This window comes from Xanthobacter sp. AM11 (assembly GCF_047444035.1).
Classification (GTDB): Bacteria; Pseudomonadota; Alphaproteobacteria; order Rhizobiales; family Xanthobacteraceae; genus Xanthobacter.
On sequence record NZ_JBLAOA010000001.1, the window covers coordinates 1,552,730 to 1,607,082 of the forward strand.

Here is a 54,353-nt window from a genome sequence, read left to right on the forward strand (position 1 = left end):
CGAGCGCGCCGTGCGCGGCATCGCCCTCGGTCGCAAAAACTGGACCTTCGCCGGATCCGACGCCGGCGGGTGCCGTGCTGCTGCCATGTACACCCTGATCGAGACCGCGAAGCTCAACGACGTCGACCCGAGGGCCTGGCTCGCCGATGTCCTCGCCCGCCTGCCCGGCCATCCCGCCCGGGCCATCGACGAACTGCTACCCTGGAACTGGAGAGCCGCAGATCACCTGAAGAATGCCGCCTGAGCCACGCCCGCGCGACACCTCATCCCGCGGCCTCCGCCGGATGCGTACTGAAGCCCTCCCACCGCAGCAGCACGTGCAGACGCCGATAGCCGAAGCGCCGCCGCTCATGGGTGATGGCCTTCATGCGCTCGCGTAGGGCGGTGTCATCGATCCGCTTCGCCTAGTATCTCATGGGCTTGCGGCAGAAGCCGGTGGCTTTACACGCCCGTCGTTCGCTCATCCCGTGGTGTCCCATGAGATGGGCGATGGCTTTGCGCTCGGCAGCGGGTGTCCCACTTCTTTCCCAGGAGGTCCATCAGCGCCCCATTGTCGAGTATGGCATCGGCCAGCATGCGCTTCGGCTTAGCCAGGAGGGTCACAGTCAAGCGGCTTAATCTCGTCGACTTTTTCGGAGGAAGATCAGAGCTGCCACCTCCAGGTAGGCGGTGATGAACTGATGGGGTGGATAGCCTATCACTATAAGTCCCATCTCCCCGAGCTGGCCGCTTTGGCAGCCTGGATCTGACGTGCTTCCCTCCTTGGGGCCGGACCTACACTAGGTGATTTCCGTGGCAGACCGTCTCACCCCCGCCGAGCGAAGCGCCCAGATGCGGCTCATCCGCAAGCGCGACACAAGTCCCGAGCTGGTGGTTCGCCGCATGGTCCATGCTCTCGGCTTCAGGTTTCGGCTGCATCGGCGGAACCTGCCGGGCACGCCGGACATCATCCTTCCACGCCATCGGAAGGCGATCCTTGTCCACGGCTGCTTCTGGCACCAGCACGAAGGCTGCAAGCTGGCCCGACAGCCGAAAAGCCGCTTGGACTATTGGCTACCTAAGCTCGCTCGCAACGTCGCGCGGGATCGAGAGGCGCGCGCAGCGCTCGATCGAGCCGGCTGGAGCTGCCTTGTGGTCTGGGAATGCGAGACGAAGGACCCTGAGAAGCTGCGGTTGATCCTGCGCGGCTTCCTATTCGGCAGCGAGCCGGGATGACGCCGGGCGCCCGGACGCTCGATATCCCTTGCCGGTGCCTGGGTGAGCGTCATGCTCGCCGCGCAAGCCGAGGTAGGCGGAAGGCACCTTGGCAACGCGCTCTGGTGGAGGCGCGGGCGGGGCGGCACGAAGAGCCAGCGCGAGCAGGTCCGGATCAACCCGCGCGCCAAGCAACTGCGATGCGATGGCGCGCGCGAGAACCTCCCCCAGGAGCGAGGGCACGGCGTTGCCAAGCTGCCGCTGCGCGTCAGCCACCGTTCCAGTCACAACGAAATCGTCGGGGAAGGTCTGAAGCCGCGCCATCTCGCGCATGCTTAGCCGTCGGCTGCTCCAATGGAATGGACCGGTCGCAGGTCCGGGCTGCGCCTGGAGGGTCCAGGCGGGCTGCGCCTTGGCGAGCTTTAGCAGGAATGACCAGTAGCGGCGGCGCCAGCCGAAGAGCGGCAAGCCGCCTCCCCGATCTGTGTGCCACAGATAATTCTGGCCCTCGGGGATGGAGGGCAGCAGGCACGCCCATTTGCCTGTCAGTGCTAAGGATGGCTCATCGACGACAACATCGTGCAATGCGTCCCAGGCGGTCCGATAGGGTGGACGGTTGTCCACCGGATCGCCGAGATTCGGATCGACGTGGCTAGCAGCCGGAAATTCAAAGGGCCTGCCGTCCCGCGCGCCAATCACGAACAGTCGGCGGCGCAGCTGCGGCACGCCATAATCCGCCGCGTTCAGCACTGCGATGGAGGCTGAATAGCGGGTGCCATGCGCCGCATTTATCCGCGCCAGCTCAGACGTGATGAGCCTCAACCCCTCATCCTTGCCGCGGAAGCCGAGCCCCTCGACATTCTCGATCAGGAAGGCGCGCGGCCTCGCCTCCTCGAGCACGCGCATGTAGGCGCCAAGGGTGCCGGCACGCGGATCGTCCAGGCGCTTCGCCTCGCCGCTCGCCCAGAAGCCCGACTTGGAGAATGGTTGGCAGGGGGGGCCGCCGATCAGAACATCGGCAGCACCGGCGCGAAGGCCGCCGACAGAAAGCAGATCCGCCGTCGCCACGCCAAGGATGTCGCGGTCGATCACGGGCCAAGGGCGGTTCGCGCGCAGCGTGGTCACGCAGCGCGCATCCAGCTCCAGCGCGACAGCGGTCTCGAACCCCGCGGCCTCAAAGCCGAGGTCGAGGCCGCCCGCTCCTGTGAAAAGGCTGATCGCGCGAAGCTTGCTCATGCGCGCGATTCTACCTGAGCCGCAGCGGCCTCGAAAGCGAGCGCGGGCTCGCTCACCCATCTTTTGTCGACCAGCACATTGCTCGCGAGCTTGCCCGGGCATTTCTGATGCGGGTCAAGGCTCGTCGGGATGGCATAGCGAAACTCCCACCGCTCGGTCACCGCATGCAGGCAGCCTGCGACGACATCGAAGTCGCTTGGGGCATAGTAGCGCGAGCAGGGGTCGCCCTTGGCAGCGCGCGTCCGCTGGAAGTCGATGCGCGGCAGGCTGAACGTCTTGTTGAGCACGCGGAGCACGTTCTTGCATTCCACCGTCAGCTGGGGGCCGTCCTTGTAGCGAATGAGGAGGTCGGGCGCACCTTCGACGTCAAGGCGCTCGCAATGCGTGATCCCGTCAAGCTTGGCGAGCGTCGCCCGCAGATGCTCCTCGGCCACCCAGCCCCGGACCGCCATCTTTAGCCGACGGGCGCCGGCAATCAGCTCGAGCACATCCTCGGCTCCGAGGCTGAGCTCGCGCAGAAGCGGGTGGACCACCTCAACCCCTGTAGCCTCGGCCGGGAAATCCTCGATGGGACGGGCGCCGCGGATCAGCTCGCGCTTGTCTGCGAGCAGTTGGCGATCGCCGGGCGCTAGCCCATACGCGGCCCGCTCGAACCGCACGAGGTCAAGGAAGGTGTCCCGGGTGCCCCCGACGAGCACCTCCACCGGCTCCGCCATTGGACCGGCCCGACGTGTCCGCTCCCAGGCATGCCATCCCTGCCGCAGGACCTCCTCCGCATGCTCATCCTTGAACTCAACGCGGATGAAGAACTTGGTGGGATTGTGCGCCTCAGGGTCGACGGCGACAAAAAAGCCCTCCTTCGGATCGATGCCGATCAGCAGCGTCGTGAACAGGCCCAGCGGGTCCTGCCAAAGGACATGCGCGTTGTCGTCGGCGTAATCCGCCTTGCTGCCGTACTTGATCTGAAAGGAGCGCTCGTCAGCCGGCCTGTTCCGCGTGGGCGTCCGGGTCGCGAGGAACGCGTATGCGACAATGCCCATCCGCTCGCCGTCACGAGTCTCGAGGGTGATCACGAAGGGAGCGCGATCCGGGGGCGATGCGAAGAGCACCCGGCAGCCGGCCGCTCGAAGGCCGTCCAGCATGAAGCGCAGCAGCGGCTCTCGCGCGGAGGCCTTGGTGGCGTAGTGCCGTAGCCCTAGAATCATTGTTCCCTCTTCGTCTCAAGGGTGGATTCCGCTGGACAGGATGGCAAGGTTCGAGGCACGGCGGGCCGACCGTCCCAGCAAATACCTATGCATCGAACGGCCATCGAGCCTGCAACAAGTGACGCGCGCCGCTTTCCGCCTCCAGGAGCCCCCGCCGATCTCGACGAGGAACGGGCGGGGCGATTCAGCCTTCTTCGGGAACGGGCGATTGTGATGCCGAGAGAGGGCGGGACGACAGCCGCTGCCGGGCGGGCGTCCAGGTCCGCCATCGCGGCGGAAGTTGCGGCACAGGAAACCCGCGGGAAATGCGGTCCAATCGCGCGCGGCAGCGGAAGTCCACGAAAATCGATCAAGTATTTGATTTTGAATTCGCATTTTTCAAAATTCGATCTCCCTCCCCCAAAATCGTAAGTGGTGGGCTTCTCGCGCACGAGCTGTGTTGCAAGATGGGCGGCCAGAGCCGCGCGAACCGGAATTGAGCATCGATCACGCAGCGTGCGATCCGGCACGTGAGCTTCTTGTCGCCTTTGCGTTCAACCAAGTGTGAAGCGGGATGGATATGGCGGATATACCGGTGTCAATCGGCACGGAAACCTGACCCCTTATCGGCGCCGAATATTGACCCCGGCCCTGGGGCATTGACCCCACTGCCGCGGAGCGTTGGTTTGGCGCAGCGGCAGTGGGGTCAATGGTGGCGGAGGTCAGGCGCGGTTTTTGAAGCGCCAGCTCTCGTTTCCGGTCTCGACGATGTCGCAGTGGTGGGTGAGGCGATCGAGGAGCGCGGTGGTCATCTTGGGGTCGTTGAAGACGCTCGGCCACTCGCCGAAGGCGAGGTTCGTGGTGACGATGACCGAGGTCTGCTCGTAGAGCCGGCTGACGAGGTGGAACAGGAGCTGGCCGCCGGACTGGGCGAAGGGCAGGTAGCCGAGCTCGTCGAGGACGATGAAGTCCTTGCGGGAGAGATAATCGGCCATGCGACCCTGGCGGCCGGATCGGGCCTCGGCCTCCAGCTTGTTGACGAGGTCGACGACGTTAAAGAAGCGGCCTCTGGCGCCGCCTCGGATGGCGGACCGCGCGATGGCGATGGCCAGATGGGTCTTGCCGGTTCCGGTGCCCCCGATCAGCACCACGTTGCGCTGGTGGGCGAGGAAGTTGCCGCCGGCGAGGTCGCGCACCAGGGTCTCGTTGATGGGGGTGTCGTCGAACACGAAGTCGTCGATGTCCTTGGCCAGGGGCAGCTTGGCGATGGTGATCTGGTACTTGATGGAGCGGGCCTGCTTCTCGGATATCTCCGCCGACAAAAGGTCGCCGACGATGCGCTGCGGCTCATGCTGGCGTTTGACGGCGGTGGCGATGATCTCGTCGTAGGCGGCCTTCATGCCATAGAGCTTGAGCTCGCCCATGGCCTCGAGGATCTGGGAACGCTCCATCATGGGGATCTCCTCAGCAGGTCGTATCGTGAGCAGTCGGCGCTCGGGGCGTGGCGGAGGCGCAAGGCGTCGGGCGTGATGATGGTGACGGGGGCTGCAGGCTCACGGCGCCGGGCGAGGATGTTGAGGATCACGTCGGCCGAGTGGACACCCTGGTGCAGGGCTTCGGCGCACGCTGCATCGACCGCGGGCAACCCATCGCTCAGCACGCTGGTGAGGATGTCCACCATCTGCCGGTCGCCGTCGGCGGCACCGGCGAGCTTGCGCCGGACGCGATCGAGGCTCGTGGGCAGAACCCAGTCCTTGAACGGAGCGCCGTTCCTGAGGGCGCCGGGCTTGCGCGCCAGGACCGGCACATAGTGCCAGGGATCGAAGATGGTTTGGTCCCGGCCGAAGCAGCGCGGGTGGGAGCCGACCGGCCGGCCGTCCTGGCGCAGCTCGATCCGCTCCGCATAGGCCCGGACCTCGACCGGGCGTCCCACGGGGCTGGCGGAGACTGAATACCGGTTGTTATCGAAGCGGACCAGACAGGTCTTGGACACGGAGGCGGGCACGGAATGGAAGCCGTCGAACCGGCCGGCATAAGGCACCAGGGCTGGACGCTCCGCTTCGAAGGTCTGCCAGATGGTCTCCTCCCGCCGCTCGGGATGCGGGTGCCCCTTGGCGTAGGCGATGCACTGGTCCAGCAGCCAAGCGTTCAGCTCGTCATAGCTCTTCACCCGAAGCCGGGGGGTGAAGAAGCGCTCCCGCACCAGGCCGACCTGGTTCTCCACCTGCCCCTTCTCCCAGCCTGAGGCCGGCGTGCAGGCCACGGGATCGACGAGAAAGTGGCTGCACATCTGGAGGAAGCGGCGATTATAGGCCCGCTCCTTGCCCACGAAGATCGCGTCGACCGCGGTCTTCATGTTGTCGTAGATGCCGCGCGTGCAGCAGCCCTTGAAGAAGGCGAAGGCCCGATCGTGGGCGTCGAACACCATCTCCTGCGTCTCGCGCGGATAGGCCCGCACGAACAGCATCCGCGAATGGCACAGCCGCACATGGGCGACGCGCACCGACACCGTGGTGCCGTTGATCAGGACGATCTCGTGGCTCCAGTCGAACTGGTAGGCCTCGCCGGGCGCGAAGCTCAGGGGCACGTAGGCCGCAGCCGTCATCGTCGCCTGCGCCCGCCGCCAGCCCTTGGCATAGCGGCGCAGCGCATCGTAGCTGCCCTCATACCCCTGGCTGCGCAGCTCCTCGAAGATGCGGATCAGCGTCAGCCGCTCCCGCGCCGGCTTCCCTTCATTGCTGGCGAGCAGCCCATCCAGGGCCTCCCGCCAGGGCCCGATCCGCGGCAGCGGCTGCACCTCCCGCTCGTAGCTGAAGGCCGTCGCTCCGGTCCGCAGCACCTTGCGCACCGTGTTCCGTGAGACGTGCAGCTCCCGCACAATCTCCTTGATGGACTTGCCGCGCACGAAATGCTCGCGCCGGATCCGCGCAATCGTATCCACGCCCTTCATCCCCAGCCCGCCCGTCGCAACAAAACGACGGACCATGAGCCAAGAGGGGGGTCAAAATTACACGCCGATCCCCCTCAAAACGGGGTCAATCTTCCATGCCGAAACACAAAAAGGGGCTCCAAAATCCGTGAGCTGGGAAGGCAGCGGTGTTCCCTCCGCTATCTGGCGAAGGGATCGATCTCGCGGACGATCTGCGAGGCGTCACCCTCGAACTCGTCGGCGGGGACCACCGAGAGGCTGCCGTCGCCGGCGCGGAAGATCACGATGATTGTCGTCGCGCCCTAGTCGATGGCAAAGCCCCAAGCACTACCGCAGAAAATCAGGTCTGGCTCGTGCAGGAAAGGGAGAATCATCCGCTGACAGACACCTAGCGGCGCAGGCCCATGGGTCGCAATCACCGGGGAGGGGGCGGGCTTGCGAAGTTGATGGCGTGGCGGACCAACTATCTCACGGGTGGGCCGCCCCCTGATGATGGCCCAGATAGGCGCTCACCAGCTTCTCGTCGGCCATGAAGCGGGGCCAATCGCCTTCGCCGATCTCGTGGGCGACCCGCCCGGTCGCCATCACATAGGCCCGGCTGGTTGCACTCGACGCGATGGCGATGTTCTGCTCTACCAGAATGATGCTCATGCCGTCGGCGCGTAGCCGGCCGAGAACATCCAGGATGTCCTTGACCACCTTCGGGGCAAGGCCGGTGGAGGGCTCGTCCATCAACATGATGTCCGGCTGGAGGAGAAGCGCGCGGCCGATGGCGACCTGCTGTTGCTGGCCTCCGCTGAGGAGGTCGCATCGTGCGCCCAGCTTTTCGCCCACCGCAGGGAAGAGATCGACGATCCGCTCCAGGGTGAACACGCGCCGGCGTCCCCGGCCTGCCCGCTCGGCCAGGGCCAGATTTTCCCGCACCGTCAGCTCGCCGAAGAGGTTCCGGTTCTCAAGCACCACGGCGAGACCGAACCCGCTGCGCAGATGCGGCGGGATACGGGTGATGTCCTTGCCGCCCAGGCGGATCTCGCCGCCCCGCGCGGGCAGGAGACCCGCCAGCGTGCGCACCAGTGTTGTCTTCCCGGCACCGTTGGCCCCCACCAGACCGACCACTTCTCCCTTGCCGATGCCGAGATCGATCCCCTTGAGGATTGTCAGCGCGCCGTAGCCGGCGCAGAGGCCCTTCACGCTCAACATCTCACACCCCCAGATAGGCTTCGCGCACGGCCGTATCCTCCTGGACCTCCGCCATGGTGCCCGAGGCGATGATCCGCCCGAAATTCAGCACGTGGATGGCTTGCGCCACGCCCATCAGTTCCATGTCGTGCGAGACGAGCAGGATGGCGATCCCCTCATCCGCAAGGAGCCTCAGCTTCGCGATGAGCACCTCGATCTCGGTGGTGGTGAGGCCCGAGGAGGGCTCGTCCAGCATCAGGAGGCGCGGCCGGCCCTGATAGGCCCGCGCCAGTTCCAGCAGGCGGCGCTGGCCGGCGGTCAGCAGCGGCGAGGGCCGGTCGAAGACGGCGCCAAGATCGAAACGCTGCGCGGTCTCGTAAGCCCGCGCGCGCATGTCCGACATCTCGCGCCGCACCGAGGGGAGGCCGGCAAGGCCGGCGAAGAAGCCCGAACGGCCGGACTTGAAGGCCCCCACCATCACGTTCTCCGCGACGGTCAGGCGCTCGAATATCTTCGGCGTCTGGAAGGTGCGCACCAGTCCGTCGAGGCTCCGCCGGCGCACGCTCTCGGCGCGGATGTCCCGACCGTCGAACAGCACCGCGCCCGAGGTGGGCGTGAGGAAGCCGGAGATGATGTTGAACAAGGTCGTCTTGCCGGAGCCGTTAGGGCCCATCAGCCCGGTGATGCCCACCGCAGGAGCCGCGAAGCTCACGTCGTGAAGCACCTGGAAGCCGCCGAAGCGGTGGGCGATGGCCTTCAGTTCCAGCAGCGGAGCATCAGGCGCGCTGGTGGCGCTGCGGGGGGCAAGGGTCATGGCGTGGCCTCCCCGCTGGCGGTGGCACCGGACCTGCGCCTCACCAGATCGACCAGGCCGCGGCCGAGGCCCCATAGGCCATCCGGGAAGAACACCACGGACGCGACAAGCGCGAGCCCGAAGAGGACGCGATGGATGTCGCCGAGCGCGCTGAGCAGTTCCGGCACGAGGCCGATGAAAAGCGCGCCGACGATGACGCCGGCCGGGACCGACGCGCCCCCAATGACGGGGACCAGCAGGAACATGATGGACTTGTCCACGCCGAAGCTGTCCACGTTCACGAACCCCACATAATGGGCGAACAGGCTGCCCGACAGCGCGCCGAGCCCGCTCGACAGCATGAAGATCCAGAGCTTCAGCCGGGCGTTGTCGATGGCCATCACCATGGCTGCGTCCGGAGCGTCGCGCATGGCCTGCAGGGCAAGGCCGATGCGGCTGCCCATGAGATTGTGCATGGCGAAGATGATGGCGAAGGCGATGGGCCAGACGAGGTAGTAGAACTTCTCCGGCGTATCGAAGACGAAGCCGCCGATCGCCAGCTTCGGCACCCCCGGCACGCCGAGCGTGCCGCCGGTGATGAAGTCCGCCTCGAAATAGATGTTGGTGCAGATGATGCCGAGTGCGAGGGTCGCCAGCGCCAGGAAGTAACCCGACAGCCGCAGGATCGGCCGGCCGATGAGGGCGGCGATGGCCACCGAAAGCACGATGCCGATGGCGATTCCCGCCGCCGCCGGCCAGCCCAGCCGCGCCGAGCAATAGGCGCTGGCGTAGCCGCCGATGCCATAGAAGGCCGCCTGGCCGAGATTGACGATCCCGCCCTGACCGAGGAGGAGCCCGACTCCGGCGCCCGCAATGGCATAGAGCCCGCAGAACACCAGGAGGTCCACGGCGTGGCGTTCCAGGACCATCGGCAGGATGAGGTACAGGCCGGCTGCGAACGCGAGGACGGACATGGCAGCCGCCGACGGGCGAGAGGTCCGCAGCCGTTGCGCAGTCAGCTCGCCGCCAACGCCGGGCGGGGCCAGAGAGGTCTTGTTCGGCAGCATGGCTCAGCCTCCCTTGCGGCCGGCGCGGCCGAGGATTCCATTCGGAACGAAGATCATGATGACGATGAGCAAGGTGAGGGCGACCGCATCCTTCATCCCGGATGAGACGAAGACGATGGACATCGCCTCGAGGATGCCGATGACGAGGCCGCCCACCAGCGCCCCGAGCGGATTGGAAAGGCCGCCCAGGATGGCCGCCGCAAAGCCCTTCAGCGTGAGCAGCGGCCCCATCTGGTAGCCGACGCCGATGAGCGGGGCGACGAGGAGGCCCGCAAGCGCCGCCAGCAGGCCGCCCAGCGCGAAGGTGGCGGTGCGCATGGCGCGGACATTGATGCCCGTGGTCGCGGCGCCATCGGGATCGATGGAAGCCGCCATCATTGAAAGGCCTATGTGGGTGTGCCGGTAGAACAGGCGCAGCGCCAGGATCAGCGCGGCGGAGATGGCGATCACCCAGAGGGCATGCTCCCGGATGATGGCGCCGAAGACCTCGTACACCTCGTCTCCCAGCGGCGGCAGAAGGTGCTCCTCCCGTCCGAACAGATAGAGCACCCCGGCCGAGAAGGTGAAGCCGAGACCCACCGTGAGCAGCAGGAAGGATTCCTCCTGCGCGCGCCGCCCAAACAGCGCGCGGATCGGTCCGAGTTCCACGAGGATGGCGATGGCCATCCCCGTGAGCGCGCCGACCGCCACGGCCAGCCAGAGCGGAAGGCCCCACACGGCGGCGGCGAACACCGCCGTCGCCGCGCCGACCACCGCGAGCTCGCCCTGCATGGCGTTGATGACGTGGCTACCCTTGAAGATGACGGCGATGCCGAGCCCGACGAGGGCATAGACGAAGCCGTTGGTGACGCCGGCGAGCAGCGCCTGGGTGAAGAGCATCAAGGCCAAGGGTTGTCCCCCTCTTTGGGTTCAGGAGCCGGCTTTGAAAGGCAGGCGGACAAACTTGCCCTTGTCGAGCTTCGAGAAGACGTAGCTCTTCAGCGTGAGGCCGGTCATGTCCTCCTGGGAGAAGTCAAACCGGGCCATGGCGCCGTCGAAGGGCCCGCGGATCGCCTCGCACAGGGCGCCGGGCTGGGCGTCCGGCCCGACCTTGGCGAGCCCGGCCGCCACCGCGTTGAAGGCGTCCCAGGCGCTCGCCTCCATGGTCTTGGGCAGCACCCCGTATTCCTTGCGGAAGGCGTCCACAAACGCGGTCTGGCCGGGCAGAGGATCCTCCGCAACAAGGAATTCGGCGAAGACGATGTTGTCCGCCGCGTCGCCCATGGCCTTCACATACTCGTAAGTCGCGGTGCCGAGGGCTGAGAGGAGCGGCACGGTCATGCGGATCTGGCGGGCATTGCGGAAGGGCGTCGCCGAATTGCCGATGACGGCGACGGCGTCGGGGGCCGCGGCCTTCACCTTGGCGGCCTGTGTGGTCGCATCGGTCGCGCCGACCTCCCATTTCTCCACCGCCACGATCTCCACGGGGTAATCGGGGCTCACCTCGCGAATCTTCGTCATCACGATGTTGCCGTAGGCGGAATCGTGCAGCACGCCGAGCTTCTTCGCGCCCAGCGCCTTGGTCGCGACCTCGAGCAGCGCGCGGGCGTTGAGGTCCTGGGACGGGAGCATGTGGAACACGCAGCGCCGGGTCTTCTCCATGGGAACGCCAAGGCCGGTGAAGGCCATGACGGGAATCTTCGCCGGGTCGGCCACGCCGCCCACGGCGAGGGTGGAGGCTGTCAACGTCGGGCCGATGATGGCCTGCACCTTCTGCGAGAAGATCAGGTTGTTCGCTTTGGTGACCGCCACATCCGGGCTAGACCCGTCGTCCTCCATGACAAGCTGGACTTGGCGGCCGTCGATGCCGCCTTTCTCGTTCACCAGCTTTACGGCCAGCTGCAGCCCGTTGCGCTGCGGGATGCCGGCGCCTGCGCCGGGTCCGGTGGTCGACAGGATGGCGCCGATGCGGATCGGCTCCGCGGCATCAACTGGCTTGCCCGTTCCAGAAAGCGCGAAGACGAGCGCGGGCACGGCCAGGACCGCCCGGCGCGACACTGATTGCTTCATGTTCTTCCTCCCAGATTTCATGATTGTTCGACACTTCAGAAACCGACGCGGTCACCTCCCTTGAGGGCGAGCATCGACCGCGCGTCGCTTGGCGTTGCGATCTCGTGGCCGAGCTCTTCCAGGATCTGGCGGACCTTCCTCACTTGCTCGGCATTGTTCGCAGCGAGCCGTCCGCGACCGATGAAGAGGCTGTCCTCCAGCCCCACCCGCACATTCCCGCCCAACATGGCCGCTTGAGTTGCGACGGGAATCTGGTGGCGGCCGGCGGCCAGCACCGACCAGACATAGTCCGCACCGAACAGCCGGTCTGCGGTGCGCTTCATGAAGAGGACGTTGTCCATCTCGGGACCGATGCCGCCCAGGATGCCGAAAATGGTCTGGACGAAGAACGGCGGCTTTACGAGGCCGCGGTCCACGAAGTGGGCGAGGTTGTAGAGGTGACCGATATCGTAGCACTCGTGCTCGAAGCGCGTGCCATGCTCCTCGCCCAGAAGCTTCAGGATCCGTTCGATGTCGCGGAACGTGTTGCGGAAGATGAAGTCATCGGTGCTCCGCAGGTAGGGCTCTTCCCAATCGAACCGCCAGTCCTTGTAGCGGTCCGCCAGCGGGTAGATGCCGAAGTTCATGGAGCCCATGTTGAGCGAGCACATTTCCGGCCGTGCCGCCAGCGGGGCGGCGAGGCGGTCCTCCACGCTCATGTTCAGGCTGCCGCCGGTGGTGATGTTCAGCACCGCATCGGTCGCCTGCTTGATGACCGGCAGGAACTGCATGAAGACTTTCGGATCCGGCGTCGGGCGGCCGTCTCGCGGATCGCGGGCGTGCAGGTGGAGGATGGCCGCGCCGGCCTCCGCGGCGGCGATGGACTGGGCCGCGATATCCTCGGGCGTGAACGGCAGGGCGGGCGACATGGTGGGGGTGTGGATGCCCCCGGTGATAGCGCAGGTGATGATGACCTTGTTGGGCCGCTTCATGCGTCTTCTCCTTGGCCGATCTTGCGCACCGCGTCCTTCAGATGGTGCACGAGGGTGGCGCGCAGCTGGTCGGCATCCCCCGCCTCCCAGCGGCGAAAACCTTCTCCGGACTTCATGCCGAGCCGGCCCTGCGCGACGAGACCGCGCAGATGGGCCGAGGGCGCGGGGTCGCGATTGAGCGCGGGGAGGATCGTCTCATGGATGGCGAGGGTCAGGTCGGTGCCTACAAGATCCGCATTCTCCAGCGGCCCGAGGACGGCAAGGCGCAGCCCGAAGCTGGACTTGACCACCGTATCCACCGTCTCGGCGTCGCAGACCCCCTCTTCAACGAGGGCGATGGCCTCCCGCCATAGCGCGTGCTGCAGCCGGTTCCCGACGAAGCCCGCCACGTCCCGACGCACATGGACCGGCTTCTTTCCTGCTGCCGCGAGGATGTCCATCGTGCGCGCGACAATGTCCGGCGCGGTGCGCTCCGTCCCGATCACCTCGACCAGCGGGACCAGGTAGGGTGGGTTCCACCAATGGGTGCCGAGCGCCCGCTCCGGCCGGGCGAGGCCGGCCATGATGTTGCCGATGGGGATGACGGAGGTGTTGGTGGCGAGAATGGCACCGACCGGGGCGTCGGCCTCGATTTCGGCGAACAGGGCGCGCTTGGCGTCGAGGTTTTCGGTCGCCGCCTCGATGACGAGGTCCGCGCCGGCAACGGCATCCGCGAGCTTCTGGCAAGGCAGAACCCGCTGTGCGGCGGCGGGGTCCTGGCCGAGCGCGGAAAGGTTGGCACCGATGCGCGAGCCCAGGGACGCCAGCGCATTGGGCATCGGATCGAACACCCGGACCTCGTGCCCCCGTGCCGCGAACACCTGGGCAATGCCATGGCCCATGAGGCCGGCGCCGACAATGGCTGTGATTGGTTTTCCGGTCATGCCCTTCTCCTCCCGCGTCCCCCGCAGGGTGCGACCCGTCCCGGCTGGATGCCGGAACGGGTCAGGTCGGGTGCTGCTCAGAGGGGGGTGCCCGCCTCGATGCGGTACGCCTGCTGGGGATCCTCGATGGCGACGAGGCGGATGATGCAACCGTCGCCCCGATCCCAGTTCCAGGGGAAGAAGGCGAAGGTCACGCGCTTGCCGGTAACGGCGTCGAGGTCGCCACCCACATTCTCGATGCCGAGAATGCCGTTGGTGAAAAGCTTGCGGTGGACCGGCTCCCACTCGGGGTGATCCTCCTTCCAGTCCCGGCCGCCGGACCATACCTTGTATTCCTCGGCGAGGTGGGGATGCAGGGGGCCGTTGCGGTGAGGGCCGATGGCTGTCGCCAGCGGGTGGTCGTTGGCCTGAGTATCGTGGCCAACCACCTTCACCCGCTTCTCGACGAACCAGTCGCCGGCCGAGGCGACGAAGCCGGGCGCGTAGCAGAAATACTCGGCATTGTCGTCGTAGAGCTTGTGCCACCCAGTGTTCACGATGACCACGTCACCCGGACGCACATGCGCCCCCGCGGCCTTTTCGAGGTCCTCATACGTGATGGGCTCCCACCTCTTCTTCGGGATCGAGACGACGATCCCGGTGCCGAAGAAATGCGGCAGGGGAACTTCATCGATGAAGGGGGTGCCTTCCACTACGTGGGCCGGCGCGTCGATATGGGTCGTGTTGTGCATCGTGGTCGTGATGCGCTGGGTCAAGACGCCCGATTTCGCCATGTAATGAATGCGATCGATCTGCACATCCTGGAAATATGGCCAGTTTGGAGACTGGAACCCAAATCGGTGGGAAAGATTATAGAATTTCAATCCCATGTCATTGTGAAGATTAGACTGGAACTCGATGCCACGGATCGTGACAGTCATTTAACGCCTCCCAGCGTCTTACCCTCGGCGAGGGCGGATCTTTTTCGTTGCTTCCGGAATATGGCGCAGGAAGGGAGTGGTCAAACAGAATGATACATGTGTATTGTAATGCGATACACGTCCATGGAGCGGGCGATGACGGAGGATGGAGCGGCCATCCGCGAGGGTGGCGGGATCCAGGTGATAGCGCGAGCGGCGGCCATCCTCCGGTCGCTGAAGAACGTGCGTTCCGGGCTAAGCCTTGCGCAGATCGCAGGCCGGGTGGGACTTCCGCGCTCGACCGTGCAGAGGATCGTCAATGCCCTGCTGGAGGAGGACCTGGTGATTTCCGCAGGTCCGGAAGGCGGCTACCGCCTCGGGCCGGAGATCCACGCGCTCTCGCGCTCGGGAAAGCTCGACATCGTCGAGCAGGTGCGTCCACATATCGTCGCGCTCTCCCAGGCGACGGGTGAGACGGTGGACTTCTCCGTGCTGCGCGGGAGCGAGGTGCTCTTCCTCGACCAGGTGACGGGAACGCACAGGCTGCGGGCGGTCTCGGCGGTCGGGGACATTTTTCCGCTGACCAATACGGCCAACGGCAAATGCTGCCTCGCCCTGCTCGAACCCGAGCGAGCGCGGGCTCTGGTTCGCAAGGAACTTCCCGGCACGAAGCGACTGGACGCCGTGCTCGCGGAAATCGCCGAGGTGCGACGGATGGGCATCGGCTTCAATCACGAGGAGCACACCGTCGGGATCAGTGCCGTGGGCATCGGCTTTCGCGATGCCGCAGGCGGAATCTATTCGATCTCCATCCCCGTTCCCACCTCACGCTTCGAACTCGTGAGAGATGATGCAATCCGTCATCTGCAGTCGCATAAGAGCCAGATCATCGAAGAGTTGGGCGCCGGTAACAAAAATTTCCGTGTGGCGTGACTTATCTTGGATCCGAATATTTGAACAATATTCGGCTGCCAAGCAGCGCTTACGCGCCGCCACCCCCGAAGCGATAGACCGGGATGCCGAGCTTGCGGGCCTTGTCGGCGAGATTGTCCTGGATGCCCGTGCCGGGGAAGATGATGACCCCGATGGGCATGACCGAGAGCATCTGGTCGTTGCGCTTGAAGGGCGCGGCCTTGGCGTGCCGTGTCCAGTCCGGCTTGAAGGCCACCTGGGGCACCTTGCGCGCATCGGCCCAGCAGGCGGCGATCCTCTCGGCACCCTTGGGTGAGCCGCCATGCAGCAGCACCATGTCGGGGTGCTTGGCGTGCACCTGGTCGAGCTTGGCCCAGATGAGCTTGTGATCGACCGCGTCACCACCGGAGAAGGCGATCTTCGGACCTGCGGGCATCAGCACCTCGGTCTCCGAGCGCCTGCGGGCGGCGAGGAAGTCCCGGCTGTCGATGAGGGCGGCGGTGAGGTGCCGATGGTTCACCAGGGATCCGGTGCGCGGGCGCCAGGCTGAGCCGGTGTGGCGCTCGAAGGCGTCGGCGGCTTCGTCGCGCATCAGCTCGAAGGCGTCGCGGCGCTCCACGAGGCTCTGCCCCTCGGCGATGAGGCGTTCCAGTTCCACCGAGCGCACCTCGCTGCCGTCCTGCTCCTGTTGGCTGCGGCGCTGGCCCTGCTCGTTGTCGTCAAGGGTGCCCGAGAGTCGGCCGGCGGCACGGTGGAAGAGATGGACGGTCGACCACAGGAGGTCGGGGAGATCCGAATCGAGGCGGGTGTCCTGGAGCGTCGCGATGAGGGCGTCGAAGATGTCGGCGATGGCACCGGTGATGCGGTCGGTCTCGGGAAGCGGCCGGGGATCAGTTTCGTCAGCTGCGGGACGGTAGCCGTAGAGTTGCAGCTCCTGCAGCAGGTGATCAGTCGGTGAGGAAGCGTGACGGGGTTCGTCGTGCTCGGTGCTCATGGGAGGCTCCGTCGGTTGGACCGCAGCCCTGCGGCCTTCATGGCGACGAAGCCGGCGGGCGGGACGGGCCTGCACCCCGCGGGAAGCGCGGGGCCGGAGCGTGAGCGGAGGATGGCGAAGGCCGGCGATTTTGTTTCGCGATGGAAAGCCGCGCAGCGGCTCCAGAAAATCGTTGGTCGCAGCCATTGCCGGGACGGCGCGACTGCTGGCCGATCGCCCTCTGGAAGGCCTGGCTGCGGGTCCTCTGTCGGCGGTGAGCTTCAGAGCGTGGCGCGAGGGGATCCCTGCTTCGTGCCACTCCAGATTACGAGCTCCGCAGCATGAAGCGGGCGACGTCTTCGGGAGCAAGCTGGCATCTGATTTCAGCTCGCATAGTGTCGACGCCAAAGGCGCGCAGATCCTCGTTGAAGTCGCCGAGCGTGGGCGAGAGCACGATGGCCTCGACTCCGGTGGAGTTCGCTCGTGCGGTGAGGCTGTCTCGCGCTTTGTTGCCGGCCGGATCGGTGTCGCGGACGACGTAGAGCCGTCGCAATCCAGATGGGAAGGCGATGGCGGCAAGGTGCGCAGCCGAGAGCGCCGCTGCCATGGGGAGGTTGGGCAGCGCCGTGCGCACGGAAAGGATGGTTTCGATGCCCTCGCCGGCGGCCATCACGTCGTCAGCGACGCCGAAGCGAACGGCGTGCTCCAGCAGGTGACCCATGGCGCGCCGGGGTGTAGCGATGGCGGCCTTGTCCGATCCATCCGGAGCGAGCCATGTCCGGTGGACGCCCATGGTCCGTCCCCTGAGATCAGTGACACCCGCGATCATGGCCGGCAGGGGTTGAGTGGGCCCCTGTGCATCGGCGCGATAATAGCAGCGGGGATGAAAGCGCAGGCTTCCGGTTTCGTGCAAAGCCGTGATGCCGCGGTTCCGCAGATACGTCTCTACGATTGTGCCCGGAATCGGCTGTGCGGCGGCGAACAGCCGCCGTGCCGAGATGACCGGATCACGCGACGAGCATGGCCGTGTGCGAGGGGGAGCTTCCTCATCTCGTGAGGTGGGTGGAAGGCGCAGAAACGCTTGAGCCTCTGCGACCACATCGCTGAGGTGGGACAGGCCCTGGCTTTCGCGGATCACGTCGAGCAGGTCGCCGTGCTCCCCCGTCGCCGCATCGGTCCACTTGCCGGCTGGGCCTTTCACGCTGTCCGACAGCCGCACGAACATGGAGCGCCCGGGCGTGTTGCGAACGTCGCCCACCTGCCAATATTGCCCCTGCCGCCGGCCTGCGGAGAGATAGTGGCGACAGACCGCCTCCGCCTGTCGGCCGAGCTGGCGACTGAGCTCATGAGCCGCATCCGCCATGGGGACGCTCCAACAGAAAGGCCCGCCGTCCGGGCCATGCGACAGGGGATCGCTGGGCTGCGGACGGCGGGCCAGGTTGCCCGGGAGGATTATTCGGCAGCGATCGGGGGAGAGATCGCTTCGGGCTCCTCACTATCGGCGAGGTCCTCCTCTTCGCCCACGGCCGTTGCGCCGTCGATCTGCGTCGTTTCTTCGCCGAGGGTGTCGCAGGGCTGGGTCCGCAGGGCTTCCGGGAGCCAGCCGCTGTCGGCAAGAAGGGTTTCGGCCTCCCGCGCCATGTCGCCCTTCTTGAGGTGGGCGATCCGCTCGGCCGCGCGTTCCCCCTTGGCCTCGGTCACGGCCAGAAGGATGCGGGCCTTGGTGACCCGGCCGAGGAAGGTGTCCACGGTCGGCTTCCACCCGGCCGCCGCCATGTCGAGCGACACCGCCTGCGCCAGCCGGTCGGCATGGGCAAAGGCGCGCGGACGGCGGTTCCAGGCCTCGTGCACGGCATTGACCGAGAGGCTCACCACATGGGCGAACAGGGCGGCTCGGCTATCGTGATCCCAGCCACCCAGGGTGTCCCAGAGCGCGACGGGCTCCTTGGGCAGCGCCTTGGCCCAGCTCTCGTGACGGACGCGGATGGCCTCGGCCGAGACGCTGTCGTTGAGGCCCGGTGCCTGGGCGTTGAAGGACACGCACTTGAGATCGAGCTCAAGGCAGCTGTCCGAGCCGTAGGCATAGAAGGCCTTCAGCGTTAGGGCGTGGACCGCTGCAAGGAAGGCGACGTCGGGTTGCTCGCCGAGCGCATGGCGCAAGCCGAGCGTCCGATGGGTGGTCAGCTCCGTGAGCAGCCGGTCGGAGATCGGCGTGAGGCCGTCTTCTTCTTCGGGATCGGCAACAGCATCGGGCGCGACGACCTCCTGTCGCGGTGCCGACGGCGCGCCGGTGGCATTCTCGGTCTCGGAAGCGTCATGCTCTTCTTCGACCAGCACTTCATCCTCCGAGCGGACATAGCCCCGCTCCACCCGGAGCTTTCCATCCTGTGCGATGCTGATGAATGCGCCGGCACTACCGACCTCGGCCGGATCGAACACGACGGGAGGCGTCTCGAAGGCCTCCAGCATCGCCTCGAGTTCGCCAAGGCGGGCGTCGATCTCTTCGGGAAGCTCGTCGGCATCGGCATATTCTTCGGAGAGGCGATCGTATTCCGCCTGAGCGGTCGCCCGCGCAGCCTCCTCCTCCTCGGTCAGCGGCGTGGGCTCGCCACGCAGCTGGCGCAGGCCGTAGTTGTGGCCATAAGCGAAGTCCGGCGCCACCTCGATCCACTTCCAGCCTTCGCTCCGGATCGCGTCGGCCTCGGCGGCGAGCTTCTCCGCCACCATCCGGTCGACGAGAGTCACGTCCTGCAGCCAGCCGCCGTCGTCGCCCTGGAACAGGTCGCGCAGCACCATGCCGCCGGCCGTCTCATAGGCCTCGATGCCGATGAACCGGGCCCGCTTGTCAGATGCCCGGACCGCGCCTTCCGTCAGCATGCGCCGGATGGCGTAGGGCTGCTTATCGTAGGCCTGGGCGAGACGCTCCAGCACCTGCTCCTGCCGCTCATGGTCACCAGAGACGGTGAAGGCCATGAGCTGGTCGAGGGTGAGGCCATCCTCGGCGTAGGTGTCGAGGAGCTTCGACGAAAGGGACGCAAGCTTCAGCCGCTGCTTCACCACCGCGACCGAGACAAAGAAGACGGCGGCGATCTCTTCCTCCGACTGGCCCTTCTCCCGCAGGGCGAGGAAGGCGCGGAACTGGTCAAGGGGGTGCAGCGGCGCGCGCTGAACATTCTCGGCGAGGGAATCTTCCTCGGCGATGCCGCCCTCGCGCACGATGCAGGGCACGGGCGCGGTCCTGGCGAGGCGCTTGCGCTTCACCAGCAGCTCCAGCGCCCGGAAGCGCCGGCCGCCGGCCGGGATCTCATACATGCCGGTCTCGACGCCACCGGCATCGACCACGGCGCGGACATTGAGGCTCTGGAGAAGCCCGCGTCGGGCGATGTCCTCGGCGAGCTCCTCGATGGAGACGCCGGCCTTCACCCGACGGACGTTGGACTGGCTGAGCAGCAGTTTATTGAAGGGGATGTCCCGCGAGGACGAAAGGGTGATCTTCTGAACAGCCGTGGCCATGGGATGCGTCTCCGCGACGGGCGGCCGGAGAATTTTTCTCTGACCTCCAACCCGTCACGAAGCACGGCGCCGCCCTCTTCCTCTAAGGGCAGCGCCGCAGAACCGACGATCCGGAAAGCCGGAACAACGTGGAGCCGGAGACGCTACAATGCGCATTTCCGGCATTGCGAATCTCAGGCGGCGTGGTCGAGGAGCTTCTTCGCCCTCGCCTCCAGATCGAGGCGCGCGTCCTGGTGCGGCTTGTCCCGCGCCACCGCTGTGATCCCCTGCACGAAGTCGAAGATGCTCTCCGGTTTGCGGCCTTCCTCGGCGAGCACTGTGTCGATCACCTTCTGCGTCTCGGCCTTGGAAAATCCCTTGCGGCGGAGGAACTCAGCGCGGTCCTCGTCGGTGCGCGCCACGATGCGCTCTCGCGCCGCCCTGATGCCGTTGACGAAGGGCATGGGCGAGGAATTGGTAAATCGTTCCAAAGCGGGTGCCGCCTGATGGGCGAAGCGGGAGGCGGCATACTTCGAGTGGCGGATGGTGATCTCCTCGAATTCCTCGACACCCCACAGGTTGCGGTTCTGGCAGACCGCCCGAAGATAGAAGCTGGCAATGCCGAGCGTCTTGGCGCCCACCTCGGAGTTCCAGCAATAGAAGCCGCGGAAGAACAGGTCAGGGGAGCCATCCGGGAGGCGGCCGACCTCGATGGGATTTAGGTCGTCCACCAGGAACAGGAAGACGTCCCGGTCCGAGGCATAGAGCGTCGTCGTGTCCTTGGTGATGTCGACGTTGGGATTGTAGATGCCGGTCGACCAGTCGAGCACGCCCGGCACCTTCCAGCGGGTGTCCCCGGTGCCGTTGCCGGCGATGCGACGCACGGCGTCGACCAGTTCGTGGTCGTAGATGCGGCCGTAGTCGGGACCGGTGACAGCCCGGAGCTCGACGCGGCCGTCCTCCACCTCCAGTGTCTTCACCTGCTCTGCACGGTGCGTCAGTAACCCGTGCTGCAGATTGATGCCGGCCAGCGGCGCCGAGAGCTGGCGCAGATAGGAAGCCGGCGCCCCTATGAGGCTCGCAAGCTGGCCGAAGCTCCAGTGGGTGGGGGCAACAGGAGCCGCAGCCCCCGGCAACGCGAGTGTCAGCCGGTCCGGCATGTCGCGGCTCGCCTCGACGCGGATGGCCGCACTCTCCACGGTCCGCGTCCGGCTCCGGTCGGACCGACCGCGCACCGCGCCGTACAGCTCAGACAGGGACAGATAGCGCTCGTCCGCTGGACGCGAGAACCACTCAGACGACACGCGGCCGATCACTCCGCCGCGGCTCGCATCCACCCTGTACCCGCCCGCCGCATCGCGGTGTCCTTCAATAACCTGAACCTCGGTCATGGGGCCAAACTCCATGACGGGCGCCGGAAGTCTCTCTCCCGGTCTTCAACCCGTCGCGGACATCCGGTCCAACCTCTCACTCTCGGTGGGCGACAGGACCTCCCGCATGCGGGAGAGATGGTCTGCCGAACAGCCGCACCGCCTTTCCGTGCTTTCGCTTTGCCCGTCGGGCAGGGAGATCGCCTACTCTGGAGCGCGCCACCGCTTTCCCTGCCGCGCTTACCGCCTGCTTACCGAAATGGCAGATCTGTTGCCGGTAAGCAGAAAGCGCCCCGAAGGGCACTTGCTAACTATCAGATTTTATTGAGAAAATTTGGAGCGGGCGAAGGGATTCGAACCCTCGACCCCAACCTTGGCAAGGTTGTGCTCTACCCCTGAGCTACACCCGCATCCATTTGCCGGCGGCGCAGTGCGTCGCGGCAGGTGCGTGTCTATGCCAAAAGCCGGTGGGGATTGCAACTGCCTTTGCAAAAATCCCTGCGCGGCGCGGTGCGGGAGCGGTGGAAAAGGCCCGGCGGGGTGGCGGTGGTGGAGCTGTCAGGCCGCATGGATGCAGGAAAAAGGCGCCGTCGTGCGCCGCCTGGGCAGCTGTGGACATCTGTCCGCTGCGGCGGCGGGCGCAGAAGGCCTGGCCCCGGCAGAAAGCCGTCCCTCAGGCAGACCCTGGCCTGCCGGGGGGAGAAGCGGCCCCGCACGGGGGCCGCAGGCGCCGTGACGGTGCGGATTACTTCTTCAGGGCGGCGAGCACCTTGTCGGTGCCCGAGAGGGGCAGCTTCACCGTCACGTCGCGCCCGTCGCGGGTGGTGAAGGTGACGGCGGCTTCCTTGCTGGCGGCCAGCTCGGTGGCGAAGGCGGCATCATAGGGCATGGAGGCCTCGCAGGAGCGCGCATCGCACGCCACATAGGGCGCGCGGCGGGTCTTGCCGCCCAGGGTGATGGCCAGTCCGTCCTTCAGAAGCAGGCCCGTGGGGGTCTGCAGCGACAGGGTGGGCACGCCCTTGGCATCCTTGCCGAGGATCCACACCAGCAGCACCTGGTTCCGTTCCTTGTCGGTCACCCGCATGGTGGCCCAGCAGGTCTTGGCCGGGGTCTTGGCGCCGGCGGGCGTGGTTTCCTGGCAGGTCAGCACCCAATTGTCGAACGGGGTGGTTTCCGTGCGCACCGGGCCGGCGGGCGCCTGCGCGGCCGGCTGGCCGGCGGCCGGGGCGGGCGCCTGTGCGACGGCCGGGGCGGCGGCAAGGCCGAGGATGAGCCCGGCGGCAAGGCCGGCGACAAGAAGACGGCACTGGAACATTGCAATTCCCCCATGGCTCTCGGGGCCGGACATGCGGCGCCCTGCGGCGGCCTTCGGCGCATCCCGGCCGCAACCGGACGGCCCGGGTTGAAACAACCTGAGCGATCCGGCTCTAGAGGGGCTTTCCCCTGCGCGCAAGGGTTCTGCGCACCTTGGGCGCTGCGCGGGTTCAGCCCGCCCGGCTCAGGCGGTGTGGATGGGGTCGATCCACTTCACCGCTTCCGGCTTCTCCACCGGCGCGATGTCGAGGTTCACCACCACCGGGTCCTGGCCGGAGCGCACCAGCACGCATTCCAGCGTCTCGTCGGCCGAGGCGTTGATCTCCTGGTGGGGCACGAAGGGCGGCACGAAGATGAAGTCGCCGGGCCCGGCCTCCGCCACAAATTCGAGGCTCTCGCCCCAGCGCATGCGCGCCCGGCCCTTCACCACATAGATGATGCTTTCCAGGTCGCCGTGGTGGTGGGCGCCGGTCTTGGCATCGGGGTGGATGTGCACCGTGCCGGCCCAGATCTTCTGCGCGCCGGCGCGGGCGGCGGTGATGGCGGCGGCGCGGTTCATGCCCGGGGTCTGGGCGGTGTTGGGATCGAGGCTGTCGCCGGGGATCACCTTCACGCCGTGGGTGCGCCAGTCCGGCGCCGGGTGGGGGTGGTGCGAGCGGTCATCGTCCATGGCGCGCCTCCTGGTGCGGTGCGGCTCTGCTTGCCGCGCTTCGCCCGCAACGCTAGAACGGCGCCAACTCAAGCGCACCCCTTTTCAGGAGACGGCGGCCCATGGCCCCCTATCAGTACGCCTACCACATGCACGGCATGACCAAGACCTATGCCGGCGGCAAGAAGGTGCTCGACAACGTGCACCTCTCCTTCTACCCGGACGCCAAGATCGGCGTGCTCGGCAACAACGGCGCCGGCAAGTCCACCTTGCTGCGCATCATGGCCGGCATCGACAAGGACTTCACCGGCGAGGCCCGCCCGGCCGATGGCGTGCGCGTGGGCTACCTGCCCCAGGAGCCGGCGCTCGACCCCACCAAGAATGTGCGCCAGAACGTGGAGGACGGGGTGGCCAAGCAGAAGGCCATCCTGGAGCGGTACAACGAACTCGCCATGAACTACTCGGACGAGACCGCGGACGAGATGACCCAGCTCCAGGACGAGATCGAGGCCCAGGGCCTGTGGGATCTCGACAGCAAGGTGGAGCAGGCGATGAATGCCCTCGGCTGCCCGCCCGACGACTGGGAGGTGACCCGCCTCTCCGGCGGCGAGCGCCGCCGCGTGGCCCTGTGCCGCCTGCTCTTGGAGCAGCCGGAACTGCTGCTGCTGGACGAGCCCACCAACCATCTGGACGCCGAGACGGTGAACTGGCTGGAAGGGCACCTGCGCACCTATCCCGGCGCCATCCTCATCGTCACCCACGACCGCTACTTCCTGGACAATGTGACCGGCTGGATCCTGGAGCTGGATCGCGGCCGGGGCATTCCCTATGAGGGCAATTATTCCTCCTGGCTCGGCCAGAAGCAGAAGCGCCTGCAGCAGGAAGGCCGCGAGGACGAGGCCCGCCAGCGCGCGCTCGCCCGCGAGCAGGAATGGATCGGCGCCTCCCCGAAGGCCCGCCAGGCCAAGAACAAGGCCCGCATCCAGCGCTATGAGGACCTGCTGCAGCGGGCCTCGGAGCGCCAGCCCTCCGCCACCCAGATCGTCATTCCCGTGGCCGAGCGGCTGGGGCAGAACGTCATCGCCTTCGACCATCTGAGCAAGTCGTTCGGCGACAAGATGCTCATCGACGACCTCTCCTTCAAGCTGCCGCCCGGCGGCATCGTGGGCGTCATCGGGCCGAACGGCGCGGGCAAGACCACCTTGTTCCGCATGATCACGGGCCAGGAGAAGCCGGACGGCGGCACCATCTCCGTGGGCGATTCGGTCAAGCTCGGCTATGTGGACCAGAGCCGCGACGCGCTGGACGACAAGAAGACCGTGTGGGAGGAAATCTCCGACGGCAACGAGGTGATCTACGTCGGCAAGAAGGAAATCCCCTCGCGCGCCTATTGCGCGGCCTTCAACTTCAAGGGCGGCGACCAGCAGAAGAAGGTGGGCATGCTCTCCGGCGGCGAGCGCAACCGCGTCCACCTCGCCAAGGTGCTGCAGCGCGGCGGCAACGTGCTGCTGCTGGACGAGCCCACCAACGACCTCGACGTGGACACCCTGCGCGCGCTTGAAGAGGCGCTGGAGGACTACGCCGGCTGCGCCGTCATCATCTCCCACGACCGCTTCTTCCTGGACCGCATCGCCACCCACATGCTGGCCTTCGAGGGCGACAGCCACGTGGAATGGTTCGAGGGCAACTTCGCGGACTATGAGGAAGACAAGAAGCGCCGGCTGGGGACGGATTCGGTGATCCCGAAGCGGATTCAGTACAAGAAGTTTTCGCGGTAGGTCACAGGTGGGAGGGGAAGGTGTTCAGCTTTGGCTGCACACCTTCCGAATACCTGGGGTCAGCTGCGCGTCGTCTGCGCCGTATTCCCGATGGGCGGCCTGAATATGCATGTGGCTTGCCGGGGCTCACGGGCTGCGGCGATCATCGCCTTGCGGTCCTGATCGCGCAGCACGGCGTCAGCGAAAGACAGCCCCACTGCGGCGCCGTGAGGCGGCCTTCGGTTCGCGCTGAGCGTCCAGGTCCACGCGTCCAGGTCCACGCGTCCAGGTCCACGCGTCCAGGTCCATCCGGCACTCGGTATCGGCCGGCATTCCAGGCTCTGTGCGGGACGTTGCGGTGGCGGGCTCCGCGCCCGCTCACAGTTCGATATAGATGAACCGGTCGCCCTTGCGGGCCGGGTAGTTGGCGCGCAGGGCGCCGGCGATCTTGCCTACCAGGGTCTTGTCGCCCGCCGCCGAGGGGCCGACGAAGTCGGTGCCGGCCATCCAGGTTTCGAAGAAGCAGTGCAGGCCTTCGTCATAGTCGGCGCCGGTGGGGTTGGCGGACTTGTCGGCGAGGGAGGCGATGCCGTCCGCGCTCACTTCCAGCCGCCAGTCGCGGTCGTCCACCACCGAGCCGATGAGCATCGCGAGGTCCGCATCGGTCCACGCACCCTTGAGATCCAGCGCCATTGTCGCGTTTCCTACCCGCTGTTCCATCCGGGAAGGACGTAGCAAGAAGCGGTCCATGGCGGGGCCGGCCCGCGGGCGCGGCGCCTTGCGCAGCACACCCGCGGGAAGGGCGATGGCGCGATCAGCTGCGGACGGGGCGGTCGCCGCGCTTCACGGCTTCCTCGTGATACCAGCTCGATCCCATCTCGGCCCGGGCGGCACCCATGGCCGCCAGTTCGGCCGCGAATTTCGCCTCGTTGCTGAGCATGGCGCTATTCGCGCCACCCTTCACCGGGAACGTATAGATTTTCGCTGTCTCGCGCTTCAGCTGCTGCGTCATTGCTCAGACTCCGTCCGATGAGCCTCCAAGGCACCATCCATTGCAACGTTCATAGCAGAAAATAGATAAGCACAATACATCTAATGCCTAAAAAATTAGTTGTATGCTCAATTTTTATGCACTTATAAATTTGCACCAGAGCGCAGCTTTATTTACGCGCTGGGTGCATAGCGTCATCGCGTCTTTCGCAACGCAGCGAGCGCCTGCGAATCCATCGCTCCTGCTGCCGATTTGTTCCATCCGGGCCGCCAAAGCCGCGCGCGGCGGGGCGCAAGCCGATGGGGCTGCTCATGAACTAGTCGCGCCGCCCAAGCTGAGGGCCGAAAGGTGCCGCCAAGCTGGGCAGAAGGGCCGGCGGCGCGGCGCGCGGCCCATGGTGGCGCGGGGGCTTGGGGTTTGGCACGCAAAATGCAAAGCCACCTACGGTCCAAGCGGGGCCGGGGGGTTCTTTGCGGCCGGGCGCTCAATCACGAGTACCAAAACCTCACGTCATCGGCTTATGAGAGAGAGCAATGCCAAAGTTCAAACTCGAGTATATCTGGCTTGACGGCTATACGCCGGTTCCCAACCTGCGTGGCAAGACGCAGATCAAGGAATATGACGTGTTCCCGAGCCTTGAGGAGCTGCCGCTGTGGGGCTTCGACGGGTCTTCGACCATGCAGGCCGAGGGCCGCAGCTCGGATTGCGTGCTGAAGCCGGTCGCCATCTATCCCGACCCGGCCCGCGCCAACGGCGCCCTGGTGATGTGCGAAGTGATGATGCCCGATGGCGTCACCCCGCACCCCACCAACAAGCGCGCCACCATCCTGGATGACGCCGGCGCCTGGTTCGGCTTCGAGCAGGAATACTTCTTCTACAAGAACGGCCGCCCCCTCGGCTTCCCCGAGGCCGGCTATCCCGCGCCGCAGGGCCCGTATTACACCGGCGTCGGCTTCAAGAACGTGGGCGATGTCGCCCGCCAGATCGTCGAGGAACACCTCGACCTGTGCCTCGCCGCCGGCATCAACCACGAGGGCATCAACGCGGAAGTCGCGAAGGGCCAGTGGGAATTCCAGGTGTTCGGCAAGGGCTCCAAGAAGGCCGCCGACGAAGTGTGGATGGCCCGCTACCTGCTTCTGCGCCTGACCGAGAAGTATGGCGTGGACATCGAGTTCCACTGCAAGCCGCTGGGCGACACCGACTGGAACGGCTCCGGCATGCACGCCAATTTCTCCACCTCCTACATGCGCGAAGTGGGCGGCAAGGCCTATTTCGAGGCGCTGATGGCGGCGTTCGAGGCCAACCTCGACGACCACATCGCCGTCTATGGCCCCGACAACCACATGCGCCTCACCGGCAAGCATGAAACCGCGCCGTGGAACAAGTTCTCCTATGGCGTGGCGGATCGTGGCGCGTCCATCCGCGTGCCCCACTCCTTCGTCAAGAACGATTACAAGGGCTATCTTGAGGATCGCCGCCCCAATTCCATGGGCGACCCCTACCAGATCGCCTCCCAGATCCTGAAGACCATCGCCTCCGTGCCGACCGACGTCTCGGCCGCCGCCTGACCAGACGACGCCACGGCGCACCGCTGCGCGCCGTGGCGTCTGCCCTTGCAGCCCGCCTGCCTGTTTGCCTGCCCTGGCCCCGTGCCGGTCGTGCCGGTCGTGCCGCCTGCCGTCCGCCCCGCGCCTCCCGTCTCGCCCCCCGCCATGCCTGGACGATCCCGCCGTCCGCCCGCGTGCCGCCCCCCGCGGCCGGTGCGCCGCGCCTGCGGCTGGTATAGGATTCGCCCATCGCCGCCCCGGGGACCGTTGCCGATGCCCGCCGACTGGAATGCCCGCCAATATCTGAAGTTCGAGGACGAGCGGACCCGCCCCGCGCGGGATCTCCTGGCCCAGGTGCCGCTGGCCGATGCCGCCTTCGTGGTGGATCTCGGCTGCGGCCCCGGCAACTCCACCCAGCTTCTGGCGGAACGCTTTCCCGGCGCCCGGCTCATGGGGCTGGACACCTCCCCCGCCATGCTGGAGGCCGCCCGCGCCCGCCTGCCGAACGCGCGCTTCGCCCTGGCGGATGCCGGCACCCTTGCCCTGGACGCGCCGGCCGACCTCATCTTCGCCAATGCCGTGCTGCAATGGGTGCCCGACCACGCGGCGCTGCTGCCGCGCCTCATGGGCCTGCTGGCCCCCGGCGGCGTGCTGGCGGTGCAGATGCCCGACAATCTGGAGGAGCCTTCCCACACCGCCATGCGCGAAACCGCCATGGCCGGCCCCTGGGCCGACCGGCTGGACGAGGCCTCCCGCGCCCGCACCGTGCTGCCGCCCCCGGGGGTCTATTACGACATGCTGGTGCCTTATGCGACGCGGGTGGACATCTGGCACACCATCTACAACCACCCGCTCGATGGGGTCGGCGCCATCGTGGAATGGCTGAAGGGCACCGGCCTGCGCCCCTTCATCGAGCCGCTGGAAGGGGACGAGCGGGTGGCCTTCCTGGAAGACTATGCGGCGCGGCTCGCCCCCTCCTATCCCGAGCGGGCAGGGGGCAAGGTGCTGCTGGCCTTTCCCCGCCTGTTCATGGTGGCGGTGAAGAAGTGAGGCGCGCGCAGCCTCACCAGCCGGGCAGCACCGCCCCCTTGAAGGTGTCGAGGATGAAGGCCTTCACCTGCGGGGAATTGTAGGTTTCCACCAGCGTCTTCACCCAGGGCTTGTCCACGTCTGCAGTGCGAATGGCGATGACGTTCACATAAGGCCCCTTGGGGTCCTCGCGCAAAATGGGGTCCTTCACCGGGTCGAGGCCGGCTTCCTTGGCATAATTGGTGTTGATGCCCGCCGCCGCCACGTCCGGCAGGGAGCGGGGCAACTGGGCGGCGTCGATCTCCACGAACTTGAGCTTCTTCGGGTTGGCCACCACGTCCACCACCGAGGCCTTCACCCCCACCCCGTCGCGCAGCTTGATGATGCCCTTGTCGGCGAGCAGGAGCAGCACGCGTCCGCCATTGGTGGGATCGTTCGGTATAGCGATCGTCGCGCCGGCGGGAATTTCGGCGAAGCTCTTGAACGTCTTCGAATAGATGCCGATGGGAAAATTCACGGTGTAGGCCACGGCCGAGAGCTTGTAGCCCCGGTCCGCCACCTGGTTGTCCAGATAGGGCCGGTGCTGGAACGAATTGGCCTCGATCTCGCCGGAGGCGAGGGCGGCGTTGGGCACCACATAATCGGAAAACTCGATCACCTTGATATCAAGGCCGTTTTTTGCCGCCAGCGCCTTCACCTCCTCCATGATCTGGGCGTGCGGGCCGGGGGTGACGGCGACCTTGATGGTCTCGGCGGCCAAAGCGCCCGGCAGGGCGGCGGCAAGGGCGGCGGCGAGGGCGGCGGCGAGCGCCAGCCTCAAGGCGTGGGTCTTCATGGCAGGTCTCCTTGAAGCGGAAGGGGTGGAGGGTGTTGAAGGTCAGCCGCGGCTGCGCTTGTCGAGACGCCGGGCCAGGAGGTCGCCGAGGCTCTGCACCGCCTGCACCAAAAGGATCAGCACCAGCACCACGGCCGCCATCACTTCCGGCATGAAGCGTTGATATCCAAAGCGGATTCCGAGGTCGCCCAGGCCCCCGCCGCCCACCGCCCCCACCATGGCCGAGTAGCCGATGAGCGATACCGCCGCCAGGGTCAGCGCAAGGGTGATGGCCGGCAGCGCCTCGGGCAGCAGCACCTTGGCGACGATCTGCAGCGGGCTTGCCCCCATGGCCCGGGCAGCCTCAACAAGTCCTTGATCTACCTCACGGATCGCCGCCTCTATGAGGCGCGCGATGAACGGCGCGGCGGCCACCGTCAGCGGCACGATGGCCGCCTGGGTGCCGATGGAGGTCCCCGCCACCAGCCGGGTGAAGGGGATGATGGCCACCACCAGGATGATGAAGGGGGTGGAGCGGGCGGCGTTCACCAGCAGGCCGAGAACGGCGTTAAGCCATGGAGCGGACAGGAGTTCTCCCGTCCGGCTGGTGGCCAGGAAAACCCCCAGCGGCAGGCCGACGAGGGTGCCGATCACCCCCGCCACCGCCACCATGAACAGGGTCTGCCGGGTGGCCTCGACGATGAGGTCCACGATGGCGGGGGAGAGCAGGCCGAAGGAGGGATCAAACATAGCCGAGCACCTCTGCCGAGAGGCCCAGCCGCGCCACGGCACTGGTCACGGCGGCCAGGGTCGGGGCATCGCCCGGGGCGGAAACGACAATGACGCCAAAGGGTTTCCCGGAGATGTCGTCCACCTGGGCCTGCAGGATGTTGAGATCCACCGACAGCAGCCGCGACACCCGCGAGAGCACGGGATCGGTGGCGTGGGCGCCGGTGAAGACGATGCGGATCACCGCCGCGCACCCTGGTTCCGGCTCCGGCCGCAGCCGGTCGGCCACCTGCGGCGGCAGGCTCTGGCCGGTGAGGGCGGAGAGGAAGGAGCGGGTGGTGGCATGCTGCGGGCGGGCGAAGACGGTGTAGGTCGCCCCCTCCTCCACGATGCGCCCGCCCTCGATCACCGCCACCCGGTCCGCCACCGCCTTGATCACCGCCATTTCATGAGTGATCAGCAGCACCGTGAGGTTGAGCTCGGCATTCACCTTGCGCAGCAGGGCGAGGATCTGGTTGGTGGTTTCCGGGTCGAGGGCCGAGGTGGCCTCGTCGGAAAGCAGCACGCGCGGGCGGGTGGCCAGCGCCCGCGCAATGCCCACGCGCTGCTTCTGCCCGCCGGAGAGTTCGGCGGGATAGCGGTCGCGCTTGTCGGCGAGGCCCACCAGCTCCAGAAGCGGCTCCACCCGGGTCTTGATCTCGCGGGCGGGAAGGCCGGCGATCTCCAGCGGCAGGGCCACATTCTGGAATGCGGTGCGGCGGGCCAGCAGGTTGAAATGCTGGAAGATCATGCCGATGGAGCGGCGGGCGTCCCGCAGGTCGGCGGCGCCGAGGGCGCCGATGTCCACCCCGTCCACCATCACCTGCCCGGAGGTCGGCTTCTCCAGCCCGTTGACGAGGCGGATCAGCGTGGACTTGCCGGCGCCGGACCGGCCGATGACGCCGAGGATGGCGCCTTCCGGCACATCGAGGGAGATGTCGGCCAAAGCCGGCACCGGCGCCTGCCCCCGCCGTGCCGGATAGCTTTTCGCCACGGCCTCGAAGCGGATGATGGCGGGGCGGGCGGCGGGTCCCTGGGCGGGCTCGGCCGGGAGGGGGAGGGGGGTGTTCACCGTTGGCTCCATCGGCTGCGATCGTTCGCTATGCCAGAACATGGATGGTCTATGAAACGGATGAGATGCGCGGGGCCGGTGGCCGGCAGCGCCTCGATCAAGCTGGATTCAGCGACACATCGTCATGGTGAAGACCGGAAGTCAGGAGGGGTGGTGCGCAAACGTATCGTTCTTTTTATAGAACAAGTCAAGGGGGCGGGAATGTCCCTTGCCCGAAGGCCCGCGGGTGCGCCGCCGCGGCCTTTTTCAGTCCAGAAGGCGGCGTTCCAGGCGAGCGAGGGTGCGGGTGAAGACGGCGCCGTCGTCCAGGGCCCGGGCGAGGACCAGGGCGCCCTGGATGGCGAGAACCGCGTCCTCCGCTTTCTCCTGCGCTACGGGCGCAGCACATCCCGCCTCTCGCAGCGCGGCCGCCAGGGCATCGCGCCAGCGGGCGAAATAGCCCTGCACCTGCCGGGCGAACCGGTCCCGCACATCGCCCAGCGCAAAGGCGCCGACGAGGCAGACGCGCCGGCCGGACCGGAAATAGGCGTCCACCTGCGCCAGCATGTCCCGCACTGCGGCGCCCGGGTCGGCGCTGCTGCGCAACGGGGTGAAGACGTGCAGTTCGAACCAGCCGTCGATCTCGGCCAGCACGGCCTGCGCCATCTCCTCCTTCCCGCCGGGGAAGAAGTGATAGAGGCTGCCCTTGCCGAGGCCCGTGCGGGCCGTGATGTGGGCCAGGCTCGCCCCCTCGAACCCGTGCTCGCGGAACACTTCGCCGAGAGCGGGCAGAATGTCTGCCCGCTCCGTCACCGTTCTTGCCATCACATCCCCAGTTCTTCGAGGCCCGGATGATCGGCCGGGCGGGGGCCCAGGGGCCAGAAGAATTTGCGGTCCGCCTCGGCGATCGCCACGTCATTGATGGAGGCTTCCCGCCGGCGCATCAGGCCGTTCTCGTCGAACTCCCACTGCTCGTTGCCGTAGGAGCGGAACCAGGCGCCATCCGCATCGTGCCATTCATACTGGAAGCGGACGGCGATGCGGTTGGCATTGAGGCCCCAGAGCTCCTTGATGAGACGATAATCGCGCTCCTTCTGCCACTTGGCGGCGAGAAAGGCGACGATGGCCGGGCGTCCTACAAGAAAATCCGAGCGGTTCCGCCAGCGGCTTTCCGGCGTGTAGGCCAGCGAGACCCGCTCGGGGTCGCGGGTGTTCCAGCCATCTTCGGCCAAGCGGACCTTCTGCATGGCGGTCTCCACCGTGAAGGGCGGAAGCGGGGGGCGTTGCGACATGGGTCTCTCCTGTACCAATCAGTAAACATTGTACTGATTGGTACATAAAGGGGCGCAAGTCAAGCCGCCACCGCCGCGGGAGGGCGCCGGCCGCTATGGGCGCGCAGCCTATTCGGCAGCGCGGGGCAGGGAGGACGCGGGGCCGGAGGGCGTGCTGTGGCCATGTCCGGTGTGCTCGTCCCGGCTGCCGATGAAGCGGCCGAAGATGCGCACCAGCAGGTGGCTCAGGTCGTCCATCACCGTGAAAACGGCCGGCACGAACACCAGCGACAGAACGGTGGAGGTGACCAGCCCGCCGATGACGGCAATGGCCATGGGCGCGCGGAAGGAGCCGCCGTCGCCCAGCGCCATCGCCGAGGGCACCATGCCCGCCACCATGGCGATGGTGGTCATCACGATGGGCTGCGCCCGCTTGCGCCCGGCCTCGATGAGGGCGGTGGTGCGGTCCGTCCCCTGCTTGATGGCCTCGATGGCGAAGTCCACCAGCAGGATGGCGTTCTTGGTGACGATGCCCATGAGCATGAGGAAGCCGATGATCACCGGCATGGAAACCGAGTTGCCGGTGATGAGCAGAGCGATGAAGGCGCCGCCCACGCTCAGCGGCAGCGACACGAGGATGGTGATGGGCTGCAGCAGGTCGTGGAACAGCAGCACCAGCACCGCCAGCACCAGCATGAGGCCGGCGCCCATGGCCATGGCGAAGCCGGTGTTCACCTCCTCCATGATCTCCGCGTCGCCCGCCTCCTTCAGCGTCACGCCCGCGGGCAGGTTCTGCGCCACCGGCAGGGCCTTCACATGGGCCAGGGCATCGCCCAGCGGCGTGGTGCCCACAAGGTCGGCCTCCACCGCGATACGCCGGGCCCGGTCGTAGCGGTCGAGGGCGGTGGGGCCCTTGCCGAAGCGCACGTCCGCCACCGCCGAGAGCGGCACCGCCGTGCCGCCGGCGGTGGGCACCTTCAGCGCATCGAAGGTGGACAGATCGGTCCGCGCCTTCTCGTCCAGCTGAACGCGGATGTCGATCTGCCGGTCCTTGGCGGAGAATTTGGCGAGGTTGGCGGAAATGTCGCCGATGGTGGCGATGCGCACCGTCTCGGCGATGGTGTCCACCGAGACGCCCAGCTCCGCCGCCTCGTCCAGCTTCGGGACGATGCGGATTTCCGGCCGGTCGAGGGCGGCCGAGGACACCACGTTGGACAATTCGCCGGGAAGCTCGGCGCGGATCTGCTTTTCCAGCGCCACCGCCGCCTTCTCCACCGCCGCCCCATCGTTGCCCGAGAGCACCACCTGGAAGCCGCGCTGTGCGTTGCGCCCGTCGCCGCTCCAGGTGAAACGGATGTCCGGCATCTGCGACAGCGTTTTCGAGATGTCGGTTTCGATGGTCTTCTGGTCCATCTCCCGTTCCGAGCGCGGCGCCAGGTTCAGGACGATCTGCGCTTTGCGGATCTCGCCCGCGGCCAGCGCCAGCCCGCCCGATCCGCCGGAGCCTGCCGTGGCGTAGACGCTGCGCACGTCCGGGCGCTGCAGCACCATGCGGGTGATCTCGTCCGCCACCTTCTGTGTTTCCGCAAGGGTCGATCCCGGCGGCAGCTCCACGGAGAGCAGGGAGCGGGAGATGTCGTTCACCGGCAGGAAGCCGGAGGGAAGCAGGGTGGACAGGAAGATGGTGCCGGCAAAAATGCCGATGCCCATGGCGATGGTGGCGAGGCGGTGACGCACCGACCAGCCGAGCAACTGCACATAGGTGCGCATCACCCGCCCGTCGCCGCTTTCCCGGTGGCCGGTGTCGCGCAGGAAATAGGCGGCAACCAGCGGCGTGATCAGCCGTGCGACCGCCAGCGAGAACAGCACGGCAATGGCCACCGTGAGCCCGAACTGCTTGAAATACTGGCCGGCAATGCCGCCCATGAAGGACACCGGCGCAAACACCGCGGCAATGGTGAGGGTGGTGGCCACCACCGCCAGGCCGATCTCGTCCGCCGCCTCGATGGCCGCGCGATAGGGCGACTTACCCATGCGCATGTGGCGCACGATGTTTTCGATCTCGACGATGGCATCATCCACCAGGATGCCGGTGACGAGGGTGATGGCGAGAAGGCTCACCGCATTGAGCGAGAATCCCAGCATGTCCATCACCCAGAAGGTGGGCAGGATGGAGAGCGGGATGGCAAGGGCGGTGATAAGGGTCGCCCGCAGGTCGCGCAGGAACAGGAACACCACGATGACGGCGAGGATGGCGCCCTCGATCAGGGTGTGCATGGCCGACTGATAGTCCGACTTGGTGTATCGGACCGTGGTGTCGATCTCGGTGATGGACACGTCGGGATGGGCGGCGGCCAGGGTCTTCAGTGCCTCGCCTACCCGGTCGTAGACGGTGACGTCCGAAAAGCCCTTGGCGCGGTACACGCCGAAGGCCACCACGCTCTTGCCGTCGAGGCGGGCGAACACGCGCTGCTCGGCCGCGCCGTCGATCACCCGGCCGAGGTCGCCCAGGCGCACGGAGCGACCGTTGGAAAGGGCGATGCGGGTTTCCGCCAGGGCTTCCACGGTCGGCGCGCCGGCCAGGGTGCGAATGGACTGCTCCTGCGTGCCCACCTCGCCGCGCCCGCCGGACACATCCATGTTGGTGGCCCTGAGCTGCCGGCTCACCTCCGCGGCGGTGATGCCCAGCGCCATCAGCCGGTCGGGATCGAGGGCGATGCGGATCTCGCGGTCCACGCCGCCTTCCCGCTTCACCTGCGCCACGCCGCGCACGCCCTGGAGGGCGCGGGCGAGGGTGTCGTCCACGAACCAGGACAGCTCCTCGGTGCTCATGCCCGGCGCCGACACCGCATAGGTGACGATGGGCAGGCCTTCGATGTCCACGCGCTGGATCTGCGGCTCGTCGATGGAGCGGGGCAGGTCGGTGCGGATCTTGGTCACCGCGTCGCGGGTGTCGTTCACCGCGCGGTCCACCAGGGTCTCCAGGTGGAATTCCACGGTGGTGATGCTGGCGCCCTCGGAGATGGAGGAGGTGATGTGCTTCACGCCGGAAATGCCGGCGATGGCGTTCTCCACCTTCTTCGTCACCTGCGTTTCCAGCTCGCTCGGCGCCGCCCCGGTCTGCGTCACGGTGACCATGACGATGGGCACGTCGATGTTCGGCATCTGCGTCACCGGCAGCGAGCGGAAATGCACGACGCCGAGCGCCACCAGGATGAAGAAGAAGACGAGGGAGGGGACGGGCGAGCGGATGGCCCAGGCGGAAACATTGAGAGCCATCAGCGCGCCTCGCCAACGGAGAGGGGGGTGGACACGGGGGTGACCCGGTCGCCGTCGCGCAGGAAGCTGCCGGCGCGCGCCACCACGGCATCGTCCGCGGCGAGCCCTTCCGCCACCAGCACCCGGCCGTTCTTCTTCAGCGACGGCACGACGCGGCGCTCGGCCACCACGCCGTCCCGCACCACCAGCACGAGGGCGCCGTCCTGGTCGAACATCACCGCGGATTGCGGCACGCTCAGCCCCTTCACCGTGCCGAGGCTGACGACGGCGCGGCCGTAGGTACCGGGCTTCAGGCGGGCATCGTCGGCAAGGGCGATCTTCACCTTGCCGAGGCGGGTGGCGGCATCCACCTCCGCCGAGACAAGGCGGACCCGGCCGTCCACCGGCGCATCGAAGCCGGCGGGCTGCACCTGCGCGACAAGGCCCTCCCGCATGCGGGGCATGGCATTTTCCGGTACCTCGGCCTCAAGGTCCACGGCCCCGCCCTCGGCGATGCGGAACAGCGGCGCGGCGCGGGTGGACAAGGCGATGGCGCCAAGCCGTGCGTCGCGGGACAGGATGAGGCCGGCAGCGGGGGCGCGCACGTCGGTGCGCTTCAGCCTCACGTCGATCTCGTCGCGCTGGGCCTTCACGAACACGGATTCCGCCTCTGCGGCCACCAGCGTCTCGCGGGCGGCGGCCACCTGGGCGCTGGCCACCTTCACGGCGCGCTCGCGCTCGTCCAGCTGCTCCTGGGAGGAGGTTCCGGTCTTGCGCAGCTGGCGGGTGCGCTCCACGGCGGCCGTGGCCTCGATTTCCTGGGCGATGGCCTGGTCGAGGGCCGCGCGCTGCTGGGCGATGGCGGCCCGCGCCTTGGCCGCCGACGCGGTATTCTGGGCAAGCTGCGTCTCCAGCACCTCGCGGGAGAGGCGGGCCAGAATCTGCCCCTTCTCCACCCGGTCGCCGGCCTCCACCAGGATCTCGATGAGGCGGTAGCCCTCGATTTCCGGCCCCACCTCGATCTCCTCCCGCGGCTTCAGCGATCCGGTGACGAGCAGGGTGTCGGCGAGGGTCTCCGGCTTCGGCTGCACCACGCTGACGGCCAGCGCCGGCGGCGCCTGAGCCGGCTCCGCGGCGGATGCCACGCCGGCAGGGACAGTGACCGCAACCGCCGCAGCGAGGAGGGCGGCAAGAGCGGAACGGGGCGCGAGGCGGGCGGGGGCGGGCATCTGGGCGGAAACCTCAAGGCGGATTGGCGCGCGAAAGTGGTTGACGACCACGGCATTCCCGTGACGCAACATGCGCAGGACGCAGACGGGCAGGAAGCGTTGCATGGATGTCACGCCTGTGGTTCGGGGCGCGGCGCCAGCATGCGGACCACCAGGGCCTGGAGGGCCGGCAGGTGCTCTGCCACCTTCCATTCGGGATGCAGCTGGTGGTGCAGCAGGAGGCCGTCGCCGATCATCTGGAGCATCATCGCCACGGTGTCGAGGTCGAGAGCCGGGTCGATCTCCCTTTTGGACACGGCGTTCTCCAGCGCCGCGCGCAGGTCGATGCGGCATTCGTCCTCGGACGGTTCGATGGCGGCGCGCAAGCCGGCATTGCGGATGGCCTCGGCCATGATCTCGGGGCCGAGCTGCGCTGTCTGCGGTGCGTTCTCTCCCAGCATCAGCTTCAGGCAGTCCATCAGGGCGGTCAGCACCGAAGGGGCATTGGCGATGGTGTCGAAGAGCTCGAGCCGCAGCGCCCGCTCGCCCTCGACGATGGCGGCGATGAGGGATTCCTTGGAGGGGAAATAACGGTAGAGGGCGCCGGGGCTCATGCCCGCTTCGGCGCAGATCTTCTGCATGGAGGCGCCGTGGAAGCCATCCCGGGCAAAACAGGCCATGGCGGCGGACAGGATGCGCTCGCGCGCGGCGGAAGCGGGCCTCGTGCCGGGGTCCGGCGTGGCGTGCGCTGTCTTCATGGGGTCGGGCTGCCGATGTGCGAGCGAATGTTCGTTCGCGTCTAGCATGGGTCCTGCCGTCGGACAAGAACGAACGTTCATTCGCGTCGCCGCGCCGCACGGCGCGCAGCGTCCCCGGGGGCGGCGGGGGGCCGGGGCCTTGAGCCCGGCGGGCGGACGTCCTACCTCTCGCCCACGCCCCAAACCGGACGGTGCCATGTTCGCCGCTGCCATCGACGCCCTTCGCCAGACCTTTTCGCCGCTGCTGCGCGGCGTGCTCCTGAAATCCATGGCCCTCGGGCTGCTGCTGCTGCTGGCGCTGGCGGTCGCCCTGGAGGCGGCGCTCGCCCATTATGTGGACGTGCCCTCCTATCCCTGGGTCGAGACCACGCTGGCCGTGGTGACCGGGCTGGGGCTCGTCTTCGGCATCTTCTACCTGATGCCGGCGGTGTCCTCCCTGGTGGCCGGCCTGTTCCTCGACGACGTGGCGGAGCGGGTCGAGGCGGCAAGCTACCCGGACGATCCGCGGGGCCAGCCCCAGCCGGTGGTGCGCGCGGTGTTCTATTCGCTGCGCTTCTTCGGCGTGGTGCTGCTGGTGAACCTGACGGCTCTGCTTCTGCTGCTGGTGCCGGGGGTCAACCTCATCATCTTCTACGTGGCCAATGCCTATCTGATCAGCCGGGAATATTTCGAGCTGGCGGCCATGCGCTATCGCACCCCGCAGGAGGCGCGGCAGCTGCGGCAGACCCATGCGGTCAGCATCTTCCTTGCCGGGCTGCTCATCTCGCCGGTGCTGCTGGTGCCGATCCTCAATCTCATCATGCCGGTGTTCGGCACCGCCTTCATGGTGCATTTCCATCGTCGGCTCGCCCCCCTGCCGGACCGCCCGGCCGGCGACGGGGCAGCGATGATCGAGGGCCGGGCGGTCTGAGCGTCCCGGGCCCGGCGAATGCGCCGATCCGGCTTTAAAGGCCCGCGCGGGCCAGCGCCCCGGACTGGCGCTCGGCCACGAGGTGCGCGTCGAAATCGGCGATGGCATCCTCGAACAGGCGGTTGAAGTTCAGCTCCGCCTTGAGGTGCAGGAACACGGCGCCGAGGCCGATGGCGGCCCGGTCCATGAAGACGAACTCGCGCGGCACCGTCACCGGCCCCAGTTCCTTCAGGGCGGTGTGGACCTGGAAGGCCTCCTTGCGCCCATACTGGCCGGGCGCCACCCCGTCGGCGATGGTGCGCACCCGGTCATCCATCAGCGGGCCGTAGATGAAGCCCGCCCAGATGTTCAGAACGTCGATCAGCTCGCGCTTCAGCCCCTTGAAGCCCCAGGTCTCGTAAGCATGGACCACCCGGGCGTCGTCGCCGGACATCAGGCCGCGATAAAGATCCACCACCCCGGCCACGAAACGCGGCGGGAAGATGCGGATGCAGCCGTAGTCCAGGAGGTTGATGCCGGCGGGGCGGCCGTCGTCGGCGGTGAAGACCGTGTAGTTGCCGAGGTGGGGATCGCCATGGATCACCCCGAAATGGCTGAAGGGCAGCCACCAGGCGGCGAACATGGCCTGCGCGATGGCGTTGCGCTCGTCGAGCCCGTGCTCGGTGAAGCGCAAAAGCCGCTCGCCCTCCAGCCATTGCATCGTCAGCAGCCGGCCGGTGGAGAGGTCGGCGCGCACGCTCGGCACCCGCACCCGGGGTTCCTGCCCCAGCATGTGCGCATAGAGGGCGGCATGGCAGGCCTCCCGGCGATAATCCAGCTCCTCGCGCACCCGCTCGCCGATCTCGCGGGCGATCTCCCGGGTGTCGATGGCGCCATCCATGCGGCGATGGAGGGAGAAGAGGATGTCGAGCTGGGCAAGGTCGGCCTCCACGGCCGCCTGCATGTCGGGATATTGCAGCTTGCAGGCCACCGTCTCCCCGTCGAGGGTCACGGCCTTGTGCACCTGCCCGAGGGAGGCCGCGGCCGAGGGCTTGTGCTCGAAGCTGGCGAAGCGCGCCTCCCAGTCGCGGCCGAGCTCGGCCATCATGCGGCGGCGCACGAAGGCCCAGCCCATGGGCGGCGCATCGCACTGGAGCTTCTGGAGTTCCGCCGCATATTCGGGGGGCAGCACGTCGGGAATGGTGGCCATCAGCTGGGCCACCTTCATCAGCGGCCCCTTGAGCCCGCCCAGGGCCGAGGCGAGGGCGGCCGCGTTGCCGGCGCCCCGGTCGATGCCCATCAGCCGGCTGCCGGCGATGCGCGCGGCCACCCCGCCCACATTGGCGCCCACACGGGCATAGCGCGCGGCACGGGCGGAAAAGCGGTTTCTCTCGTCGTCGGCCATGGTGATCCCGGGCGCAGGTCCGTCCTGGATGCTACGTGCGGGCGCCCCGGTCGGATCGGAAGGTCAAGGCAAGCAGGATGACGAGCAAAAGCGGCGTCAGCACGTCTGTATAGAGGATGGGGCCGGCATTGCCTGCGGCATGGTTGCCGGTTTGCGCAATCTGGAACACATGGGTGAGGGCCGCGCCGCCCAGGAAGCCCGCGGTCATCACCGCCACCGCCGCCCGGAAGCCCCAGCTGGCATAAAAGGCGGCGAGTGTGCCGGCGAGGCCGAGGCCGAGATTGGCGGCGCCCACCTCGGTCTGGAACGGGCTGGGCGCCCAGCCGATGGCCGCGGCCGACTGGGCCGGGAAGGCGATGTGCCCGAGGGCCGCCCACAGGCCCATGAGGCCCACGGGGAAGAGGTTCACATAGCGCAGCAGCAGATGGGCGGCGTGCCGCGGCGGGCCCGGCGCGCGGTGGATGAGAAGACCGGCCGCGGTGCCGACGAGGACGGCGGCATAAGCAAGGATCGGGACCCAGAAGACCATCCACCGCCCCCCATCGTGGCTGGCTGACCTGCGAGCGGGGCACGATGACAGATGCGTCGCGGCGGCGGAAGGCCGCTCCCGCAGCGGGTGGGCGGTCCGGTTCGCCTCTTGCCCTGTGCGTCCGCGCGCCTTAAGCGGGGGGCATGGTTCCTCGCCGTTTCCTGTCGGCGGTTCTTGTCCGCCTCGCTTTGGCTTACCTGCTCGTCGCCCAGGCGGTGCTGGGGGGAGCGGTGGCGGGCCTCAATGCCGCGCCGCATGTCGCCGCGCAGGCCGGCACCCTGTGTGCCGGCGGCACCGGGAGCGCGCCGGCGGGCGCCGGCCATGACGGGCTGTGCTGCATCCTCGGCTGCGGGGCGGGAACGGCGCAGCCGCTGCTGGCGGCCGGCCGCGCCGTGTTCGTGCCGCCGCAGGCTCCCGCCCTTGTCGCGCGGTTCGAATGCCCTGCCGCCGCGGCGTCCGGCGGGCTGTGTGCTTCCCCCTTCGACGCCACCGGGCCTCCCCGCCGCGCTTGACCCGCCTGTTCCATCGGATCAACGCATCTGGAGAAGTCCCATGTCACGTTTCCTGTTCACAGGCGCGGCGCTCGCCGCTGCCGTCTGCATCTCGCCGGCCCAGGCCCATGTCACCCTCGAAAAGGCCGATGCCCAGGCCGGCGCCTTCTACAAGGCGGTCCTGAAGGTCGGCCACGGCTGCGAGGGCTCGCCCACCACCGCGCTCACGGTCACCATCCCCGAGGGGCTGGTGTCGGTGAAGCCCATGCCGAAGCCCGGCTGGACCGTGGCCACCCAGACCGGCCCCTATGCCCGCGCCTATGCTTTCCATGGCAGGGAGGTGAAGGACGGCGTCACCTCCATCGCCTGGACCGGCGGCCCGCTGCCGGACGCCATGTATGACGAGTTCGTCTTCGTCGCCTACCTGCCCGCCGAAGCCGGCGCGCGCGCCGTGCCGCTGCCGGTGGTGCAGGGCTGCGAGACGGGCGAACATCGCTGGGTGGAGGTGGCGACGGCCCCGGGCGAAAAGCTCGCCGCGCCGGCCCCTGTCCTGAAGGTGGCCGCAGCGGCTCCCGCCCCCGCCGGCGACGTGGTGACGGCAGGTGACCTGCGCATCGAGGGGCCCTGGAGCCGGGCCACACCCGGCGGGGCCAAGGTGGCCGGCGGCTTCATGCGCATCACCAACACCGGCGCCACGGCCGACCGGCTCCTCGGCGGCACCTTCTCCCGTTCCGGCTCGGTGCAGGTGCACGAGATGGCGGTGACCAACGGCGTCATGACCATGCGCGAGCTGGAGAAGGGGCTGGAAATTCCGCCCGGCAAGAGCGTGGACCTCGCCCCCGGCGGCTACCACGTGATGTTCATGGGCCTGAAGGAACCCCTGAAGGAGGGGGACAAGGTGTCCGGCACGCTGCGCTTCGAGAAGGCCGGCACGGTGGATGTGGTGTTCACCGTCCGCGGCATCGGCGCCAAGCCGGGCGATGCGGCTCCGGCTGCCAGCGGGCACCACCAGCATTGAGGCGCCGGGGCGCCGGCCCCTGTGCCGGCGCCCCGCGCGGGGTCACGCCACCGCATAGAGCGGGTGTTCGCGGCGCAACTCCTCCACCAGGATCTCCTCGGCCTTCTGCAGGGCCGGGGGGCGGGCGCCGGGGCGGCCGTAGAGCACGAATTCCAGGTCCGGCAAGCCGGCGCTTTCGAGGTCGGCCACCACGGCAAGGTCGGGCCGCAGCGCCCGCGGCGAGCGCACGGTGACGCCGATGCCCGCGCCCACCGCCGCCATGAGCCCCGGCAGGCTGGGGCTGGTGAAGGCGATGCGATAGGCCCGGCCCGCAAGGTTGAGAGCGGACATGGCCGCGGTGCTGCACACGCAGGGATTTTCGAACAGCACCAGCGGCACCGGCGCATCCCGGTCGAGGCGCAGCTGGCGCGCGGCGATCCAGACCATGGATTCGCGCAACAGCAGGGTGGCCGGCAGATCGGTGTCGGCACGGAAGCCCACCGCAAGGTCGAGATCTTCCGCCCGCAGCTTGTCCAGCATGGTCACGGTGCTGCAGATGCGCACGGTGATGGGTGCCTGCGGGAAGCTGGCCGCGAAGCGGTAGAGGATGCGCTGCATCACCGGCTCGCCCACGTCCTGCACGAAGCCGAGGCGGAGCGGCTGGACGAAGGCGCCGTGCACGTGCTGCGTCAGCACCTGGTCGTTGAGGTCCAGGAGGCGGCGGGCATCCTCCAGGAAGGCGCCGCCGCGCACGGTGGGCGCCACGCCCCGGCCGCGGCGCTCCAGCACCGCAAAGCCGAGGGCTTCCGCCAGGCGGTCCATCTGCAGGCTCACGGCAGACTGGCTGCGCCCCACCTTGCGCGCCGCCGCGGAAATAGAGCCGAGATCGGCCACCGCGGCGAAGCTGCGCAGAAGGTCGAGGTCGAGATTGCGGATCATTTTATGAGATTAGCAAATTTCTGGAATTTTAGAATTCAAATTTTCTCATGAAATTTCGCGGCGTAAGGTCCCTCCCGTCACCCATGAAACGGGAGGTTGTCATGCCCCTTCTCGATGTGAAATTGTCCGGGGCGCCCGATGCGGCGCTGGCCGAAACCGTCGCCGCCACCCTCAGCGAACTCACCGCCCGCATCCTGCGCAAGGACCCGAAGGTGACCGCGGTGGCGGTGTCCTTCATTCCCGCCGCGCAATGGTTCGTGGGCGGCACCGCGCTGGCGTCCGGGGCGCGCGCGTCCTTCTCCCTCGATATCCAGGTGGTGGATGGCACCAACACCAAGGACGAGAAGGCCGCCTATCTGGAGGCGGTGTTCAGCGCCATGAGCGGGCTGCTGCCGAACCTCGACCCGGAGAGCTACATCCTGGTGCGGGAGGTGAAGGCCGATGCCTATGGCTATGGCGGGCGCACCCAGGAAAGCCGCTATGTGGAGCGCAAGCTGAAGGCGGCCTGACCATGGCGGCCATGCGCAGGGCAGGGCGAAAAGCGGAAAAGCAAGACGAGGGGACCGCCGGGCCCCCTCATCCGCGGATCATTTGTCCGATCACTTGCCGGCGAGCAGCGGCTCCAGCTCCTTGTCCCATTCGGCGATGCCGAGGGCGCCCGAGAGCTTCTTGCCGTTGATGAAGAAGGACGGCGTTGCGTTCACGCCCAGCTCCTTGTTGGCGTAGAGCGCGCTTTCCTGCACCTTCTCGGCCAGCGCCTTGTCGGTGAGGCACTTTTCGAAATCGGCCTGGCTCATGCCCGCCTGCTTGGCCACCGCCAGCAGCCCGGCGGCCGGATCGTTGCTGTAGGCCCAGGTCTTCTGCGTCTCGAACAGGGTCGAGACCATGGGGAAATACTTGTCGTCGGGCATGCAGCGCGCGAGCATGAAGGCGGCGGTGGCCACCGGCTCGAACGGGAATTCCCGGAAGATGAATCGCACCTTGCCCGTGTCGATGTATTTCTTCTTCAGCTCGGGGAAGGTGGTGGTGTGGAAGGTGGCGCAGTGGCTGCACGTCATGGAGGCGTATTCCACCACCGTGACGGGCGCCGTCGCGCTGCCGACGGAGCGCTCCGGCAGCGGGCTTGCGGCCGGTGCCATCAGCTTGGCCTGCTCCACGCTCTGCGCGGCAGCCGGCGCGGACATGAAGGGCATTCCCAGCCCGGCGGCGAGGGCGACACAGGCTGCTCCGGCCAGGAAGCGGCGGCGATCGAGAATCATGTCCGTCTCCGAAAGGTCCGGCGGACCGCGCGCGGGCGTCTGCCTGTTGCGCCGCATTGCCGGAACCGTTGAACATCCGATGCGGTGAGGCGTGCGAGAATCCGCGGCGCACGCTCTCTCGCCGCGGCAATCCATGGCGCTCTAACATGTCGTCGGCATGGCGGCAAACCAAGGCCGCATCACAGTCCGGTCAGGTGCGCCCCGGCCCCCGCTCGCGCCGCACCAGCGCGCCGAGCCGGGCCAGGGAGGCGGCGAGGGCCTCGTCCTCGAACCCGCCGATCTCGGCCCGGATGCGGGCGATGCTGGCGTCGTCCGGCGGCGGGGATACCGGCGGGCGGGCATGGCGCTGCGGCACCGGCCCCTGCCGCAGGGCGAGGCGGCCGACGCAGCGCCAGCCGAAATAGGAATTCACCCGCTCCACCACCACCGGCGCCGCATATTGCAGCTCGATGGCATAGGCCCCCTCCACCCGCACCACCAGGGTGGCGGCGGCGCCGTCCTCCCGCGGCCATTGCAGCCGGAGGGGCTGCGAACGCGGCGCCAGGTCCGGCCCGACGATTTCGTCCCAATGGGTCACCACCTCCACCACCGAGAAGCCGGCCTTGCCGCACAGGTCGGCAATGCCCGGCGCGACAAAATCGGCGAGGGGGCGGGGGCCGGCGGGGCGGCCGCGGGACCTGAGGGGACGCGGATTGCTGCTCACGGTCGGGTCGGCCTCAGGACGGGACGCTGGGGAGAGGCGGGGCGGGCATCTTGTCCTTGTGCGCGTGTGCAGCCACCTTGGCCGCATGACATCCTCTCCCGCCCAACGGCCGGCCGCAAGGGGCGCCCATGCGGGCGCGCCGGCCGGCGCCCGGAGCGCCGCGCTCCTCGCCTGGTACGACGCCCATCGCCGCCACCTGCCCTGGCGGGCGCCGCCCGGCCGGCGCGCCGACCCCTATCATGTGTTCCTGTCGGAGATCATGCTCCAGCAGACCACGGTGAAGGCGGTGGGCCCCTATTTCGCGGCCTTTCTCGCCCGCTGGCCCACGGTGGCGCAGCTTGCGGCGGCGCCGCTGGAAGAGGTGCTCTCGGCCTGGGCGGGGCTCGGCTATTATGCCCGCGCGCGTAATCTCCACGCCTGCGCCCTGGCGGTGGTGGCGCGTCATGGCGGGCGGTTCCCGGACGAGGAGGCGGCGCTTTTGGACCTGCCCGGCATCGGCCCCTATACGGCGGCGGCCATTGCCGCCATCGCCTTCGACCGCAAGGCGAGCCCGGTGGACGGCAACATCGAGCGCGTCGTCGCCCGCCTGCATGCGGTGGACGCGCCGCTGCCGAAGGCGAAGCCGGCCATCAAGGCGCTTGCCGCGGCCCTCACGCCGGAGCGGCGCCCGGGGGATTTCGCCCAGGCCATGATGGATCTGGGCGCCACCATCTGCACCCCCAGGTCTCCCGCCTGCGCCCTGTGTCCGTGGATGGAGCCGTGCGTGGCGCGCGCGCAGGGCGATCCGGCGCGCTACCCGGTGAAGGCGCCGAAGGCGGAGAAGCCGCACCGGGCGGGGGTGGCCTTCCTCGCGGTGCGGGCGGATGGGGCGGTGCTGCTGCGCACCCGGCCGGACAAGGGGCTGCTGGCGAAGATGACGGAGGTTCCCTCCACCCCCTGGGGCCCGCCCCCCTCGGCGCCCGAGGCGCATGCGCCGCTCAAGGCCCGCTGGCGCCGCCTGCCGGGGGCGGTGGAGCATGTGTTCACCCATTTTGCGCTGACGCTGGAGGTGCTGCGCGCCGATCTGGCGCAGGCGACCCCGGCGCCGGAGGGGCACCGCTGGGTGCTGCCCGGGCGCTTCGACGCGGAGGCGCTGCCTTCGGTCATGCGCAAGGTGCTGGCGCACGGCCGGGCGCAATAGGGACGGACCTATTCGGCCGCTATGCCCATCTCGGCGCGCAGGCGGGCACGCAGGGTGTCGATGGGGTGGCGGCGGCCTTCTTCTTCCACGTGCCAGAAGGTCCAGCCGTTGCAGGCCTCCGCCCCCTGGGCGAGGGCGCCGACGCGGTGGATGGAGCCCACATTCTGTCCGCCCGCAAGGGCGATGGTGCCATCCGCCCGCACCACGGCGCGGAAGCGGCCCTTGGCGTCGGTCAGCTCGACGCCGGGGGAGACGAGGCCGCGTTCCACCAGCGCGGAGAAGGCCACCCGCGGCGCCTCGCGGGCGCTGGGCGGAGCAATGAGCGCGGCTTCCGGCAGCGGCTCCACGGCGTCGATGCGGGCACGGGCGGCTTGCGCATAGGCCTCTTCCCGCTCGATGCCGATGAAGGAGCGGCGCAGGCGCTTGGCCACCGCACCCGTCGTGCCGGAGCCGAAGAAGGGGTCGAGCACCACATCTCCGGGCTTGGTCGCCGACAGCAGGATGCGGGCGATGAGCGCCTCGGGCTTCTGGGTGGGGTGCAGCTTGCGCCCGGCGGCGTCCTTCAGCCGCTCCTGACCGGTGCACAGGGGGAACAGCCAGTCCGAGCGCATCTGCACGTCTTCGTTGCCGGCCTTCAGCGCCTCGTAATTGAAGGTGTATTTGGCCTGCGGGCTGCGCGCGGCCCAGATCAGCGTCTCGTGCGCATTGGTGAAGCGCCGGCCGCGGAAATTGGGCATGGGGTTGGCCTTGCGCCAGATGATGTCGTTGAGGATCCAGAAGCCCAGATCCTGCATCATGGCGCCGACGCGGAAGATGTTGTGGTAGGAGCCGATGACGAACAGCGTGCCGTTGGGCTTCAGCGCCTGGCGCGCGGCCAAAAGCCAGGCCCGGGTGAAGGCATCATAGGCGGCAAAGCTCTCGAACTGATCCCAGGCGTCGTCCACCGCATCCACGCGGCTTTCGTCCGGCCGCTTCAGCTCGCCGCCCAGCTGGAGGTTGTAGGGCGGATCGGCGAACACGAGATCGGCGCAGCCGGCGGGTAAGGCCGCCATGGCGCGGATGCTGTCGCCACAGATCACCTGATCGAGGGGAATGGCCGCGGGCACCTCCCGCCGGCCGGAAATCGCCGCCAAGGGGGCGGGCTGGGAACACTGCGGACGTTCGCCGAACCGGCTCACCGCCCGCCCCGCCGCCCCCTTGGCCACACTACGCATGACGCAACCCTACGCAACGCTTACGCATGAGACGCAGAATGGCGGCAAGGGGTTAAGGGCGGGTGAAGGGGGCGGGCGGAGAAGGTCGGCCTGGGCGGCCGGCAAAGGCTGACGGATTTGATTTCTTCCGCGTCCGGCCCGTCAGTCTGCCATCAGCTCTTAAAGATGCCGCTCACCCGCCGGATGGCGGGTTGCGCCGTGCCATCACTCCGCCGCCTTGCGCTCCGCCACCGTGGCCACCCCGTTCATCTGCGCCACCACGTCGGTCACCTGCGGCACGTTCTTGCCGCCGTTGCCCAGCCCTTCAGCGGCGGCATAAAGGTTCTTCACCGTGGCGCTGAGGAAGGCCGCGGCCCCGGTGTTGGTGGCGAGGTTGGTGACGTAGCGCATGTCCTTGTGGGCATTGGCGATGGTGAAGCGGTGGGCGTTCACGTTGCCGTCCAGCACATAGCCCATGAAGGTCTGGTAGAAGCCGCAATCCATGCGCGAGCCGCGGATGACGCTGTCGAACACCTGCGGCGTCACCCCCACCTTGGCCGCCAGGGCCAGCGCCTCGGCATAGATGGCGCCGTAGCCCAGGGACAGGAAGTTGTTGAGCAGCTTCATGGTGTGCCCCGCCCCCGGCGCCCCCACCCGCACGATGCGGCTGGCAAAGGCGGCGATGGCCGGCTCGATCACCGCGAAGGCGGCATCCTCGGCACCCACCATGGCCGACAGCGCCCCTTCCTCCGCCTGCACCGGCGTGCCGCCCAGCGGCGCATCGCAGAAGGCGATGCCGCGCGCCGCCAGCTCCGCCGCCAGCGCCATGGTCAGGGTCGGCTCGGAGGTGGAGGTATCGACGATGTGCAGCCCCGCCTTCGCCGCCGAAAGGATGCCGGAAGGACCGCGCAGCACCTCTTCCACCTGCGGCGCCCCGGTGACGCACAGGAAGATGATGTCGCATTGGGCCGCCAGCTGCGCCGGTGTCGTCGCCTCACTGGCCCCGCGGGCGAGCAGATCCTCCACCGGGCCGCGGTTCCGGTGGCCCAGGACCATCAGCGGGAAGCCCTTGGCAAGGATGCACTTCGCCATGCCGTGCCCCATCAGCCCCACCCCGATGAAGCCCACACGCGCCTTGGTCATGACCGTCCTCCAGGAATCAATGTCATTGGTTGTATTCGCTAAATCGTTTAGCATGAAGAAAAGGACGGCGCGAGGCGCGACAGATCCGTTTATAGGGATGCCCATGGACGAGACGACCCCCGCCCAGCCCGCAGCGCCTCTCGGCAAGGTGACGCTCCAGGGCCTTGCCCGCGAGCTCGGGCTTTCCACGGCGACCATATCGCTGGCCCTGCGCGACAGCCCCATGGTGGCCGAGGCCACCCGGCTGAAGGTGCAGGAGGCGGCGCGCGCCCGCGGCTATGTGGCCAACCGCGGCGCCGCGGCCCTGCGCACCGCGCGCACCAACATCGTGGCCCTCGGGCTGCACGACATCGTCAACCCCTCCTTCACCGAGCTGCTCGCAGCGGTTGAGGACGCGCTTTCCGATGCCGGCAAGACCGTGCTCCTCGGTGTGAGCCAGGAGGATGTGGAGCGCCAGACGCGGACCCTCGGCACCCTTGCCGAATACCGCCCCGACGCCTTCCTCGTCTCTCCGGCCGCGCACACCACGGTGGACGACCTGAAGGCGCTGGCCTCCACCGGCATTGCCGTGGTGCAGGTGACGCGCGAGATCGAGGGCTCCGGCTTCGACTTCGCCGGCTCCGACGATACCGCCGGCGTGGCGCTGGGGGTTGCCCATCTGGTGGGCCTCGGCCACCGCCGCATCGGCATGATCGGTGGCTATGATGCCATCTCCACCGGCCGCAAGCGCCACGCCGGCTATCGCAGCGGGCTGGCTGCGGCGGGCATTGCCTACGATCCCGCGCTGGTGATGGAGGGGCCCGGCCTGCGGGAGGAGGGGCGCCACGCCATGGCCCGCCTGCTGGCGCTGGAGGAGCCGCCCACCGCCGCCGTGTGCTTCAACGACCTGTCCGCCTTCGGCGCGCTCATGGGCCTGCAGGCGGCCGGGCTGACCGCGGGCGTGGACTTCTCGCTGGTGGGCTATGACGACATCGCCGAAGCCCGGCTCTGGCATCCGGCGCTCACCACGGTGCACACCTTCATTCCCGAATATGGCCGGGCCGCCGCCGACCTCGCCCTGAAGCGCATCGCCGACCCCGCCCGGCCGGTGGAGCGGGTGGAGATGGCGCCGGAACTGGTGGTGCGGGCCTCCACCGCCCCGCCCGTGCCGGTGAAGCGCCGGCCCCTATGATCGTGCCCGTCGCCGGTGCCGACGATCCTCGGATCGCGGACTATCGCGCCGTGCGCGAACGCGACCTCGTGGGCCGCGACGGCCGCTTCATGGCGGAAGGGGAGGTGGTGCTCCGCCTGCTGGCGGGGCGCCTCGGCCCGGGGGGCCATCGCCTGGTCTCCGTGCTGCTCTCGCAGGCCCAGGCCGGGCGGCTGGCGGACGTGATCGCGGCGCTGCCGCCGGATGTGCCGGTCCATGTGGCGGAGCAGGCGGTGATGGACCAACTGGTGGGCTTTCCCATCCATCGCGGCATCCTGGCGCTGGGCGAGGCGCGCCCCCTGCCGGACGCCGGGGCGCTCCTGGACACGCTGGGGCCGCGGGCGCTGGTGGTGGCGGCGCTGGGCCTGACCAACCACGACAATATGGGCGGCATCTTCCGCAATGCCGCCGCCTTCGGCGCCGATGCGGTGCTGCTGGATGCGGCGTCGTGCGATCCGCTCTATCGCAAGGCCATCCGCGTCTCGGTCGGGGCGAGCCTGGTGGTGCCCTTCGCCCGGGTGCCCCATGGGCGGGCGATGCTGGAGCTGCTGGCGGGGCGTGGCTTCGAGGTGGTGGCGCTTTCCCCCGCCGGCCGCGAGGTGCTGGCGCGGCTGGCGCGGCCGGAGCGGGTCGCCGCATTGTTCGGCACCGAGGGGCCGGGCCTGCCCGGGGAGGTGCTGCAGGCGGTGCGCACGGTGGCCATTCCCATGGCGGGGGGCTTCGACAGCCTCAACGTGGCCACCACCAGCGGCATCGTGCTGCACCATCTGGCCCAGGGATAGGGGGACCGATCGGGGCGACCGGCGGGGTGCCGGACGCGCGTCCCGCCCCGCCTGGCCGGGTGCCGCGGCCTATTCCTCGGTCGTGCTTTCCCAGGTGGCGTGGCGCACGCCCGGCAGGGCGGCGAGCCGCTCGACCACCGCATCGAGCTCCTTCGGCTCCACTGCCGTGCTCACCAGCTTGGCCACAAGGGTGCTCGTGGCGCCGGAGCCGGGGCCGTCCTCCACGTCGCCCACCGGGTATTTCGCCGCTTCCAACTCGTCGATCAGCAGGTCGCGCAGGTCGGCGAGGGCGGCGGTATCCACCGTCAGGCGCACCTCGTAGCTCACCTCGGAGGTGCGCGCGTCCAGCGGCGCGCGGTCGATGGCGCTGGCGATGGGGCGAAGCAGGGTGTTGCCGACGATGATGATGAAGGTGATGAGCACGCCCTCCGCCAGCATGTCCGCGCCGGTGCAGGAGCCCACCGCCGCCGAGCACCACAGCGTTGCCGCCGTGTTCAGCCCGCGCACGTTGAGCCCCTCCTTCATGATGACGCCGGCCCCCAGGAAGCCGACGCCGGTGACCACGTTCGCCACCACGCGCATGGCGTCGGTGGGGCCGCCGATGCGCGAGGCAAGGTCGGTGAAGGCGGCCGCCCCGACGGCGACAAGAACATTGGTGCGCAGCCCGGCGGTGCGCTGGCGATATTGCCGCTCGGCGCCGATGAGCGCGCCCAGCACGAAGGCGGCGGAGAGGCTCAGCACCGAATCCAGGAAGGAAATCGCATCGAAGGTCGCGATGAACTGCACGCCGGTCCCCTGCCATGCCCGAGATCCGCCCTTCCTCGCCTTCCGCGCGCTTCAAGGCAAGGGGGAAGGGCGGGTCGGGCGAAAGCCGCGCGTTCTCTATCCTTAAGTGAGAGGGCGATTGACCGATCAAATTGATTCAATTTGATCGGATCGCGCGCTAGGCGCCCGCGCACATGTGAAACGGCCATGTGGCCGCGGATGATTGTCGCGCCTTCATGGAACTGCTAAAAACCGCCCATGCCTTATGCGTGCGCGCCCTTTCCGATCCTGAGCCGGGTGGCCTTCTGTGCCGCCGGGCCGTTCGCGCGCACCACGATGGAGTTCGCGGCGGTGCCCGATCACGTGCGCCTGCCCGGGCGCTTCTTCGGCCGCTTCACCACTGCGGCATCGGCCCAGCTCCGCGGCTGACGCGCCCCCACCGGACCCCTTTCGAGACACCGGCCCGGCCGCCCCTGCGCGCCGGCACTTCCTCAGGACAGGACATCATGAACGCACCCACGGGCGGTCCCCGCACCCTCTACGACAAGATCTTCGACGACCACGTGGTGGACCGCCAGGAGGACGGCACCTGCCTCCTCTATATCGACCGCCACCTGGTGCATGAGGTGACGAGCCCCCAGGCCTTCGAGGGCCTGCGCATGACCGGCCGCACCGTGCGCGCCCCGCAGAAGACGCTGGCGGTGGTGGACCACAATGTTCCCACCACCGATCGCACCCTGCCCAACCCGGACCCGGAGAGCGTGGCGCAGATCGCGGCGCTGGCGGAGAACACGCGGGAATTCGGCGTCGAATATTATGACGGCTTCGACAAGCGGCAGGGCATCGTCCATGTGGTGGGGCCCGAGCAGGGCTTCACTTTGCCCGGCACCACCATTGTCTGCGGCGACAGCCACACCTCCACCCATGGCGCCTTCGGCGCGCTCGCCCATGGCATCGGCACGTCCGAGGTGGAGCATGTGCTCGCCACTCAGACGCTGATCCAGAAGAAAGCGAAGAACATGCGCGTCACCGTCTCCGGGCCGCTGCCCGAGGGCGTCGGCGCCAAGGACGTGGTGCTCGCCATCATCGGCACCATCGGCACCGCCGGCGGCACTGGCTACGTCATCGAATATGCGGGCGAGGGCATCACCTCCCTCTCCATGGAAGGGCGGATGACGGTCTGCAACATGTCCATCGAGGGCGGGGCCCGCGCCGGCATGGTGGCGCCGGACGAGAAGGCGTTCGCCTATCTGAAGGACCGGCCCAAGGCGCCGAAGGGCGCGGCCTGGGACGAGGCGGTGCGGTTCTGGCAGACCCTGCGTTCCGACGAGGGGGCGCACTTCGACAGCGAGATCCATCTCGACGGCGCCAACCTGCCGCCCATCGTCTCCTGGGGCACGAGCCCGGAGGATGTGGTGTCGATCGAAGGCGTGGTGCCCGACCCGGCGCTGATTGCCGACGAGGTGAAGCGCGGCGCCAAGGTCCGCGCCCTGGCCTATATGGGCCTTGCCGCCGGAACCCGGATCACCGACATCACCCTCGACCGGGTGTTCATCGGCTCGTGCACCAACGGGCGCATCGAGGATCTGCGGCAGGCGGCGGCCATCGTCGCCGGGCACACGGTCAACCCCAATGTGTCCGCCATGGTGGTGCCCGGCTCCGGCCTGGTGAAGGAGCAGGCGGAGGCGGAAGGGCTGGACAAGATCTTCCGCGCGGCGGGCTTTGAATGGCGCGAGCCGGGCTGCTCCATGTGCCTGGCCATGAATGCCGATCGCCTGGCGCCGGAGGAGCGCTGCGCCTCCACCTCGAACCGCAATTTCGAGGGGCGCCAGGGCTTCAAGGGCCGCACCCATCTCGTATCGCCCATCATGGCGGCGGCGGCGGCCATCGCCGGCCGGTTCGTGGATGTGCGCGACTGGCCGGCGCGGGCCTGACGGGCGGTGAGGGGCGGCACGAAAAGGCCGCCCGTCACGGGGCGGCCGCAGGTGCCGGAGGCCGGAGTGTGAACGTCATGCAAGGCCGCGCCGCTTCCGGTGCCGCCTTGCCTTCGCACGTGCGAACGAGCAAATCGACCTGTTGCACAATGGAAACGGGCCAGTCCAAAGGTGCTCCGCTTCCTTCACAATCGCGTGATCGACGGGCGCGCAAAACGCGCGTCGATCATCCCTCAGGTCAGAACACCACGCCCATGATCATCCCCACGGTCGCGGCATTCGCTTCGTGCGGGGCGAAAAACGCAGCAATTCCAAGTATCGTCACCAGCGCGCCGGTGACCGCAAGCTTCCGCGTCATGGCCACTCTCCCAAATCGTCGTCTGCAGGGTTAACGATGCAGGCCGATTAACTGTTCCTTAACCAAGTCCTTCTGAACCCCACTTGATGCTTGTGTTCACCAATCATTAAGGAAAGTCACGGCTGCGTGACGACTTCCGCCGCCGGGGGACGCCGGCATCCATTCCGTCGCCCGCGTGTGTTGCGACGCAGCATGGGGCGGGCCGCCAATCCAGGGGGAATTGCGCATGGGCGAAGGCCGTTCGTCACATCCGGGGACGCCCCGCAGGAGTTCCTGGCACGATGTCGAGGCGCCGGGCATCGCCGAGTTCGAGCAGCTGGCGCGGGAGGCCTACGAGCGCCTGCCGCGCAGCTTCCGCGACCTGTGCCGGGACCTCCTGATCCGCATCGAGGACTTTCCCACCGACGAGGTGCTCGACGCCATGGATGCGGAAGGACCGTTCGACCTTCTGGGCCTGTTCCAGGGCATCGGCCACGCGCAGGGCGGGGCGGTGCCGCAGACCGGGCAGATGCCCAACATGGTCTTTCTCTACCGCCGGCCCATCCTGGATTACTGGGCCGAGAACGAGGAAACCCTCGGCGACGTGGTGACCCACGTGCTGGTCCACGAGATCGGCCACCATTTCGGCCTGTCCGACGCGGACATGGACGATATCGAGGACCGGGCGGATTGAGCGCGCTGGGCGGCTGCGCCCGCCGGTTCCCGGTTGGGAACTGGGCAAGTTGTGGCGCGCCTGTTATGGAAGGGTAACGGACGTATGCCGCGGCTCCGGCCGCCAGCGTCCCACGGCTCACAAGATGACCGAAGGCCGAAGGGTTCCATGGAGAAGTTCACTGTTCTCGAAGGCGTTGCGGCGCCCATGAAGCTGGTCAATGTCGATACCGACATGATCATCCCCAAGCAGTATCTGAAGACCATCAAGCGCACCGGCCTCGGCACCGGCCTGTTCTCCGAAATGCGCTACAAGGACGACGGCTCGGAGAACCCGGACTTCGTCCTGAACCAGAGCGC

At 67.9% G+C, this 54,353-nt stretch carries 53 protein-coding genes, 1 tRNA gene and 2 pseudogenes (2 of these 56 running past the window's edge); 17 read left to right on the top strand and 39 right to left on the bottom strand.

What is annotated here, in order from left to right:
* Positions 1–244, top strand: the final stretch of a protein-coding gene (gene tnpC / locus ACI7BZ_RS07285; protein ID WP_414119110.1) for an IS66 family transposase. The gene continues 1,292 nt to the left of window position 1, outside the view; only the last 244 of its 1,536 coding nucleotides appear in the window; the start codon falls outside the window, past its left edge; it ends in the stop codon at positions 242–244.
* A 49-nt stretch (positions 245–293) separates the two neighbouring features.
* On the opposite strand, the pseudogene ACI7BZ_RS07290 reads toward tnpC, so the two are convergent.
* Positions 294–588 (bottom strand): annotated as a pseudogene (locus tag ACI7BZ_RS07290) (IS3 family transposase); the annotation flags it as partial.
* Between the two features lie 204 nt (positions 589–792).
* Here ACI7BZ_RS07290 and ACI7BZ_RS07295 point away from each other — a divergent pair.
* The gene (locus ACI7BZ_RS07295) at positions 793–1,215 is read left to right on the top strand and encodes a very short patch repair endonuclease (RefSeq protein ID WP_414116490.1); all 423 of its coding nucleotides are present in this window, start codon (positions 793–795) and stop codon (positions 1,213–1,215) included.
* Here ACI7BZ_RS07295 and ACI7BZ_RS07300 read toward each other — a convergent pair.
* From ACI7BZ_RS07300 to ACI7BZ_RS07355, 13 genes and pseudogenes are all read right to left on the bottom strand, one after another.
* Entirely contained in the window at positions 1,192–2,430 is a 1,239-nt protein-coding gene (locus tag ACI7BZ_RS07300) for a DNA cytosine methyltransferase (protein WP_414116491.1), read from the bottom strand. The two genes, ACI7BZ_RS07295 and ACI7BZ_RS07300, sit on opposite strands and share 24 nt — an antisense overlap.
* Positions 2,427–3,635, bottom strand: coding sequence for a hypothetical protein (locus ACI7BZ_RS07305; protein WP_414116492.1), 1,209 nt, complete (start codon positions 3,633–3,635; stop codon positions 2,427–2,429). The genes ACI7BZ_RS07300 and ACI7BZ_RS07305 overlap by 4 nt, the downstream gene beginning before the upstream one ends.
* A gap of 701 nt (positions 3,636–4,336) precedes the next feature.
* Entirely contained in the window at positions 4,337–5,065 is a 729-nt protein-coding gene (istB, locus tag ACI7BZ_RS07310) for an IS21-like element helper ATPase IstB (RefSeq protein ID WP_510803963.1), read from the bottom strand.
* The gene (istA, locus tag ACI7BZ_RS07315; protein ID WP_414116494.1) at positions 5,065–6,564 is read right to left on the bottom strand and encodes an IS21 family transposase; all 1,500 of its coding nucleotides are present in this window, start codon (positions 6,562–6,564) and stop codon (positions 5,065–5,067) included. The genes istB and istA overlap by 1 nt, the downstream gene beginning before the upstream one ends.
* A gap of 158 nt (positions 6,565–6,722) precedes the next feature.
* A pseudogene (locus ACI7BZ_RS22095) lies at positions 6,723–6,917 on the bottom strand (hypothetical protein).
* Between the two features lie 94 nt (positions 6,918–7,011).
* Entirely contained in the window at positions 7,012–7,743 is a 732-nt protein-coding gene (locus ACI7BZ_RS07320) for an ABC transporter ATP-binding protein (protein WP_414116495.1), read from the bottom strand.
* A 1-nt stretch (position 7,744) separates the two neighbouring features.
* Positions 7,745–8,536, bottom strand: a complete 792-nt coding sequence (locus tag ACI7BZ_RS07325; RefSeq protein WP_414116496.1) for an ABC transporter ATP-binding protein — start codon at positions 8,534–8,536, stop codon at positions 7,745–7,747.
* Positions 8,533–9,489 (bottom strand): branched-chain amino acid ABC transporter permease, encoded by a 957-nt coding sequence (locus ACI7BZ_RS07330; RefSeq protein WP_414116497.1) that lies wholly within the window; start codon positions 9,487–9,489, stop codon positions 8,533–8,535. The genes ACI7BZ_RS07325 and ACI7BZ_RS07330 overlap by 4 nt, the downstream gene beginning before the upstream one ends.
* A gap of 96 nt (positions 9,490–9,585) precedes the next feature.
* Positions 9,586–10,461, bottom strand: coding sequence for a branched-chain amino acid ABC transporter permease (locus ACI7BZ_RS07335; protein ID WP_414119111.1), 876 nt, complete (start codon positions 10,459–10,461; stop codon positions 9,586–9,588).
* Positions 10,462–10,491: 30 nt separating this feature from the next.
* Complete coding sequence (locus tag ACI7BZ_RS07340) at positions 10,492–11,631, bottom strand: ABC transporter substrate-binding protein (RefSeq protein ID WP_414116498.1); 1,140 nt, start codon at positions 11,629–11,631, stop codon at positions 10,492–10,494.
* Between the two features lie 35 nt (positions 11,632–11,666).
* Positions 11,667–12,602 (bottom strand): 3,5-dioxohexanoate:acetyl-CoA acetone transferase, encoded by a 936-nt coding sequence (kce, locus tag ACI7BZ_RS07345; protein ID WP_414116499.1) that lies wholly within the window; start codon positions 12,600–12,602, stop codon positions 11,667–11,669.
* Positions 12,599–13,525 carry a 3-hydroxyacyl-CoA dehydrogenase family protein gene (locus ACI7BZ_RS07350; RefSeq protein ID WP_414116500.1) on the bottom strand — a complete coding sequence of 309 codons (927 nt, stop codon included), beginning with the start codon at positions 13,523–13,525 and terminating at the stop codon, positions 12,599–12,601. The genes kce and ACI7BZ_RS07350 overlap by 4 nt, the downstream gene beginning before the upstream one ends.
* A 77-nt stretch (positions 13,526–13,602) precedes the next feature.
* The gene (locus ACI7BZ_RS07355) at positions 13,603–14,445 is read right to left on the bottom strand and encodes a cyclase family protein (RefSeq protein WP_414116501.1); all 843 of its coding nucleotides are present in this window, start codon (positions 14,443–14,445) and stop codon (positions 13,603–13,605) included.
* Between the two features lie 123 nt (positions 14,446–14,568).
* On the opposite strand from ACI7BZ_RS07355, the gene ACI7BZ_RS07360 reads away from it, so the two are divergent.
* Positions 14,569–15,357 (top strand): IclR family transcriptional regulator, encoded by a 789-nt coding sequence (locus ACI7BZ_RS07360; protein WP_414116502.1) that lies wholly within the window; start codon positions 14,569–14,571, stop codon positions 15,355–15,357.
* 49 nt (positions 15,358–15,406) lie between these two features.
* On the opposite strand, the gene ACI7BZ_RS07365 is transcribed toward ACI7BZ_RS07360, so the two are convergent.
* From ACI7BZ_RS07365 to ACI7BZ_RS07395, 7 genes are all read right to left on the bottom strand, one after another.
* Positions 15,407–16,330 carry a DUF2493 domain-containing protein gene (locus ACI7BZ_RS07365; protein ID WP_414116503.1) on the bottom strand — a complete coding sequence of 308 codons (924 nt, stop codon included), beginning with the start codon at positions 16,328–16,330 and terminating at the stop codon, positions 15,407–15,409.
* Between the two features lie 304 nt (positions 16,331–16,634).
* Complete coding sequence (locus ACI7BZ_RS07370; protein ID WP_414116504.1) at positions 16,635–17,672, bottom strand: DUF7146 domain-containing protein; 1,038 nt, start codon at positions 17,670–17,672, stop codon at positions 16,635–16,637.
* Positions 17,673–17,761: 89 nt separating this feature from the next.
* On the bottom strand, positions 17,762–19,822 hold the full coding sequence (locus ACI7BZ_RS07375) for a ParB/RepB/Spo0J family partition protein (protein WP_414116505.1): 2,061 nt from the start codon (positions 19,820–19,822) through the stop codon (positions 17,762–17,764).
* Positions 19,823–19,995: 173 nt separating this feature from the next.
* Entirely contained in the window at positions 19,996–21,192 is a 1,197-nt protein-coding gene (locus ACI7BZ_RS07380; protein WP_414116506.1) for a DUF932 domain-containing protein, read from the bottom strand.
* Between the two features lie 314 nt (positions 21,193–21,506).
* Positions 21,507–21,581, bottom strand: a tRNA-Gly gene (locus ACI7BZ_RS07385).
* A gap of 335 nt (positions 21,582–21,916) precedes the next feature.
* On the bottom strand, positions 21,917–22,486 hold the full coding sequence (locus ACI7BZ_RS07390; protein WP_414116507.1) for an invasion associated locus B family protein: 570 nt from the start codon (positions 22,484–22,486) through the stop codon (positions 21,917–21,919).
* Positions 22,487–22,669: 183 nt separating this feature from the next.
* Positions 22,670–23,155, bottom strand: coding sequence for a cupin domain-containing protein (locus ACI7BZ_RS07395; RefSeq protein ID WP_414116508.1), 486 nt, complete (start codon positions 23,153–23,155; stop codon positions 22,670–22,672).
* A 101-nt stretch (positions 23,156–23,256) separates the two neighbouring features.
* Between ACI7BZ_RS07395 and ettA the strand changes: the two genes are divergently transcribed.
* Positions 23,257–24,912: an energy-dependent translational throttle protein EttA gene (gene ettA, locus ACI7BZ_RS07400; RefSeq protein ID WP_414116509.1), complete on the top strand. Its 1,656-nt coding sequence runs from the start codon at positions 23,257–23,259 to the stop codon at positions 24,910–24,912.
* 357 nt (positions 24,913–25,269) lie between these two features.
* Here ettA and ACI7BZ_RS07405 read toward each other — a convergent pair whose 3' ends face one another.
* Positions 25,270–25,584, bottom strand: a complete 315-nt coding sequence (locus tag ACI7BZ_RS07405; RefSeq protein ID WP_414116510.1) for a hypothetical protein — start codon at positions 25,582–25,584, stop codon at positions 25,270–25,272.
* A 121-nt stretch (positions 25,585–25,705) separates the two neighbouring features.
* Positions 25,706–25,903, bottom strand: coding sequence for a DUF2735 domain-containing protein (locus ACI7BZ_RS07410; RefSeq protein WP_414116511.1), 198 nt, complete (start codon positions 25,901–25,903; stop codon positions 25,706–25,708).
* A gap of 512 nt (positions 25,904–26,415) precedes the next feature.
* Between ACI7BZ_RS07410 and ACI7BZ_RS07415 the strand changes: the two genes are divergently transcribed.
* Together ACI7BZ_RS07415 and tam are read left to right on the top strand one after the other, a co-directional pair.
* On the top strand, positions 26,416–27,450 hold the full coding sequence (locus tag ACI7BZ_RS07415; protein ID WP_414116512.1) for a glutamine synthetase beta-grasp domain-containing protein: 1,035 nt from the start codon (positions 26,416–26,418) through the stop codon (positions 27,448–27,450).
* A 252-nt stretch (positions 27,451–27,702) separates the two neighbouring features.
* On the top strand, positions 27,703–28,479 hold the full coding sequence (gene tam, locus ACI7BZ_RS07420) for a trans-aconitate 2-methyltransferase (protein ID WP_414116513.1): 777 nt from the start codon (positions 27,703–27,705) through the stop codon (positions 28,477–28,479).
* A 13-nt stretch (positions 28,480–28,492) separates the two neighbouring features.
* On the opposite strand, the gene ACI7BZ_RS07425 is transcribed toward tam, so the two are convergent.
* The 8 genes from ACI7BZ_RS07425 to ACI7BZ_RS07460 all read right to left on the bottom strand — a co-directional run bounded on the left by ACI7BZ_RS07425 (position 28,493) and on the right by ACI7BZ_RS07460 (position 37,586).
* Complete coding sequence (locus ACI7BZ_RS07425; RefSeq protein ID WP_414116514.1) at positions 28,493–29,293, bottom strand: MetQ/NlpA family ABC transporter substrate-binding protein; 801 nt, start codon at positions 29,291–29,293, stop codon at positions 28,493–28,495.
* Between the two features lie 42 nt (positions 29,294–29,335).
* Positions 29,336–30,022 carry a methionine ABC transporter permease gene (locus tag ACI7BZ_RS07430; RefSeq protein ID WP_414116515.1) on the bottom strand — a complete coding sequence of 229 codons (687 nt, stop codon included), beginning with the start codon at positions 30,020–30,022 and terminating at the stop codon, positions 29,336–29,338.
* Entirely contained in the window at positions 30,015–31,124 is a 1,110-nt protein-coding gene (locus ACI7BZ_RS07435; protein WP_414116516.1) for a methionine ABC transporter ATP-binding protein, read from the bottom strand. Before ACI7BZ_RS07435 ends, ACI7BZ_RS07430 begins: the two co-directional genes overlap by 8 nt.
* A gap of 234 nt (positions 31,125–31,358) precedes the next feature.
* Positions 31,359–31,916: an LmrA/YxaF family transcription factor gene (locus tag ACI7BZ_RS07440; protein WP_414116517.1), complete on the bottom strand. Its 558-nt coding sequence runs from the start codon at positions 31,914–31,916 to the stop codon at positions 31,359–31,361.
* Positions 31,916–32,383 (bottom strand): nuclear transport factor 2 family protein, encoded by a 468-nt coding sequence (locus ACI7BZ_RS07445; RefSeq protein WP_414116518.1) that lies wholly within the window; start codon positions 32,381–32,383, stop codon positions 31,916–31,918. The genes ACI7BZ_RS07440 and ACI7BZ_RS07445 overlap by 1 nt, the downstream gene beginning before the upstream one ends.
* Before the next feature lie 108 nt (positions 32,384–32,491).
* Positions 32,492–35,641, bottom strand: a complete 3,150-nt coding sequence (locus tag ACI7BZ_RS07450) for an efflux RND transporter permease subunit (RefSeq protein ID WP_414116519.1) — start codon at positions 35,639–35,641, stop codon at positions 32,492–32,494.
* Complete coding sequence (locus tag ACI7BZ_RS07455) at positions 35,641–36,954, bottom strand: efflux RND transporter periplasmic adaptor subunit (RefSeq protein WP_414116520.1); 1,314 nt, start codon at positions 36,952–36,954, stop codon at positions 35,641–35,643. The genes ACI7BZ_RS07450 and ACI7BZ_RS07455 overlap by 1 nt, the downstream gene beginning before the upstream one ends.
* A gap of 5 nt (positions 36,955–36,959) precedes the next feature.
* A complete protein-coding gene (locus ACI7BZ_RS07460) occupies positions 36,960–37,586 on the bottom strand; it encodes a TetR/AcrR family transcriptional regulator (protein ID WP_414116521.1) in 627 nt (208 codons plus the stop codon).
* A 196-nt stretch (positions 37,587–37,782) separates the two neighbouring features.
* Here ACI7BZ_RS07460 and ACI7BZ_RS07465 point away from each other — a divergent pair, with 196 nt between their 5' ends.
* A complete protein-coding gene (locus ACI7BZ_RS07465; RefSeq protein ID WP_414116522.1) occupies positions 37,783–38,496 on the top strand; it encodes a sulfate transporter family protein in 714 nt (237 codons plus the stop codon).
* A gap of 34 nt (positions 38,497–38,530) precedes the next feature.
* Here the strand turns inward: ACI7BZ_RS07465 and ACI7BZ_RS07470 are convergent, their stop codons facing one another.
* Together ACI7BZ_RS07470 and ACI7BZ_RS07475 are read right to left on the bottom strand one after the other, a co-directional pair.
* On the bottom strand, positions 38,531–39,880 hold the full coding sequence (locus ACI7BZ_RS07470) for an ABC1 kinase family protein (RefSeq protein WP_414116523.1): 1,350 nt from the start codon (positions 39,878–39,880) through the stop codon (positions 38,531–38,533).
* Between the two features lie 31 nt (positions 39,881–39,911).
* Positions 39,912–40,409, bottom strand: a complete 498-nt coding sequence (locus tag ACI7BZ_RS07475; RefSeq protein WP_414116524.1) for a DUF6790 family protein — start codon at positions 40,407–40,409, stop codon at positions 39,912–39,914.
* Between the two features lie 143 nt (positions 40,410–40,552).
* On the opposite strand from ACI7BZ_RS07475, the gene ACI7BZ_RS07480 reads away from it, so the two are divergent.
* Positions 40,553–40,921: a hypothetical protein gene (locus ACI7BZ_RS07480; protein ID WP_414116525.1), complete on the top strand. Its 369-nt coding sequence runs from the start codon at positions 40,553–40,555 to the stop codon at positions 40,919–40,921.
* Positions 40,922–40,961: 40 nt separating this feature from the next.
* Entirely contained in the window at positions 40,962–41,918 is a 957-nt protein-coding gene (locus ACI7BZ_RS07485) for a DUF1775 domain-containing protein (RefSeq protein WP_414116526.1), read from the top strand.
* A gap of 42 nt (positions 41,919–41,960) precedes the next feature.
* On the opposite strand, the gene ACI7BZ_RS07490 is transcribed toward ACI7BZ_RS07485, so the two are convergent.
* Positions 41,961–42,836 (bottom strand): LysR substrate-binding domain-containing protein, encoded by an 876-nt coding sequence (locus ACI7BZ_RS07490; RefSeq protein WP_414116527.1) that lies wholly within the window; start codon positions 42,834–42,836, stop codon positions 41,961–41,963.
* 101 nt (positions 42,837–42,937) lie between these two features.
* Here ACI7BZ_RS07490 and ACI7BZ_RS07495 point away from each other — a divergent pair, with 101 nt between their 5' ends.
* Positions 42,938–43,345: a tautomerase family protein gene (locus tag ACI7BZ_RS07495; protein WP_414116528.1), complete on the top strand. Its 408-nt coding sequence runs from the start codon at positions 42,938–42,940 to the stop codon at positions 43,343–43,345.
* 90 nt (positions 43,346–43,435) lie between these two features.
* Here the strand turns inward: ACI7BZ_RS07495 and ACI7BZ_RS07500 are convergent, their stop codons facing one another.
* Both ACI7BZ_RS07500 and ACI7BZ_RS07505 read right to left on the bottom strand, forming a co-directional pair.
* Entirely contained in the window at positions 43,436–44,095 is a 660-nt protein-coding gene (locus ACI7BZ_RS07500; RefSeq protein WP_414116529.1) for a DsbA family protein, read from the bottom strand.
* Between the two features lie 190 nt (positions 44,096–44,285).
* Positions 44,286–44,798, bottom strand: a complete 513-nt coding sequence (locus ACI7BZ_RS07505; RefSeq protein WP_414116530.1) for a DUF721 domain-containing protein — start codon at positions 44,796–44,798, stop codon at positions 44,286–44,288.
* Positions 44,799–44,883: 85 nt separating this feature from the next.
* On the opposite strand from ACI7BZ_RS07505, the gene mutY reads away from it, so the two are divergent.
* Positions 44,884–45,978: an A/G-specific adenine glycosylase gene (gene mutY, locus ACI7BZ_RS07510; RefSeq protein WP_414116531.1), complete on the top strand. Its 1,095-nt coding sequence runs from the start codon at positions 44,884–44,886 to the stop codon at positions 45,976–45,978.
* Positions 45,979–45,986: 8 nt separating this feature from the next.
* Here mutY and ACI7BZ_RS07515 read toward each other — a convergent pair whose 3' ends face one another.
* Positions 45,987–47,192: a site-specific DNA-methyltransferase gene (locus ACI7BZ_RS07515; protein ID WP_414116532.1), complete on the bottom strand. Its 1,206-nt coding sequence runs from the start codon at positions 47,190–47,192 to the stop codon at positions 45,987–45,989.
* 204 nt (positions 47,193–47,396) lie between these two features.
* On the bottom strand, positions 47,397–48,314 hold the full coding sequence (locus ACI7BZ_RS07520; protein WP_414116533.1) for an NAD(P)-dependent oxidoreductase: 918 nt from the start codon (positions 48,312–48,314) through the stop codon (positions 47,397–47,399).
* 103 nt (positions 48,315–48,417) lie between these two features.
* Here ACI7BZ_RS07520 and ACI7BZ_RS07525 point away from each other — a divergent pair, with 103 nt between their 5' ends.
* Together ACI7BZ_RS07525 and ACI7BZ_RS07530 are read left to right on the top strand one after the other, a co-directional pair.
* Positions 48,418–49,485, top strand: coding sequence for a LacI family DNA-binding transcriptional regulator (locus ACI7BZ_RS07525; RefSeq protein ID WP_414116534.1), 1,068 nt, complete (start codon positions 48,418–48,420; stop codon positions 49,483–49,485).
* Positions 49,482–50,285 carry a TrmH family RNA methyltransferase gene (locus ACI7BZ_RS07530; RefSeq protein WP_414116535.1) on the top strand — a complete coding sequence of 268 codons (804 nt, stop codon included), beginning with the start codon at positions 49,482–49,484 and terminating at the stop codon, positions 50,283–50,285. The genes ACI7BZ_RS07525 and ACI7BZ_RS07530 overlap by 4 nt, the downstream gene beginning before the upstream one ends.
* Before the next feature lie 69 nt (positions 50,286–50,354).
* Here the strand turns inward: ACI7BZ_RS07530 and ACI7BZ_RS07535 are convergent, their stop codons facing one another.
* Positions 50,355–51,071, bottom strand: a complete 717-nt coding sequence (locus ACI7BZ_RS07535) for an MgtC/SapB family protein (protein WP_414116536.1) — start codon at positions 51,069–51,071, stop codon at positions 50,355–50,357.
* A 237-nt stretch (positions 51,072–51,308) separates the two neighbouring features.
* Here ACI7BZ_RS07535 and ACI7BZ_RS07540 point away from each other — a divergent pair, with 237 nt between their 5' ends.
* The 4 genes from ACI7BZ_RS07540 to leuD form a co-directional block, all read left to right on the top strand.
* The gene (locus ACI7BZ_RS07540) at positions 51,309–51,479 is read left to right on the top strand and encodes a hypothetical protein (RefSeq protein ID WP_414116537.1); all 171 of its coding nucleotides are present in this window, start codon (positions 51,309–51,311) and stop codon (positions 51,477–51,479) included.
* 77 nt (positions 51,480–51,556) lie between these two features.
* Positions 51,557–52,984 (top strand): 3-isopropylmalate dehydratase large subunit, encoded by a 1,428-nt coding sequence (gene leuC / locus ACI7BZ_RS07545; RefSeq protein WP_414116538.1) that lies wholly within the window; start codon positions 51,557–51,559, stop codon positions 52,982–52,984.
* Positions 52,985–53,568: 584 nt separating this feature from the next.
* A complete protein-coding gene (locus ACI7BZ_RS07550) occupies positions 53,569–54,015 on the top strand; it encodes a metallopeptidase family protein (protein ID WP_414116540.1) in 447 nt (148 codons plus the stop codon).
* 147 nt (positions 54,016–54,162) lie between these two features.
* Positions 54,163–54,353, top strand: the start of a protein-coding gene (leuD, locus tag ACI7BZ_RS07555) for a 3-isopropylmalate dehydratase small subunit (protein WP_414116541.1). Its footprint extends 415 nt past the window's final position; only the first 191 of its 606 coding nucleotides appear in the window; its start codon is at positions 54,163–54,165; the stop codon falls past the right edge of the window.

What these genes read in the sequence shown, in the direction of transcription:
- ACI7BZ_RS07300 (WP_414116491.1), bottom strand. Translation starts at nt 2,430, where the DNA reads ATGAGCAAGCTTCGCGCGATCAGCCTTTTCACAGGAGCGGGCGGCCTC.
- ACI7BZ_RS07305 (WP_414116492.1), bottom strand. Translation starts at nt 3,635, where the DNA reads ATGATTCTAGGGCTACGGCACTACGCCACCAAGGCCTCCGCGCGAGAG.
- istB (WP_510803963.1), bottom strand. Translation starts at nt 5,065, where the DNA reads ATGGAGCGTTCCCAGATCCTCGAGGCCATGGGCGAGCTCAAGCTCTAT.
- istA (WP_414116494.1), bottom strand. Translation starts at nt 6,564, where the DNA reads ATGAAGGGCGTGGATACGATTGCGCGGATCCGGCGCGAGCATTTCGTG.
- ACI7BZ_RS07320 (WP_414116495.1), bottom strand. Translation starts at nt 7,743, where the DNA reads ATGTTGAGCGTGAAGGGCCTCTGCGCCGGCTACGGCGCGCTGACAATC.
- ACI7BZ_RS07325 (WP_414116496.1), bottom strand. Translation starts at nt 8,536, where the DNA reads ATGACCCTTGCCCCCCGCAGCGCCACCAGCGCGCCTGATGCTCCGCTG.
- ACI7BZ_RS07330 (WP_414116497.1), bottom strand. Translation starts at nt 9,489, where the DNA reads ATGTCCGTCCTCGCGTTCGCAGCCGGCCTGTACCTCATCCTGCCGATG.
- ACI7BZ_RS07335 (WP_414119111.1), bottom strand. Translation starts at nt 10,461, where the DNA reads ATGCTCTTCACCCAGGCGCTGCTCGCCGGCGTCACCAACGGCTTCGTC.
- ACI7BZ_RS07340 (WP_414116498.1), bottom strand. Translation starts at nt 11,631, where the DNA reads ATGAAGCAATCAGTGTCGCGCCGGGCGGTCCTGGCCGTGCCCGCGCTC.
- kce (WP_414116499.1), bottom strand. Translation starts at nt 12,602, where the DNA reads ATGAAGCGGCCCAACAAGGTCATCATCACCTGCGCTATCACCGGGGGC.
- ACI7BZ_RS07350 (WP_414116500.1), bottom strand. Translation starts at nt 13,525, where the DNA reads ATGACCGGAAAACCAATCACAGCCATTGTCGGCGCCGGCCTCATGGGC.
- ACI7BZ_RS07355 (WP_414116501.1), bottom strand. Translation starts at nt 14,445, where the DNA reads ATGACTGTCACGATCCGTGGCATCGAGTTCCAGTCTAATCTTCACAAT.
- ACI7BZ_RS07360 (WP_414116502.1), top strand. Translation starts at nt 14,569, where the DNA reads ATGGAGCGGGCGATGACGGAGGATGGAGCGGCCATCCGCGAGGGTGGC.
- ACI7BZ_RS07365 (WP_414116503.1), bottom strand. Translation starts at nt 16,330, where the DNA reads ATGAGCACCGAGCACGACGAACCCCGTCACGCTTCCTCACCGACTGAT.
- ACI7BZ_RS07370 (WP_414116504.1), bottom strand. Translation starts at nt 17,672, where the DNA reads ATGGCGGATGCGGCTCATGAGCTCAGTCGCCAGCTCGGCCGACAGGCG.
- ACI7BZ_RS07375 (WP_414116505.1), bottom strand. Translation starts at nt 19,822, where the DNA reads ATGGCCACGGCTGTTCAGAAGATCACCCTTTCGTCCTCGCGGGACATC.
- ACI7BZ_RS07380 (WP_414116506.1), bottom strand. Translation starts at nt 21,192, where the DNA reads ATGACCGAGGTTCAGGTTATTGAAGGACACCGCGATGCGGCGGGCGGG.
- ACI7BZ_RS07390 (WP_414116507.1), bottom strand. Translation starts at nt 22,486, where the DNA reads ATGTTCCAGTGCCGTCTTCTTGTCGCCGGCCTTGCCGCCGGGCTCATC.
- ACI7BZ_RS07395 (WP_414116508.1), bottom strand. Translation starts at nt 23,155, where the DNA reads ATGGACGATGACCGCTCGCACCACCCCCACCCGGCGCCGGACTGGCGC.
- ettA (WP_414116509.1), top strand. Translation starts at nt 23,257, where the DNA reads ATGGCCCCCTATCAGTACGCCTACCACATGCACGGCATGACCAAGACC.
- ACI7BZ_RS07405 (WP_414116510.1), bottom strand. Translation starts at nt 25,584, where the DNA reads ATGGCGCTGGATCTCAAGGGTGCGTGGACCGATGCGGACCTCGCGATG.
- ACI7BZ_RS07410 (WP_414116511.1), bottom strand. Translation starts at nt 25,903, where the DNA reads ATGACGCAGCAGCTGAAGCGCGAGACAGCGAAAATCTATACGTTCCCG.
- ACI7BZ_RS07415 (WP_414116512.1), top strand. Translation starts at nt 26,416, where the DNA reads ATGCCAAAGTTCAAACTCGAGTATATCTGGCTTGACGGCTATACGCCG.
- tam (WP_414116513.1), top strand. Translation starts at nt 27,703, where the DNA reads ATGCCCGCCGACTGGAATGCCCGCCAATATCTGAAGTTCGAGGACGAG.
- ACI7BZ_RS07425 (WP_414116514.1), bottom strand. Translation starts at nt 29,293, where the DNA reads ATGAAGACCCACGCCTTGAGGCTGGCGCTCGCCGCCGCCCTCGCCGCC.
- ACI7BZ_RS07430 (WP_414116515.1), bottom strand. Translation starts at nt 30,022, where the DNA reads ATGTTTGATCCCTCCTTCGGCCTGCTCTCCCCCGCCATCGTGGACCTC.
- ACI7BZ_RS07435 (WP_414116516.1), bottom strand. Translation starts at nt 31,124, where the DNA reads ATGGAGCCAACGGTGAACACCCCCCTCCCCCTCCCGGCCGAGCCCGCC.
- ACI7BZ_RS07440 (WP_414116517.1), bottom strand. Translation starts at nt 31,916, where the DNA reads ATGGCAAGAACGGTGACGGAGCGGGCAGACATTCTGCCCGCTCTCGGC.
- ACI7BZ_RS07445 (WP_414116518.1), bottom strand. Translation starts at nt 32,383, where the DNA reads ATGTCGCAACGCCCCCCGCTTCCGCCCTTCACGGTGGAGACCGCCATG.
- ACI7BZ_RS07450 (WP_414116519.1), bottom strand. Translation starts at nt 35,641, where the DNA reads ATGGCTCTCAATGTTTCCGCCTGGGCCATCCGCTCGCCCGTCCCCTCC.
- ACI7BZ_RS07455 (WP_414116520.1), bottom strand. Translation starts at nt 36,954, where the DNA reads ATGCAACGCTTCCTGCCCGTCTGCGTCCTGCGCATGTTGCGTCACGGG.
- ACI7BZ_RS07460 (WP_414116521.1), bottom strand. Translation starts at nt 37,586, where the DNA reads ATGAAGACAGCGCACGCCACGCCGGACCCCGGCACGAGGCCCGCTTCC.
- ACI7BZ_RS07465 (WP_414116522.1), top strand. Translation starts at nt 37,783, where the DNA reads ATGTTCGCCGCTGCCATCGACGCCCTTCGCCAGACCTTTTCGCCGCTG.
- ACI7BZ_RS07470 (WP_414116523.1), bottom strand. Translation starts at nt 39,880, where the DNA reads ATGGCCGACGACGAGAGAAACCGCTTTTCCGCCCGTGCCGCGCGCTAT.
- ACI7BZ_RS07475 (WP_414116524.1), bottom strand. Translation starts at nt 40,409, where the DNA reads ATGGTCTTCTGGGTCCCGATCCTTGCTTATGCCGCCGTCCTCGTCGGC.
- ACI7BZ_RS07480 (WP_414116525.1), top strand. Translation starts at nt 40,553, where the DNA reads ATGGTTCCTCGCCGTTTCCTGTCGGCGGTTCTTGTCCGCCTCGCTTTG.
- ACI7BZ_RS07485 (WP_414116526.1), top strand. Translation starts at nt 40,962, where the DNA reads ATGTCACGTTTCCTGTTCACAGGCGCGGCGCTCGCCGCTGCCGTCTGC.
- ACI7BZ_RS07490 (WP_414116527.1), bottom strand. Translation starts at nt 42,836, where the DNA reads ATGATCCGCAATCTCGACCTCGACCTTCTGCGCAGCTTCGCCGCGGTG.
- ACI7BZ_RS07495 (WP_414116528.1), top strand. Translation starts at nt 42,938, where the DNA reads ATGCCCCTTCTCGATGTGAAATTGTCCGGGGCGCCCGATGCGGCGCTG.
- ACI7BZ_RS07500 (WP_414116529.1), bottom strand. Translation starts at nt 44,095, where the DNA reads ATGATTCTCGATCGCCGCCGCTTCCTGGCCGGAGCAGCCTGTGTCGCC.
- mutY (WP_414116531.1), top strand. Translation starts at nt 44,884, where the DNA reads ATGACATCCTCTCCCGCCCAACGGCCGGCCGCAAGGGGCGCCCATGCG.
- ACI7BZ_RS07515 (WP_414116532.1), bottom strand. Translation starts at nt 47,192, where the DNA reads ATGCGTAGTGTGGCCAAGGGGGCGGCGGGGCGGGCGGTGAGCCGGTTC.
- ACI7BZ_RS07520 (WP_414116533.1), bottom strand. Translation starts at nt 48,314, where the DNA reads ATGACCAAGGCGCGTGTGGGCTTCATCGGGGTGGGGCTGATGGGGCAC.
- ACI7BZ_RS07525 (WP_414116534.1), top strand. Translation starts at nt 48,418, where the DNA reads ATGGACGAGACGACCCCCGCCCAGCCCGCAGCGCCTCTCGGCAAGGTG.
- ACI7BZ_RS07530 (WP_414116535.1), top strand. Translation starts at nt 49,482, where the DNA reads ATGATCGTGCCCGTCGCCGGTGCCGACGATCCTCGGATCGCGGACTAT.
- ACI7BZ_RS07540 (WP_414116537.1), top strand. Translation starts at nt 51,309, where the DNA reads ATGCCTTATGCGTGCGCGCCCTTTCCGATCCTGAGCCGGGTGGCCTTC.
- leuC (WP_414116538.1), top strand. Translation starts at nt 51,557, where the DNA reads ATGAACGCACCCACGGGCGGTCCCCGCACCCTCTACGACAAGATCTTC.
- ACI7BZ_RS07550 (WP_414116540.1), top strand. Translation starts at nt 53,569, where the DNA reads ATGGGCGAAGGCCGTTCGTCACATCCGGGGACGCCCCGCAGGAGTTCC.